We start from the raw sequence: 55,600 nt of genomic DNA, 5'->3' as shown, positions 1-55,600 counted from the left end.
CATTCAGATCCTGTGTTCCGTCGACTTCTCTTAATACGCCTTCTTTTTTGTAGAAGTCGATCAAAGGCTTGGTTTGTTCATGATATACACTCAGACGTTTCGTAACAGTCTCGGGTTTGTCATCGTCACGCAGCACCAGTTTAGCACCACATACATCACAGATATCTTCCACTTTCGGAGGATTGTGTTTGATGTGGTAAGTGCATCCGCATCCAGGGCAGGCACGGCGTCCACCCATTCGGTTTACGATGTTCTCATCCGGAACTTCAACGTTGATTGCATAATCAATAGTTTCACCCATTTTCTCCAGCGCAGCTTTTAAAGCCTCCGCCTGCGGAATGGTTCTTGGAAAACCATCCAATACATAGCCGTTTTTACAGTCTGCCTGATTGATTCGATCAACGACCAGATCACAGGTCAGCTCATCAGGAACCAGATGTCCCTGATCCATATAACTTTTTGCTTTATTTCCAAGTTCTGTACCGTTTTTGATATTCGCCCGGAAAATATCTCCTGTGGAGATGTGCGGAATCTCATATTTTTCCGCAATTTTTTTTGCCTGTGTGCCTTTACCGGCACCAGGTGCACCCAACATAATTACTTTCATCTTTGTACCCTCTCCTTCTTTTTTTCGTAATTAAATAATTACTTTAATAGCACTTTAAGGCTGTGGCGTAAAACGCCACAACCTTTTAGTTATCTAAAAAACCTTTGTAGTTTCTTACCAGCATCATGGATTCAATCTGCTTCAGTGTCTCAAGGATAACTCCTACAATAATAATGATAGAAGTTCCGCCGAATGACACATTCGCACCGAATACACCATTAAAGAAGAACGGGATAACCGCTACAATGGTAAGCCCAGCTGCACCAATAAAGATGATATAATTCAACATCTTTGTCAGATAATCTACGGTTGGTTTTCCTGGACGGATACCCGGGATAAAACCACCCTGCTTTTTCATGTTATCAGCTACTTCCAATGGATTGAAAGTAATTGATGTATAGAAGTAAGCGAAAAAGATTACCATAACGATATAAGCCACCAGGCCAATCGAATACCATGGATGTTCCAGGTCAAACCAGTTATTACTGTTCATACCTGCCAGAATCTTGCCACCAATACCTGTTCCACCGGTTTTGCCCAGGAAAGAAGCAATCACACTTGGGAAAGACATAATAGAGGATGCAAAGATTACCGGGATTACGCCGGCCGTATTTACTTTTAAAGGAATATGGCTGGACTGTCCGCCCATCATTTTTCTGCCCTGCATCTTTTTGGAATACTGAACAGGAATTCTTCTCTCAGCTCCGTTCAGGATAATTACCAGAATTACAACCCCAACAATAATCGCCGCTATAATAACGCCGGAGAGGAGTGCTTTTGCAATAATTTTTCCTTTCATGAAGCTTTCGTACAGTGTCGTCATATCACTCGGGATACGAGATACGATATTGATCAAAAGTACGATGGAAATACCATTTCCAACACCTTTTTCATTGATCTGTTCACCAACCCACATTAAGAACGCCGAACCTGCTGTTAATGCAACAACTACTACAACCATTTTAACAAAACTATTGTCCGGAATCAATCCTTTATTACCGAATCCGATTGCCATGGCAATAGATTCAAACAGGGATAATCCGATGGTTACATAACGGGTAATTGCACCAAGTTTCTTTCTGCCATCTTCTCCGTCTCTCTGCATTTCTTCCAGTTTTGGAATCGCGATTGTAAGAAGCTGGATAATAATGGATGATGTGATGTAAGGTGTAATGCTAAGTGCAAAGATAGACATCTGTGAAAATGAACCGCCTGTAAATGCGTCGAGGAAGTTAAATGCATCGCCCGTCTGACTTTCAAACCAGGTTTTGAAATAACTTCCATCGACTCCCGGAACAGGGAGCTGGGAGCCAATTCGGATGACTACCAGCATCATTAACACATAAAAGATTCTATGTCTGACATCTTTCACTTTAAATGCATTCTGAAGAGTCTTTAACATATAAGCTCACCTCTTATGCTACTGTTCCACCTGCTGCTTCAATTTTTGCTTTTGCGCCTTCGCTTACTGCAGTAACTTTTACAGTCAGTTTCTTTGTCAGTTCTCCGTTACCAAGAATCTTAACACCATCCTTCGGATTGGAAACCAGACCACTCTCAACCAGAGCTGCGATAGTAACTTCTGCTCCATCTTCAAATCTGTTCAGAGCTTCTACATTGATACCAACGATTTCTTTGGTATTTCTGTTCTTGAAACCTCTCTTAGGAAGTCTTCTGTATAAAGGCATCTGACCACCTTCGAAACCTGGTCTTGGAGCTCCGGAACGAGCTTTCTGTCCTTTATGTCCTTTACCAGCTGTTTTACCATTTCCTGAACCGTGTCCACGGCCTCTACGGAAGTCATCACTCTGTCTGGAACCTTCTGCAGGTCTTAAATTAGATAAATCCATTGTGGCACCTCCTTCTATTCTAATTACGCTTCTTCAACTTTTACTAAATGCTGAACCTGTTTGATCATACCTCTTGTTGCTGCATTATCCGGCAGTTCAACAGTTTTGTGCATTTTGGACAGTCCCAGAGCTTCAATTGTTTTTTTGTGTTTTGGAACTGCACCGATTGTAGATTTTACTAAAGTAATTTTTAACATTTTCCAGTCCTCCTTAAGCAAAGATCTCTTCTACGGATTTACCGCGAAGTCTAGCTACTTCTTCCGGAGTCTTTAACTGACTTAAACCTGCGATGGTAGCAAGTACAACGTTCTGTTTATTTCTGGAACCCATACATTTTGTACGGATGTTTTTGATACCTGCTAACTCGATAACCGCACGAGCCGGACCACCAGCGATTACACCAGTACCTTCCGGGGCTCTCTTCATCAGAAGTTCAGCGCTGCCGAATTTACCAACATAATCATGTGTGATACTGTTGTTTTCATCTCTTGCTACGGTTACTAATTTTTTGATAGCATCTTCTTTTCCTTTGCGGATAGCTTCCGGAATTTCAGCTGCTTTTCCAAGTCCTGCACCAACATGTCCGTTGCCGTCTCCAACAACTACTAAAGCTGTAAAACGCATGGTACGTCCACCTTTAACAACTTTTGTTACACGTTTGATTGAGACTACTTTTTCTTCTAATTCTAACTGACTAGCATCAATGATTGTATGTCTCATGTATTTCGCTCCTCTCTTTCCTAGAATTTCAGGCCAGCTTCTCTAGCTGCATCTGCTAATGCTTTTACTTTACCATGGTATACGAAACCGCCTCTGTCAAATACAACTTCTTCGATTCCTGCCTCAACTGCTTTCTTACCGATAACAGTTCCCAGGTAAGCTGCTGCTGCTACTGTGTTGGTCTGTTCCAGTTCTGCTTTTACGTCTTTCTGAAGAGTAGAAGCGGATACTAATGTTTTTCCAACGGTATCATCAATGATCTGTGCATACATATGGTTATTACTTCTGAATACAGCCAGACGAGGTCTCTGAGCTGTACCAACGATATGATGACGCATTCTTCTATGCTTTTTAGTACGAACACTCGCTCTTGATACTTTATTAATCATTTTTGCACTCTCCTTATTTATTTCTTACCAGTTTTACCAACTTTACGTCTGATAACTTCATCAGCATATTTGATACCTTTACCTTTGTAAGGTTCCGGTCTTCTCTTTTCTCTGATTTCAGCTGCGTACTGGCCAACTTTTTCTTTGCTGATACCTTTTACAGTAATCTTGTTGCCATCTACAGTTGTTTCCAATCCTTCCGGATCTTCCATTTCAACTGGGTGAGAATATCCTAAGGAAAGAACTAATTTCTTACCCTGTTTCTGAGCTCTGTAACCTACACCGTTTACTTCCAGAACTTTTTCATATCCTTCGCTGACACCAACAACCATGTTGTGGATCAGAGTTCTGGTCAGACCGTGCAGAGCTTTCATTTTCTTTAAGTCGTTTGGTCTTGTTACTACCACATGTCCATCTTCTACTTTGATGTCCATTTCTACAGGCAGATTTCTTTCCAGAGTTCCTTTAGAACCTTTTACAACAACGCAATTGTTCTCTTTAACTTCAACTGTTACACCAGCCGGAACAACTACAGGCAGTCTTCCAATACGTGACATACCATTTTCCTCCTATTAACTTAGATTTTCGGAGAGGACGCTCAGTCCCCTCTGTTTTCAGTTTCTATATCCTTTGCTTGCGCGAAGTGATCGATCTTACCAAACGAATGCCAGAACTTCACCGCCAACCTGCAGCTTTCTGGCTTCTTTATCAGTAATAACACCCTGGTTTGTAGACAGAATTGCGATTCCCAGTCCGCCCAGTACTCTTGGCAGTTCGTCTTTACCAGCGTAAATACGAAGACCTGGTTTGGAAATTCTCTTCAGACCAGTGATGATCTTTTCGTTTTTGTCAGCACCGTATTTCAGAGTAATACGGATGTTTTTGAAGTTTCCATCTTCTACGATTTCATATTTTGCCACGTAACCTTCTTTAACCAGAATGTCTGCGATAGCAACTTTGATTTTGGATGCCGGAACGTCTACAGTAGCATGTTTTGCTGTGTTAGCGTTACGGATTCTTGTAAGCATATCTGCAATCGGATCGCTCATTGTCATGATAGTTTCCTCCTAATTATTTAGACTTTTCATGTTCTTGTTTGTATGTGTAATACCCTCTCACTTTAGCGCAGCCTTTCGGCCTTGCCAAGTGATGTGGGCTTTCATCGGATCTTTCGATCCGCTTTCAACTCTTACCAGCTTGCTTTCTTAACACCCGGGATCTGTCCTTTGTATGCTAATTCACGGAAGCAAATTCTGCAGATTCCGTATTTTCTTAAGTAAGCATGTGGACGACCACAGATTCTGCAACGATTGTATTCTCTTGTGGAGAATTTCTGTTTACGCTGCTGTTTGATTTTCATTGCTGTCTTAGCCATGAATTTTCCCTCCTATTCTTACTTTGAAAACGGCATGTTGAATAATGTCAATAATTCACGAGCTTCTTCATCAGTCTTAGCTGTTGTAACAAAGATGATGTCCATACCTCTTACTTTATCAACTTTATCATACTCGATTTCCGGGAAAATCAGCTGTTCTTTAATACCCAGTGCATAGTTTCCTCTTCCGTCAAATGCGTTTGGATTAACTCCACGGAAGTCACGTACACGAGGCAGAGCCAGGTTGATCAGACGATCAGCGAACTCATACATTTTTTCCCCTCTCAGGGTAACTTTACAACCGATTGGCATACCTTCACGGATTTTGAAGTTAGCTACGGAATTTTTTGCTCTTGTCAGAACTGCTTTCTGTCCGGAAATTGTTTCCAGATCTTTTACAGCTGCTTCCAGAATTTTAGCATTTTCTTTGGCTTCGCCAACACCCATGTTGATTACGATCTTATCGAGTTTTGGCACTTCCATGATATTTTTATAACCAAATTTCTTGGTCATAGCATCTACGATCTCATTTTTGTAAGTATCTTTCAGTCTGCTCACTTTCAATTGCCTCCTCTCTCAATTAGTCGATTACTTCGTTGCTGCCTTTTGCAACACGAACTTTTTTTCCATCTTCAACTTTGAAGCCTACACGAACAGCTTTTCCGTTGTGGATCAGCATTACGTTAGATGCATCGATCGGAGCTTCTTTGTTGATGATTCCGCCCTGCTGGTTAGCCATAGAAGGTTTTGCATGTTTTGTGATCATGTTGATACCTTCAACGATGACTTTACCGTCTTTTACAGACAGAACTTTTCCTTCTTTATCTTTATCTTTACCGGCGATTACCTTAACGGTGTCACCTTTTTTAATTTTTAAACTTGCCATCAGGTTACCTCCTTATAATACTTCTGGAGCCAGGGATACAATTTTCATAAACTGTTTCTCACGAAGCTCTCTTGCTACTGGTCCAAAGATACGAGTTCCCCTTGGTGTTTTGTCATCTTTGATGATGACAGCTGCATTCTCATCAAATTTGATATAAGAACCATCTTTACGACGAACACCTTTTACAGTACGTACAACAACGGCCTTAACTACATCGCCTTTTTTAACAACGCCGCCTGGTGTTGCATCTTTGACGGAAGCAACGATAACATCACCGATATTGGCATATCTTCTAGTAGAACCGCCCATAACACGGATACACAGAATCTCTTTTGCACCTGTGTTATCAGCAACTCTAAGTCTACTTTCCTGCTGAATCATGCTGGTATTCCTCCTATACGAATTAACTGATAACGATTATTTTACTTTCTCAACGATTTCAACCAGTCTCCATCTTTTGTCTTTGGACAGCGGTCTGGTTTCCATAACTTTAACGGTATCACCGATGCTGCACTGATTCTGCTCATCATGTGCTTTCAGTTTATATGTTCTCTTTACGATTTTTTTGTAAAGAGGATGTTTAACATGGTCTTCGATAGCAACTACGATTGTTTTATCCATCTTGTTGCTGACTACTTTACCAATACGTGTTTTTCTAAGATTTCTTTCCACGATTTAGTGCCTCCTTCTTAGATTACTGTACGTTCGCCTTTTCAGCGATTACGGTCTGAATTCTGGCAATATTTCTACGAACCTCTTTGATTCTGCTTGTATTGTCCAGCTGATTGGTTGCATTCTGGAATCTCAGGTTAAAGAGTTCCTTCTTAGCAGCTACTAATTCTTCCTGTAATTCTGTAGCTGATTTCGCTTTTAAATCTTCTACATAATTTTTAATTTTCACTGTTATCACCGCCTTCTAAGTCTGCACGAGAAACGATTTTACATTTACATGGTAACTTATGCATTGCAAGACGTAATGCTTCACGAGCTGTTTCTTCAGGTACACCTGCGATCTCGAACATTACACGACCTGGCTTAACAACTGCTACCCAGTATTCCAGAGCACCTTTACCGGAACCCATACGTGTTTCTGCTGGTTTTGCTGTTACTGGTTTGTCCGGGAAAATTTTGATCCAAACTTTACCACCACGTTTGATATAACGAGTCATGGCAACACGGGCTGCCTCGATCTGGTTGGATTTGATCCAGCAAGGATCCATTGCTACAAGACCGAACTCACCGTAGTTAATTTTATTTCCTCTTAATGCTTTTCCTCTCATGGATCCGCGGAATTGTTTACGACGTTTAACTCTCTTAGGCATTAACATAATTATTTATCGCTCCCTTCCTTAGTTCCTTTGGTTGGAAGAACTTCGCCATTATAAACCCAAGCTTTTACACCAACTTTTCCGTAAGTTGTATCAGCTTCTGCGAAGCCATAGTCAATATCTGCTCTCAGTGTCTGAAGCGGAATAGTTCCTTCGCTGTAGAACTCTGTACGAGCCATATCTGCTCCACCAAGACGTCCGGATACGGATGTTTTGATTCCTTTTGCTCCGGCTTTCATTGTTCTCTGCATTGTAGATTTCATAGCACGACGGAAGGAAATACGGTTTTCCAGCTGCAGTGCGATGTTTTCTGCTACCAGCTGAGCATCTTTGTCTGGTCTCTTAACTTCTTTAATATCAACAATCAGTTTCTTTGTTGTATATTTCTGCAGTTCTTTTTTTACTTTCTCGATTTCAGAACCACCTTTACCGATTACAACACCCGGTTTAGCTGTATAAATAATAACTTTTACACGCTCGGAAGCTCTTTCGATTTCGATCTTAGCAACACCTGCGCTGTACAGTTTCTTTTTCAGAAATGTTCTGATGTTATAGTCTTCCACCAGGTTATCAGCAAAGTCTTTTTCTGCATACCATTTGGAATCCCAGTCTTTGATAACACCGACTCTAAGGCCGTGTGGGTTAACTTTCTGTCCCATGATTACCCTCCTTATTATCTTTCATCTAACACGATAGAGATATGACTTGTTCTTTTCTCAATTCTGTATGCTCTACCCTGTGCTCTCGGTCTGATTCTCTTCATTGTAGGTGCTTTGTTTGCGTAGCACTCTGCAACGTACAGATTTTCAAGGCTCATGCCGTTGTTGTTCTCAGCATTTGCGATTGCAGACTCCAGTAATTTTTTGATTACGCTTGAAGCGTAACGTGGGTTGTATGTCAGAATTCCCAGTGCTGTCTGCACATCTTTTCCACGAATTACATCCAGTACATAACAAGCTTTCTGTACGGACATTCTTGCATAGGATAACTTAGCAGATGGTCTGGTATCTTTATTAGCATTTCTTGCTCTTTTAATCTGGCTTCTATGTCCTTTTGCCATGACTAAAATCCTCCTTTCAAGATTGGGCTATACCGCTTTATTTACGAACACCTGATTTTTTCTCGTCTTTTCCATGTCCTCTATAAGTTCTTGTAGCAACGAACTCACCCAGTTTATGTCCAACCATATCTTCTGTAACATATACCGGCACATGTTTTCTTCCATCATGGACAGCGATTGTGTGTCCTACGAAAGATGGGAAGATTGTGGAACGACGTGACCAGGTTTTAATAACTGATTTATCTCCTGCTGCATTCATAGCATCAACTTTTTTAAGTAAGCTCTGATCTGCAAAAGGTCCTTTTTTCAATGAACGAGCCATTTACGTAACCTCCTTATTTCACTAATGTTTTACCGTCTCTTCTTCTTACGATATACTTATTGGACTGTTTGTTTTTCTTTCTGGTCTTCAGGCCCAGAGCAGGTTTACCCCATGGAGTACATGGACCAGGACGGCCGATACCGGTCTTTCCTTCACCACCACCATGCGGATGGTCATTCGGGTTCATAACGGAACCACGTACAGTCGGGCGGATACCCATGTGACGTTTTCTTCCGGCTTTACCGATATTTACCAGGTTGTGCTCTCCGTTTCCTACAACACCGATAGATGCACGGCAGTTGATCGGAACCATTCTCATTTCGCCTGAAGGCAGTCTTAAGGTTGCGTATTTTCCTTCTTTTGCCATCAGCTGAGCTCCATTACCAGCAGAACGAACCAGCTGTCCGCCCTTTCCAGGATGAAGTTCTACATTGTGTACCATAGTACCAACCGGAATTTCTGACAGTGGCATGCAGTTACCAGGTCTAACTTCTGCGTTAGCTCCGTTCATAACTTTAGCGCCGACTTTCAGTCCTTCTGGTGCCAGGATGTATGCTTTCTCACCGTCTGCGTAGCAGATCAGTGCGATATTTGCTGTTCTGTTCGGATCGTATTCGATAGCAACTACAGTTGCAGGGATATCATCTTTTCTTCTCTTGAAGTCGATGATTCTGTATTTTCTTCTGCTTCCGCCTCCGCGATGTCTAACTGTAATTTTACCCTGATTGTTACGTCCGGAATTCTTTTTCAGAGATACTACCAGAGATTTCTCTGGTGTGGATTTTGTGATTTCAGCAAAATCCAGGCTGGTCATATTTCTTCTGGACGGTGTATATGGGCTGTATTTTCTGATTCCCATTGTAATTATCTCCTTTCATTCAGCGATAGTAAGAGCGATCGGATGTTCGCTCAAGTCTTATTGACTTTGTCCGCTTTGCAATCTTACAGGCCTTCGAAGATTTCGATGTCTTTGCTGTTCTCTGTCAGAGTAACGATTGCTTTTTTTGTCTTAGCTGTTCTTCCAACTGTGTAACCACGACGTTTTTTCTTACCGTCAAGGTTCATTGTGTTTACAGTTTTTACTTCTGTTCCTTCGAACATTTTTTCAACAGCTTCTTTGATCATAGATTTGTTTGCTTCCGGATGAACCAGGAAAGTATATTTTTTCTCGCTCATAGCGTTCATACTTTTTTCAGTTACAACCGGTTTAAGGATTACATCATAATATTGAATGTTAGCCATTATGCATATACCTCCTCAACTTTTGCAACAGCTGCTTTGTCCAGAACAACCGTGTTGTATTTCAGGATATCGAATACATTCAGTGTTCCAACAGATGCTGTGATCACATTCGGAATGTTTCTTGCAGATACGATTACGTTTTCGTTATCGGTAACAACCATTGCTTTTTCAACTTTCAGGTTGTTCAGTACATTCTGCATATCTTTTGTTTTAATAGCGTCTAATTTCAGTTCGTCCAGGACTACCAGTTTGTTTTCCTGTACTCTTGTTGTCAGAGCAGATTTCAGAGCAATTCTTCTTTCTTTCTTGTTCATTTTGAAAGAGTAATCTCTTGGTACCGGTGCGAATACAACTCCGCCGCCTGTCCACTGTGGAGCTCTTGTTGAACCCTGTCTTGCATGACCAGTTCCTTTCTGTCTCCAAGGTTTTCTTCCGCCTCCGCTTACTTCAGAGCGGGTTTTTGCTTTCTGAGTTCCCTGACGTTTATTTGCCAGCTGGCGCACAACTGCCATATGAACAAGATGTTCATTTACTTCTACACCGAACACAGCGTCGTTCAGTTCCAGTGTGCCAACTTCATTGCCTTCCATATTATAAACAGATACGTTTGACATCTGTGTGTTCCTCCTTTTCAAGAATCATGCCTCGCGGCATCGGATCCACCGATCATCCGTTAAATTATTTTGCGCTTTTAACGGTTGCTTTGATTGTTACTAAAGATTTTTTAGGACCAGGTACAGCACCTTTTACCAGAAGCAGATTGTTTTCAGCATCTACTCTGACAATTTCCAGATTCTGTACTGTAACTTTTTTGTTACCCATGTGTCCAGCCATCTTTTTACCTTTGAATACACGGCTCGGATCGGAACAAGCACCGTTGGAACCTGCATGACGATGGTATTTGGAACCATGAGCCATAGGTCCTCTGGACTGACCGTGTCTCTTGATTGCGCCCTGGAATCCTTTACCTTTGGAGATTGCAGTAGCATCTACTTTTTCTCCTGCTGCAAAGATGTCAGCTTTGATTTCCTGAGCCACTTCATAGCTTTCAGCATCTTCTAAACGGAATTCGCGAACGAATCTCTTGTAAGAAACGCCTGCTTTGTCAAACTGTCCTTTCATTGGTTTGTTCACCAGTTTTTCTCTCTTGTCAACAAAACCAACCTGTACTGCACTGTAACCATCATTCTCAACAGTTTTAACCTGAGTTACTACGCAAGGTCCTGCCTGCAATACAGTCACCGGAGTTAAAACTCCATCTTCGTTGAAAATCTGAGTCATTCCAACTTTTGTAGCTAAGATTGCTTTCTTCATTCTTTTTACCTCCTGTTTAAACTACAGCGGAACACCAACCCGGGTGTTCATCCTAGAAACAGCCGATATAAGTGGAACACTATGACCCATAAGGGATGTTGATTCCTAAGAATGTGTTGCTTCTATATCTAACTTTTCCGGATAATTCTTTTCGATGAAATTATTTGTTTTTCATCTTGATATCGATGCTAACACCAGCCGGCATCTCCAGTCTTGCCAGAGCATCCACAGTTTTCTGTGTCGGTCCGATGATATCGATCAGTCTTTTATGAGTTCTCTGCTCAAACTGTTCTCTGGAATCTTTGTATTTGTGTACCGCACGTAAGATTGTTACTACCTCTTTCTTAGTGGGAAGTGGTACCGGTCCACTCACTACTGATCCGTTCTTTTTTACAGTTTCGATGATTTTGCTTGCAGATGCATCAACCAGCTGATGATCATAAGCTTTCAGAATAATTCTCATTACTTGACTTGCCATAAAAAAAGTCGCCTCCTTTTCGCACTTTACGAGTACGACAAGCGGTGACTGTACACTTTCCCGTGTGTGTCCTCCGGACTTTCACGCGGTTTTCCACACTTCTGGTGGACGTATTTAACATGTATACAGTGACTTGTCGCCAGTTTCTTAACTTGACATTCGCTCCACGGAAAACCTGCAATTAATGCAGCAACCTCGCGCTTCATCGCTATCAATGTCACAACACGGGTTATTATAAACGAAACCCCTCGCAAATGCAAGGGGTTTTTCAAATTTTTTTCAAAAATTTTTATTTTCTTATTTTTACAGGACGTCTGAATAATCTACCAGGGTAACTCCGCTGACTTCATCTTCGATTACTTCCGGCTCATCCCCATCCGCTTTGGCCTTCTGAAGAAGTTCTTCTTTTGTGTACACCGGCATCGCAAGTTTCTTATCTCCTGTCTCCTGTTTTTCTTCTGATACCGTCTCAAGAACTACCGGCTGTGTCTGCTCTGTCGAATCCAATGGATCTGTCTCTTCCGGTTCCTCTGTCTCTTTCGTCTGATTCTCACCCATCATGCTGGCGATATCAGCAGCGAACAGACTTGCTGTTTCTTCCAAAAGTGTTTTATCCGGATCTTCCGTTTCGTCTGTCGATTCCTGTTTTTCCTGAGTTTCTTCCGTTGGTAATACGATTTCCTGTGTGTTTCCTGCGGTCTGTTCTTCCTGCATCAGTTCCTGTGGAAGAACGATTTCCTGTGTGCTGCCGGCTGCCTGTGTCTCTTCCATCGGCTCTGCCGGTATCGCTTCCGGTTCCTGCTCTGACTCATCCATCATATGAGCCTTTTGGTTCTTCTTGGCAAGTTTGGCTTCCTGTCGTTCACGTTTCGCTCTTGCTTTCGCTTCGGCTACTGCAGCTTTTTCTTCCTGTTTCTGCTTTTTCTTATCTGCTTTTCTTGCTTTTTTCTTTTGCCGTCTGGACATTACTGCAGGTTCTTCTTCCTGTCCTTCCTCAGACTCATCTTCCTGCGCATCCTCATTCTCCTCGTCCTCTTCTTCGTCATCATCTTTTTTCCAGACCTCCGCAAGAATAAACAGGATAATAACAAATACAACAGCAAGTCCCACAATGATCAGCCCTTCTGTACTTCGAAGTGCCATGGATACATAACCAATCACCGGTACAACAAGCATAACTTTCTGAACCGTGCTTCCCAGCTCCTGCTGTGTAGTCCCACCATCTGTGCTCAACTGATCGTCCAGTACCACACCGCTGCCATCGATACTGTCTACCACATATACATATTGTCTGCCTTCCTGACTGATCAGAACTTTATCTCCCTGTTTCAGTTCACTGCGATCCTTCTCCACTGCATAGGCTACGGATCCCTGTGGCAGATTTGTCTGCATATCGACATCATCCACCATCACCGTAGTAATCCCTGCAAATGGTGGAATCAAAAGACCCGCCGCAACCACAATGGCGCAAAACAGGATCACATTAACAATCGTTTTTAAAACCTTCGACATGATCTACTCTCCTCATCTGTTTTCCTATCTGTAAACTCCGCTTTCCACATTTCCAGATACTCTCTTACTGATAATACTGCCTTTTAGGGCAGTATTCATATCATGCCCCTTATTATATCCCCTTTTAACAGCTTCTGCAACCTGTTTTAAAAATTGTAAGTTTTTTCTTATTTTTTGTTGCCTGTATTTTTCTTCTTTATTATAATGAAAGTATACGGAGGTATTTACTATGAAACCCACCATCAAAATGATCGAAGATCTTTCTTTGAACGCGTGGCCCTCTCATCAGATTCAGCTCTATGACGGATGGCTTCTGCGTTTTTCTTATTTTTATACTCACAGAACCAACTGTGTGGAACAGATTGGACCATCCTCGATCCCTATCGAAGAAAAAATTAATTTCTGCGAAGACGCTTACCATCGCTGGGGAACGCCTTCCATCTTCAAGATCACGCCTCTTCTTCCGGATGATTTTGAAAAGCGGCTGATCGACCGCAGATATGCAGTGCAACACGTCACGGAAGTAATGACCCTGGATCTGGCTCCCTGGCAGATCACCATGCCACCTGTCAGTGTGCGGCTGGAACGTACCATCAATGACCGGTGGATTCAGTCGTTGTTTGCCTTAAAAAGTACAACCAGTGCCATACATCGTCAGATTGTACCTTCTATGTACCATGCAATTCCAAAAGACACTCTTGCCGCTTCCATTACCAATAGCGACGGACAGATTGTCGCTATCGGACTCGGCATTTTGGATCGTTCCTACATGGGAATCTATGCGATCCATGTGCATCCTCATTACCGCGGACGCCAATATGCCCGTTCCATTTGTACTTCTTTGTTAAATCGCGGAAAAGAGCTGGGAATGACCGGGGCTTATCTGCAGGTCGTAGAGGGGAATACTCCTGCCAAGCGGCTGTATCTTTCTCTTGGATTCGAAGACTTTTACAGTTACCATTTCCGGGTAAAAGAATTATTTTAAAATTACAAAAGACAGGGACATTCTCTTCGGACGTCCCTGTCTTTTGTAATTGTTCGCGTAACTATTCAGTAGCCACTGTACCGCGAGGTGTTTTGGCATGAATATGCCAAAATCCCGAGACATACAAGCCAAAATGCCATCACCGAAGGTGATTTTAAATGCATTTTTGCTCGTAACTGTGAAGGTACTGAACAGTTACTTGTTCGCTATATAATTGGCAAATTACCTATCTATTACTTACTTGTCAGATATTTTTCAATTCCTTCGATAGCCGCTTCTTCATCTGTACCTTCTGCACAAATTGTAACGCTTTCACCTACATTCAGCCCAAGTGTCATCATACCCATGATACTTTTTGCATTGACATGTTTATCTCCGCTTTCCACCTGGATTCTGCTTTCATACTGGCTGGCAACCTGTACAAGCATCGCTACCGGTCTTGCTTCTAATCCATTGGAAATCTGAATTGTAATTGGTTTCTTAATCATTATAATCCTCCTTATTTCCCCGCAGTTCATCGGCAATTCTTCCAAGTTTACGAAGTCTGTGATTCACTCCTGATTTCCCCACCGGAGGATTCATCATCTCCCCCAGTTCTTTCAGAGTTGCTTCCGGATAACGTAACCGACAAACTGCGGTCTCCTCCAACTCCTCCGTGAGTTGTGAGAAGCCCACATGTGTTTCAATATACCTGATATCTTCTATCTGTTTTACTGCTGCCGAAACCGTTTTCCCGATGTTGGCAGTCTCGCAGTTCACTTTACGGTTAATATTGTTGCTGATTTCCTTCCTGATTCGAATATTCTCCAGATTCATCAGAGCGATTCCTGCTTCTACCACTCCCAGAAAATCTACGATCTGGGATCCCTCTTTCAGATAAACCACCTGGTTTTTCTTTCTTGTAACAATTCTCGCATCCAGCTCAAATTCTTTCATGATAGACTGTATCTGTTCCGCCCGTTCCATAGTTGAGCAGACAATTTCCAGATGATATCCTTTCTCCGGATCGCTGATAGAACCTGCAGCTAAAAACGTTCCCCTCAAAAATGCTCTTTTACAACATTCTTTTTGTATCACCAGACGGCTCATAACAGACAGATCATCTGCAATCTCCTGTTCCGGCGACATAAATTTGGTAGCCTGAAGAATTCGAACCGTATCCTCATGGGAAGGTACTTCTACCTTATATACATTGGACTTTTTCAGGTAAGCATTCTTCCGAACGTGAATTACAGCTTCTATATTAAATGTTTTTTCTACTAATGTAAAGTACTTTCTTGCCACAGACACATTTTCTGTATGTACGGTCACGCAAAAGTGATCGTTAGCCGAGATACTGACCTGCCCACAGACACTTAAGATCGCAGCGATCTCTGCAATCTGGCAATGACGTGCCGTGGATATCTGCCGGGATAATTCCTCTTTCACTTTACCGGAAAAGGACATGGACTCTTACCTCACTTCATTCATTTTCTTTCGGATAGCATCCTTACCAATGTCTCTGTGTTCAATCCGTACTCCATATTCTTCTGACTGTTCCAGACGCTGATACAATGCATTTGCCAGTGTCACCGAACGATGTTTTCCACCGGTACATCCGATGCTGACAACCAGTTGATTCTTTCCCTCCAGAATATAGTTCGGAATCAGGAATGAAACCATGTCTGCCAGTTTATCCAGAAAAATTCTGGATGCTTCACAGTTCATCACATAATCACTGACCGGTTTGTCATTTCCACTTAACGGACGGAGTTCATCAATGTAATATGGATTGGGCAAAAATCTCACATCGAATACCAGATCTGAATCCGATGGAATTCCGTATTTAAATCCAAAAGACAGAACGGTGATCATCAGATTTTTAAAACCCAGATTTTTCACGAAGATCTTATCCAGTTCTGCCTTCAGTTCTCTTGTCAGAAGCTGGCTGCTGTCGAGAATATAATCCGCATGCTCTTTCAGATATTTTAATCTTCTGCGTTCTTCCCGTATGCCGTTCTCCACTCTGCCGCTTCCGGCCAGCGGATGTGTTCTTCTGGTTTCCTTATAGCGTTTTACCAGTACCTCATCTTCGGCATCCAGAAACAGTATCTCATATTCAAGTCCGGTCAGCCGGATCTCTTCCAGCGCTTTTTCCACTCCTTCCATCCCGCCGCCGCTTCGCACATCTACTCCAAGAGCCACCTTCTGGATACTTCCCGAGTTTCCTTCCACAATAAACTGTGCGAATTTTTCCAGAAGTGGAATCGGAAGGTTATCCACACAAAAATAACCTGCATCTTCCAGTATTTTCAGTGCAGTACTTTTTCCCGCACCGGACATTCCCGTAACAATTACAAATCTCATGTTGCTCCTCTTTCGCTTTTAAAATTCCCCAAGAAATTTCACTTCTGTATCCAGCTGCACCTGAAATTTTTCATATACGATCCGCTGTACATCGTGAATCAGATTCACCACATCTGTCGCTGTCGCATTTTCTTTATTGATCACAAAGCCACAGTGTTTTTCCGATACCTGTGCACCACCAACCTGATAACCGCGAAGACCGGCATCCTGAATCAGTTTTCCGGCAAAATATCCTTCCGGTCTTTTGAAGGTACTTCCTGCACTTGGATACTCTAATGGCTGTTTTGTCACACGCTGCTCTTTCAGTTCATCCATACGGCTTTTTATCGCTTCCGGATCTCCTTTTTTCAGATTCAGAACCGCTTCCAGAACAATATAACCCTTTTCTTTTACCACACTGGTCCGATATCCCAGCTGCAGTTCTTCTTTATACAGTTTCTTCTGTTCTCCCTTTGGTGTGAGCACAGTGACGGATTCCAGAATATCTTTCATCTCCCCGCCGTAAGCGCCTGCATTCATAACTACAGCGCCTCCCAGAGTTCCCGGAATTCCCGCTGCAAATTCCATGCCGGTAAGTCCTGCATCCAGTGCCTTTCTGGCTATAGCGGATAACAGCGCTCCTGCCTGTACCTGCAGCTGTTCTCCATTCACCGCAACCTGATTCATATTTTTATAGATCTGCAACACAGCTCCGTCATATCCCTGATCACTTACCAGCAGATTGCTGCCATTTCCAAGAATAAAGCAGGGCGTCTTTTCTTCCTGACAGATATGTACGATTTCTTCAATCTGTTCTTTTGTGGATGGCATCAGAAAACATGCTGCCGGTCCTCCTACACGGAAAGTAATATGTTTCTTCATTGGTTCATTCCGCAGAAACTGATCATTTCCCACTGTCTGTTCCAGTCTTTTGATTACTTCTTCTCTCAAATTAATCACCTTTTCATTTTCTGTTGCGGGATCTTTGTATCGATCCCGCTGGCACTTACACATAAACTATATTATTATACTATATCTTTTCCGTATGTGGCAAGAGCTGAAGGTCTCTTTCTTCTTTATTTTTTCATCTGCGGATGAAAAAACAGGCTCGCAAGATATCCGAAAATCAGCGCAGCACTGATACCTCCGGCACTGGCTTTTAACCCTCCGGTAAATACTCCCAGAACACCCACCTGTTCCATCTCTTCTTTCACACCCTGAAATAACAAATGTCCGAATCCGATCAGCGGAACACTGGCACCTGCACCGGCATAATCCACCAACGGTTCGTACAAATGCAGAGCACTCAGCACACTTCCCGTACATACCAGAAGAACCATGACTCTTCCCGGCATCAGCCTGGTCTTATCCAGAAGGATCTGCACCAGTGCACAGATCAGTCCGCCTACCCAGAAAGCATGGATATAATTCATCAGCATGTCTGTTCCACCTCCCCTTCTTCCCATTCCAGTACTACTCCCTGGGCGATTCCCGGCACACTGTTTCCTTCATAAAAGCTCACTTTTGACATCAGCGCCCCTGTTGGCACAAAAAGTACCCGTTTCCAGTCACCGCAGGCAATCTTTGGCAGGATATAACCGGCAAGTACAGAAGCACTGCAGCCACAGCCGCTTCCTCCCGCATGGGTATCCTGTGTTTTCTGATCGTACATCAAAATTCCACAATCTTTGTGATTTTTCCCTGCCTGATACCCTTCTTTTTCCAAAAGGTCCAGTAATATCTGCTGTCCGATATAACCAAGATCTCCGGTAATAATCTGATCATACTCTCCGGGTTTTCTTCCAAAGTCTTTCAGGTTCTGTACTATGGTGCTGCAAGCTGCTGGTGCCATACATGCTCCCATATTCTGGGAATCTTTTAATCCATAGTCTACCACTTTCCCGATGGTAAGCCCCGTGATCTTCACCCTCCCCTTTTTCCTGTTTAACACACAGGCACCACTTCCCGTAACAGTCCAGGAAGCGGACAATGGCCTCTGGTTTCCGTAACCCAGCGGAAAACGAAATTCTTTCTCTGCCGTTGCAAAATGACTCGATGTCACTGCCAGAACCCGTTCTCCGTGGCCTGCCGAAACTGTGATCGCCCCAAGGCTCAGTGCTTCACCCATCGTGGAACACGCCCCGAATACTCCATACATTGGACGCTCCAGTTCGCCGCTCCCGAAGGAAGAAGCGATGGACTGTGCCAGCAGATCCCCCGCGAAGATGATTCGTATATCTTCCGGGCAGCATCCTGCTTTTTTGATTGCCAGCCTCGCCGCCTTCTGTTGCAGCATACTCTCTGCTTCTTCCCAGTTATCCTGCCCCAGCTGATCATCCGTCTCAATCTCATCAAAAAAAGGAGCCAGTGGACCTTCCCCCTCTTTTTTTCCAACAACCGATGCCCAGCTTTCCACATAGACCGGCTTTTCCAACCGAATACTCTGTTTCCCGATCTCCATCTGCTACCACCTTTCTGCCACGTACTGTATCAGACCCAACGCCCATGAGGTCAGCACCCCATAAAGTATCACCGGTCCCGCTATGGTAAATATCTTGCTTCCGATTCCAAATACTTGTCCTTCTTTCCGGTATTCCACTGCCGGTGCCGCCACAGAATTGGCAAATCCTGTGATCGGCACAAGGGTGCCTGCTCCTCCCCATTTTGCCAGCCGTGGATAAAGGTTCATACCCGTAGTCAGGGCACTCAGAAAGATCAAGGCAATGGAACACCAGGTTCCAGCTGTTTTCTCATCCATACCTGCTGCCAGTGCCCATTCAGTGACTGCCTGTCCTGACACACAGATCAGACCGCCCACCAGAAAGGCTTTTACCATATTGGCAGGCAAACTGTGCGTTGGAGTCACCTTTTTGACATATTCTTCATATAACTGCTGTTTTTCTCTGTCTTTCTGCATCGTTTCATCCTCACATCCAGGTAATTTTACCTGTCTTTTTTCTGTTTTTCATTTCTTACACACTCAGTATCTTCCGGGCTTCCTGGTTTTATCCCCGGATTTATCATTTTTTCGGTTATTGATCTCCCGTCAGAAAAAGAAAAACCAAAGAGAACCCACCACTTTTCCAAGTGCCATGCTGAGGATTACCAGTCCAATTCCTTTCACAAGACCGATCCTTCGAATCAAAATCGCATAAATATTCACCACCTCACCCAGTGCCACCACCCAGCTTCCAAGAAAAATTCCGGAAAAGCTTCCGTAAACTGCAAGTCCCGGATTACCCAGTGGCAATGCTCGCTGATACAGAAAAACCACATTGCCAAGCACCGCCCCCAGCATGGAGCATTCCTCATACAGACGCACCTGTGCGGCACTTCCGGTAATCCCGGCAAACCTTGGAACAATTCCAAGGCTTATAATAAATGCCACCACGCCACTTGCAATCGTTGTTCCCATGCAAAGTCCCAGCATGCCAAGAAAGATTTCTCTCATCCGGAATTGTTCTCCTTTCTGCTCTCCATCTCCAGAATCGTCTGATCTACCTGTTCCTCGTACGCACGCATCTCCACTTCCATCGGTGTCGGATCCTCGGTGATCTTCCATTTTCCAAAATGATTAAAGAAAAATACAACACCAATACCGATCCCCACAGAATACGTCACTTCCAGAATCGCCAGTCCTCTTGGATCTGAAGTAAACTGGCTGCTGATTCTCTCAAACAATTTTGGAATATCTACATCTGTATTGAAAGTCATAATAGAAAACATCGTGCCAAAAAATGTGACCAGACACACAAACGCAGTTTTCAACCAGCTCATCCTCTCACTTTTTCCAGCCGGATCCTCGTACGTCAGGATAAACTGCGGTTCACCGACATGAACCACTTCCACCTGTTTTTCTTTTTTCTGGATCAGTTCTATCAGTTTCATGACCGAAACCGTATATCTGCCATATTTCCCCGACTCCAGAGTCAGTACCCGAAGCACCTTGCACCTTTGCAATACTTCCGGATTATTGCTTGTAAGATCTGAGATATCACCAAGCCTGACATGTGGATCTGTAATCTTCCGGTTTTTGTCTGTCTGTATATACAGTACATCACCCATAGCACGTTGCCTCCTGTCTTTGTACCAGGGTTCCTCCTTTTTGCTTCTCCGGCATATTCTGCTGCATCAGAAGCACCACCAGTACTCCGGCTGCTGTGAGAATCGCAAACAGCCAGATCCACCATTTTTTTCCTGCCATCCTACCACTTCCTTTCTTTTGTAAGTAGTATGTGTCAAAATGAATCCTCTATACTTCCTCCTGTATTTTTCTCAGAATTCTCTTTTCCATCCGCGAGACCTGTACCTGTGAAATTCCCATCTCTTTTGCAATCACACTCTGTGTTTTTTCCTGAAAATACCGCTGATAGATCAATTCCCGTTCTTCACCTTCCAGTTTTCCAAGGATTTCTTCCAAAAACAACCTGTTCAGCACCTGTTCACTCTGGTTCACTTTTTCTTCCAGTTTGTCTATCAGAAGGATGGTATTGCCTTCTCCCTGGTAAATTGTCTGCTGCAGGGATTCCACCTGCGCATAAGACTCCATCGCCTCCATCAGTTCCTCCGGTGGGATTCCCAGTATCCCGGCAATCTCCCGGACAGTCGGCTCTCTTCCCGTCTGCTTTTCCTGCTGCTCCCGGATCCGGTAGGCTTTCCCCGCTGTTTCCTTCAGGGAACGGCTTACTTTCAGTATCCCGTCATCTCGCAGATACCGTTTGATCTCTCCGGCAATCATCGGAACTGCATAGGTGGAAAAGCAAACCTCATAGCTGCAGTCGAATTTATCCACCGCTTTGATCAGCCCGATGGTTCCGATCTGAAACAGATCTTCCGATTCCACACCTCTGTTTTGAAATCGGCGAACAATACTCCAGACAAGCCCGACATTCTCTTCCACCAGTATGTCCCTCGCCTCCTTATCCCCTTCGTGTGCTCTCTGTATCAATCTGAGGGTACGCTCCATAGGGCCTCCTTTTATGCAAATGGCTGCTGTGTCTGTCCGATTGTCTTTTTCATCCGGACAATTGTTCCCACACCTGCTTCCGATTCCACTTCCACCTGATCCATAAATGCTTCCATGAAAGCAAAACCCATCCCGGAGCGATCCAGATCCGGTCTTGTTGTATACATGGGTTCCATCGCCTTTTTCACATCTGCAATTCCCTTTCCGTCATCTTCCACCTCTACATACAAGGTCCGGTCACTGACTCGACAGCGGATCCGGATCTTTTTCACCTGGTTGTCATATCCGTGAATAATTGCATTTGTAATTGCTTCAGATACAGCGGTCTTGATATCAGCTACCTCTTCCAGTGTGGGATTTAACTGTGTCGTAAACGCCGCTACTGCCACTCTTGCAAATGATTCATTACTGGATCTGCTGTCAAACGTAATCATCATTTCATTCTTCTGTTCCATCGTTTCTCCCCCTTATTTGCTTTCCTTCCAGTTTCGTTCTTTTTCTACTTCAATCACCTTTGTCACTCCTGCAAGATGCAAAATTCTCCAGATTCGATCGCTGACGTGGGTCACTGCCACACTGCCTCCAAGCAGCCGCAGCTTTTGATACCGTCCCATGATCACTCCGATCCCTGAGCTGTCCATGAATCCGGTGTCTCGAAAATCAAATTCAATCCGCTGAATATTCTTCTCGCCGATCATGCGATCTGCTATTCCCGGAATCTGCCCCGTGGTATGGTGATCCAGTTCTTTCGGCATCCGTATGACCAGAGTCCGCCCCTTCACCTGAAATTGTTCCATAAATATCCTCCCCTTTTCTGATTATTTATAACGGTTCCTTATCTTTACAAAAAAACGGGGGAAATACAAATTCTTTTGTATTTCCCCCGTTTTGAGGTTTCTCTTATTGTCCGTTTTCTCCGGAAGTTCCTTCGGCTTCTCCTCCATTGCCGTTCTGATCGGCCCCGGTCTCGCCTGTATTCTGTGTATCTGCCGTATCACCTGCACTGCTTTGTTCTGCAGTATCCTGTGAAACAGTCTCCTGATTCCCTGTCTGATCCTGTGTCTGTGCAGTTCCTGTTCCGGAACTGTTTTTCTGACCAACGCTGTCAAATCCCTTTCCACCGTTATCAATATATTTCTGTGCGGTGGAAGCACGTTTTGTTCCCGGAAACTGGTCTACGATCTTCTGGAAAATCTCCACTGCTTTATCATACTGTTCGTCAAGCCGATAAGAATGCGCCAACAGATTTAATACTTCATAATCGCTGTCATCCATCTCCAGTGCCTGATTCAAATCTGTAATTGCCGTCTCATAATCCTTGGCATAAAATGCCTGTTCACCCTGACTTTTCAGATTATTCTTCATCGTTGACTGGATACTCTTGTAAATTGAATCATAAATTTCTTTTGCATCTACAGACAGCAGATCTGCCTGCACATTCTGCAGAACATTCGCTGCCGAAGTATAATTTCCACTCTGAAAAGCGGCATATGCTTTAATCAGATTCTCATAACTGCTTGTCTGATTCTGGGCATCCTCAATCTGCTGCTGGGCAGATGCCACCGTCTCTTCAGACTGGTCAATCTGTTCCTGGAGCTTATTCATCTCAGCAGACTGTGTCGCCATAGTGTTGCTGTAGCTTACGACTTTTTCGTTTGCCGCTTTATTGATCCGCTGTGTGTTTGCAGGTACCATCAAAAACCATACCAGACAGGCCCCCACCAGAAAACCAAATCCAAGATTCAGCAGTGTCGCTGCCATGGAGCTTTCACGGAAGGTCGGTGGCTGGATCACCACATCATTTTCTGTCCGATAGGCAATCGACTGATTACCCGAAACCTTTTCTTCCTTCTCACGCAGACCAAATGCCCACCTTCTTGGTTCCAGGCTGGTAATTGTTCCGGTCTGTTCGTCTACTTCCCGCAAAAAGCGCAGCGTTGTGGAGTTTGTCTTATCAATCTTCGCCGCTTTTTTCAGAATTCGTCTTGCTTTTTCATATTCTTCTTTTTTCAGGTAGATCAGGGCCAGCAGATGATATCCCTTGATCAGCTTCGGATTCTGATTCAGAATCTTTTTCAGCTGGATCACCGCCACATCCTCACTGCCTTTGCGACAGCATTGCAGACTGTCATTATACTTTTTGATAGTCTGATTGATCACATCCAGTTTGTTGGCATTCTGCTGCAGCCGTTCGATATACTCGGAAGCGATGTTATTCTCCGGCATGATATTTTTACTGATGATCCATTCACTCAACGCTGCCACTGCCTCACCGGTCTCAAAATATACCAGTCCCAGCAGGTTTCTCGCCTGAACATTCAGCTTGTTAAACTTCAGACTGCGTTTTAACAGATCAATGGCTCCGGACAGATCCCGGATCTGTGCCTTGTCCAGTCCCAGATTGTAATAGGTATTGGACAACTGCCAGATTTTCTTCTGTACTTCCACATGAAAGCCGCAGCTCGTACAGTAATCCGACTTTCCGATCGGAGCTCCGCAATTCATACAATTCATGTTTTACCCCTTATTCTTTCCGGTCTTTTTTCTCTGTTTTCAGCATCTCCTGCAGGATATCCACGATATCGGTCAGATCCCGTGTATATACCGCACTCTCGATCTCGTCCACATCAAGACAGGGTTTGAATTTTTTCAATTCCTCTTCGTAATTAATCATTCTTTTCTCTCCTATGCTTCTGGATTCTTCTGAAGGTACTCCTTGATCTCACCTACCAGATAAAGAGATCCAACGCAGAATAACATTCCATCGCCCTTTAAAGACAACGCTTTTTCAAATGCCTCTCCTACATTTGCCTCGGCGATCACCTGTTCACATCCGTCTTCCTTGAAAAACTCTGCCAGTTCCGTAGCCGGTACAACTCTGCTGCCGCCAACTTCTGTGGCAACTACTGCTCTCGGACGGATCTTTTCGCTGACTGTACGGATCATTTTTTCATAATCCTTATCAGCCACTGCCGAAAATAACAGCGTAATCGGATGTTCTTTTCCAAAATGACACGCCGTCTCCACAAACCGCGCCACACCATCTGCATTGTGTGCCCCGTCTACGATCACATCCGGTAAAACAGTCTCCATACGACCTTCCCAGTGCGTATTTTTCAATCCCTCGATCAGCTTTTCCAACGGAATCTTATGCACATCCCGCAGCTGTTCCATCGTGAAAAACGCCAGCGATGCATTCATCATCTGGTACGGTGCAATATATGGAATCGACAGTTGAACAGTATTATAATACTTACAATGAAAGGAAAAATCAATGCCCTCTCTTGTATTTTTCTGCATTTCATACATGTCCTCGGTCAGTGCAAATGCCGGGGAACCCAGTTCGTTGGCACGTTTTTCAATCACTTCGGAAGCCTCCGGCTGATGTCCGTCATAGATCACCGGAACCTGTGGTTTGATGATTCCTGCCTTTTCACCGGCAATTTTTCCGATGGTGTCTCCCAGATATTCCACATGATCCAGACTGATAGAAGTAATGATGCATGCCAGCGGATGATCTACAGTGTTGGTCGCATCTAGTCTTCCACCAAGGCCGGTCTCCAGAACCACATAATCCACATCTGCTTCTTTAAAAACAACCATTCCCATCAGAAACAGTGTCTCAAAATAGCTCGGGTGATCCAGTCCGTCTTCCTGTGCCTTTTTAATAATCTTCTGTACTTCTTCAAAAACTTTTACAAACCGTTCATCGGAAATCATCTCTCCGTTGATTTTAAAACGTTCATTGATCTTTACCAGATGTGGCGAAGTAAATAAACCAACTTTGTAACCTCCTGCCCGGAGCATGGAATCCAGATATGCACAGACGCTTCCTTTTCCATTGGTTCCCGCCACATGGATCACCTGCATCTGATTCTGGGGATCGCCCAGACACTTCAGCAGTGCCTTCGTGTGATCCAGCGGATTTTTCGATGTAAACTTCGGTATCTCTTCAATATAATCTACGATTTCTCTATAATTCAAAATTACCACCACTTTATCTAATGTATTTGTCCGGTTTCCCGGTACTTTCCATTATATAATAGTGGTGGTAATAATCAAGTAAATTATGTCGCAACTTTTGACTTTTTCCAGTTTCCGTAATACCGGAAGCCGGTCTTTTCTCAGGATTCCGGTGTGGACGCAGGTGCCGGTGTCAGAGACAGTTCCGGTGTTGTTTCCTCTGTTGGCGTTTCTTCCGCTGCCTGCCCGTCATCCTCTGTTTTCTCTGCATGCTGTTCCTTCAGCCGCTCAAGCATCGCTTTTGCTGATTTTTTTGCCTGATAGTTTTCCTGTGACATCAGTTCTCCATTATCCTCATTGTATGTAAGATAATCGGTTCGTGACAGCACTTTCTTTGTGGAACTGTTACTCTGTGTCGCAACTGACACCTGATCGCCATCTGCCAGTTCCACATTCTGCACCAGCAGCTGTGTCGGACTGATGTACTGTGTTTCCTGCAGTTCTTTGTTAATCTCCAGTCTGCTCGCTGCCGTAAAATTGGTTCCATAGACATAATAGCTTCCATTTCCGATGGACTCCAGCCGTTCCAGTGTTGCAGGATAGATCCCAAGCTGCATCTTTGTTGCCTCAAACGGATTCTCACCACCGTAAACATACTGTTTTCCATACAGGATATCATACTGCAATGCCTGCAGATCCAGCTGATAATTCCTGCTTCCTTTTCTGGTCTGATGATAGTTAAAGACCGTTCCCTCATGAATCCCCAGACGATTAAACACTTCCGCTGCCATCTGGTAAGCGGCAATGTTTTTGTCTTTTTTCTTCATGTCGAAGTTGCTCCACATCACATATTTTGTCTGGAACAGATAACGGTTTTTCATGTCCTCCACTTTCAGATCCATGGTCGGCAGATGATCTCCATACATAACGAGAACCACCCGCTCATCCAATTCAGAGAGACGATCCGTCAGTTCTTTGACAAACTGATCCATCTCGTGAAGCTGATTTACATAATATTCCCATGCATTATTTTTCTCTTCAGATTCCGCTCCCGTTACTTTGATCTCCGGATCAGAAAGTACTGGTTCGGTTGGATAATCTCCATGTCCCTGTACCGAGATCGTATATACATAATCCGGACCTTCTGTGGATTCCATGGCCTTAAAAATTTCATCAGTCAGAATATGATCTTTCACCCATCCCATCGGTGTGGTATCACTGATGTCCGGCATATATTCCTCAGAAGTAAAGGTGTCAAATCCAAGTCTGGAAAATACGGTTCGTCTTCCGTAGAAATTCGCTTCATTGTTATGGATCGCATGAGTACTGTAACCGAGCTTCTTAAGATCATAGGCTGCGCTCTCGCAGGTCGTCTCTTTCAGAATCGTCTTATACGGATACTCTCCCGCCCCAAAATAATGAAGACTCATACCGGTGATAGATTCAAACTCCGTATTCGCGGTTCCCGCACCTACTGCCGGCACTTTGTAGTAGCCGGAAGAATATTCCTCACTTAACTTTCGGAAGTTCGGAATCGGATCCTCGGAAAAAGAAAGAAAATTCACTTCGGTCGGATCGATAAATGTTTCCAGCTGTAAAAACAGGATGTTGACATCCGTATTCTTTTTCTTGGTTTCCTTGATCTCACCTTCACTTTTCACGATATCTTCCATCAATGCTTTAGAATATCCGTTCGGCTCATTGATTCCGGTATCGAAAATTGTAACTGCCAGACAGTATGGATAACCGTAATCCTGATATGCATACGCAATATTTCCAAAATACGTGGATAACAGACGATTATCAATCGCCAGCTTACTTGTCAACGCAAAAGCTGCCACACCAGCAACAATCAGCGGAATATTCAGCCAGTAGCGCATCTTTCCCTGAAATTTCCAGCCTTTTCGGAACATCCAGATGAAAAATAACAGCAGGACACCAAGCCCGACCAGTACGGCAACCACCAGTCCCGGGGACAGATACTTGTTCAGAATACGCATTGCGTCATTAATCAGTTTCAGATCCGGTCCGGTAAATGGAGTTACACGGTTTAACAGTAAGAATCCGTTCACGCATCCCAGAATAAACCAGAAACATCCCACGATAGTTCTGGCAAGGATTCTGTGTTTAAACAGATATACCACAAGGCTTGTGGTAAAAATTAAAAATGCATTGTATAAAAAGATCAGAGGGCTTCCTGTCATATACTGCCAGGCTTCCCGCAGCGAATGACGGGAAAGCGCCTCGATTACCAGATACAGTACACAGCACCCCAGAAACTGCAGGGGTACAGACAACAAGTTACAGATCCGAATCACCTGATTGCGGGTAGGTTTTTTCAGATTGATTTTTTTCATGTTTTTTTCTGCTCCTATCTGCTGCGTAAATACAGAAGCGTACCTGAAATCTCATCGTATTCAGATACGCCCCCAAAATCGGTTCGAAACACGCACTACATGTTCCGAACCGATATCGCGGCATTCACCGGTGTCTCATGTAATTGCATGGACTTTGACTCGTTGCTCGCATAACTTACCGCAGCTGTGCCAGTCTTTCTTTTACCTGTTCCATCATCTGTGTGTATTTTTCCAGCTTTCCTTTTTCCTCATCAATCTTGGCCTGTGGGGCTTTGCTGATGAAATGTTCGTTACTCAGCATACCGTTGACACGGGCCAATTCTTTTTCCAGACGTCCTTCCTCTTTTTCCAGACGCTGGATCTCTTTTTCAATATCCACCAGTTCTGCAAACGGAATATAGATTACCGCCTGCGGAATTACTGCAGATACTGCATCTTCTGCGATACCGCTCTTATCAGACTGTACCAGAACTTCACTTGCGGATGCCAGTGTTGCAAAGAAGATTTTACCCTTTTCAAAGGTTTCTCTTACAGATGCATCTTCTGCCACTACATATACGGTAGCTTTTTTGCTCGGCGGTACATTCATCTCGGTACGTACGCCGCGGATGCTTCTGACTGCCTCTTTAATCATCTCAACATCTTTTTCATCCTGTTTGAAATCCCACTCTTTTTTCCATTCCGGCCAGGAAGCGATCATAATGGATTCTTCTTCCGGATTCAAAGTACAGTAAATTTCTTCTGTGATAAACGGCATGTACGGATGCAGCAGTTTCAGTGCACCGCCAAGAACCGTTTTCAGTGTCCACAGTGCTGCTGCCTTTGTGGTATCCCCATCGTTATAAAGACGCGGTTTTACCATCTCGATGTACCAGTCACAGAATTCTTCCCAGATAAAGTCATATACTTTCTGTACAGCAATACCCAGTTCAAATTTTTCCATGTTATCGGTAACGTCTTTTGCCACATCATTGAACTTGCACAGAATCCACTTATCTGCAGCCGTCAGGTTTGCAAGATCCATAGAAGACGGAACTTCCGCTTTTTCCAGGTTCATCATGATAAAACGGGAAGCGTTCCAGACTTTGTTTGCAAAGTTTCTGCTGGACTCTACACGCTCCCAGTAAAAACGCATATCATTACCAGGTGCATTACCGGTCATTAATGTAAGACGCAGGGCATCCGCTCCGTACTTGTCGATGACTTCCAGCGGATCGATACCGTTACCCAGAGATTTACTCATCTTTCTTCCCTGTGAATCTCTTACCAGACCGTGGATCAGTACGTGATGGAAAGGTGCTTTTCCGGTCTGTTCCAGAGCGGAGAATACCATACGGATAACCCAGAAGAAAATGATATCGTATCCGGTTACCAGTACATCTGTCGGATAGAAATATTCCATCTCTTCGGTGTTGTCCGGCCAGCCCAGTGTGGAAAATGGCCACAATGCGGAGGAAAACCAGGTATCCAGAGTATCTTCATCCTGATGGAAATGATTTTTTCCACATTTCGGGCAGATCTTCGGCATCTCTTTTGCCACTACGGTCTCACCGCAGTCATCACAGTAATAAGCCGGGATTCTGTGTCCCCACCATAACTGACGGGAGATACACCAGTCACGGATGTTTTCCAGCCAGTGCAGATAAGTCTTATCAAAACGTTCCGGAACAAACTGAAGATCGCCGTCTTTCAAAGTGTCAATAGCTGCTTTTGCCATCTCGTCCATCTTTACAAACCACTGTGGTTTGATCATCGGCTCTACGGTTGTACCACAACGGTCATGGGTTCCTACACTGTGACTGTGGGGTACTACTTTTACCAACAGTCCCAGATCTTCCAGATCTTTCACCATAGCTTTTCTTGCTTCATAGCGATCCATGCCTGCATATTTTCCACCCAGATCGTTGATGGTTGCATCATCGTTCAGAATGTTGATTTCTTCCAGATTATGACGTTTTCCTACTTCAAAGTCATTCGGGTCATGTGCCGGTGTGATCTTTACACATCCGGTTCCGAACTCTTTGTCTACATACGCATCGGCGATCACCGGAATCTCACGGTCGGTCAGCGGCAGTTTCAGCATCTTTCCTACCAGATCTTTATATCTGTCATCTTCCGGGTTTACCGCTACTGCGGTATCTCCCAGAAGTGTCTCCGGACGGGTCGTTGCGATCTCTACGAATTTTCCTTCTTCTCCAACTACCGGGTAGTTAATGTGCCAGAAGAATCCGTCCTGATCCTCATGTTCTACCTCCGCGTCAGAGATAGAGGTCTGGCATACCGGACACCAGTTGATGATACGGGATCCTTTGTAGATATATCCTTTGTTGTACAGACGGATAAATACTTCCTGCACCGCTTTGGAACATCCTTCGTCCATCGTGAAACGCTCTCTTTCCCAGTCCGCAGATGCGCCCAGTTTTTTCAGCTGGTTAATAATCTTTCCGCCGTACTCTTCTTTCCATGCCCAGGCATGTTTTAAGAATTCTTCTCTTCCGATCTCGTTTTTGTCGATGCCCTGTTCTTTTAATTTGTTGATAACCTTAACCTCTGTAGCGATTGCCGCATGGTCGGTTCCCGGCTGCCACAGTGCTTCGTATCCCTGCATCCTCTTGAAACGGATCAGGATATCCTGCATAGTCTCATCCAGTGCATGGCCCATATGCAGCTGTCCTGTTACGTTTGGCGGCGGCATAACAATGGTAAATGGTTTCTTCGCTTTGTTTACTTTTGCATGAAAATAGCCGCTGTCCAGCCATTTCTGGTATAAACGGTCTTCGAGTCCTTTCGGATCGTAAGTCTTTGCCAGTTCTTTACTCATGGTTGTCTCCTTTGTCTTTTTGAAGATTAGAAACGCCCTCCACTCAGATGTTCTCATCTGTGTGAAGGGCGAATGTCTCGCGTTACCACCTTGCTTATATGAAACAACAAGCGTTCCATACATCTCATTATCCGATAACGGGGATCAGCCGTGAAAGCTTACTGATTTTCTGTCTGAAAACGGTAACTGTTCAGCATCTTCACAGTTACAATCAAAAACGTTCAGTCTTCCGGTTCCAAAGCTACCTTCGATATTGTCTGCCGGGGATCTCTCACAGCCACGAAGTTCCCTCTCTTTACGGGGTACAATATCTACTCCTCTTTGTCACTACCTTTTTCTCTGTACCTCTTCCTGTTTTTGAAACAGTTTCGGCTGACATTACTATAGTAGGCTTTTTTTCTTTTGTCAAGGTTTTTGTTGATACCAGGATCAAAAGTTCGGAAATCTGACGCAAGCTTGCTTGCACGAAGATTTATGAACTTGGGATCCGCCAAAACATGAGTAAGTAGCCATTTTCCGAAGAAAAATGAGCGGATTACGAATGTTTTTGAGGATTGCGGGAGTACAAAGTACGGAGCAATCCGGTATCAAAGGGGCAAAATGCTTTTTGCCCCAACATCTTTTACCGAATATCGTAAACGCTTCGCAGTTTCAGACCGTCCGCAAGCTGCTCTTTTACCTGGTTCTCCCAGTCTGCAGGGGCTTCCACTTTTCTTGATGCTTTGCCAAGAATCTTTACCCTCTTTTCTCCCGCACTCATATCAAAATAGTTGTCCGACAGGATCAGATCTTCGGACAGATTCAGGATCTCCACGCCTTTCGCGTAGGCTTTCGCGCTGACTACGATCTCGTCTCCCTCGATCCGATATGACAGCTGCGGATCCAGATAATGGAAGTACTTCGGATAAGAGAAGATCACGCTGCCCTCAGAGATGCAGGTATCACCCTCCCATGCCTCATAGCTTACATACTGGCCGAATACATCCACATCCGGGTATTCTTCTTTATCCAGCCATACACTGGAAAGTGCCGGCACCGTTACTTCTCGCTCCTCTGCTTTCACAACAGATGCATCGGCGTTTCGAAGTGCCCATTTTACCAGAACTTTCTTATCTTCCAGGGTCTCGTTGGTCACATTCAGGCGGATAGATTTTTCATATACAAAATGTTCACGGTTCATATTCGCTTCCGCAGTCATCCAGTTCTGTTCTTCACAGGATACCATCACCGGTGCAAAGAACCGTTTTGCATAATAATGCAGGGCTTTCCATCTTCCCTCATAATCTACCGATGCCCAGGAAGCTACCGGCCAGCAGTCATTTAACTGCCAGTAGATCGCACCCATACATCTGCCCCTGTTTCTTCGGAAATGTTCCACCCCGTACTTGATAGCTTCTGCCTGCAACATCTGGGAAGCATATAATAACGTGGTAAATTCGGTTGGATAGCGGAATGTCTGCTGTAGATAATTCAGGATTTTTCCGTTTGCGCCTGCATTTCTCTGATGTTTTTCCATAACATAAGAGAAAATGTTCCAGTCTGCCGGATCATCGGTAAAAGTTTTGATTGTCTCAAAAGACGGGAAGGACTGGAATCCAAATTCACTTGCATAGCGGAAATAGTAATTCCGGTAATCCGAGAACGGCTTGTTTCCATGCCATACATCCCAGTAATGCACATCTCCACGGTTCGGATCTGACGGATCATCGAAGCATCCGCCGGAAGACGGACTTGCAGGCCAGTAGAAGGTTTCCGGATCGTATTTTTTTAGAATCTCCGGAATCACGCGCTCGTACATGAAGAGATAATCGCGCACCTCGCTCGGTTTGGTTACCCACTCGCCCTGTTTTACAAACATTTCCATCTCATTGTTACCACACCACAGTCCCAGGGATGCGTGATGACGTAATCTTTTTACATTATCAATAAATTCTTCCCGGATATTCGCCTCAAAGTCCGGTGTCAAATCATAGACTGCACATGCAAACATAAAGTCCTGCCATACCATCAGTCCCAGTTCATCACACAGATCATAGAACCAGTCTTCCGGATAGTAACCGCCGCCCCATACGCGGACTGCGTTAAAGTTGGCTGCCTTACACTGTTCCAACAGTTTTCTTGTAGTTTCCGGTGTCACACGCCCCAGGAGATGATCTTCCGGGATATAGTCTGCACCCATGGCAAAGATATCCTTTCCGTTCACCTGATGAGCAAAACTCTCGCCCCACTCATCCGGATGAATATCCATCGTCATCGTGCGAAGACCAATCTTTCTTGTCCATCTGTCCACCGGCTGTCCGTCTTTTGCCAGCGTTACGTTCACTTCATATAATGGCTGTTCGCCCACACCGTTTGGCCACCAGAGCTTCGGCTGTTCGATCACCAGATCCTCCGGGGTATCTTTTGCAATGATCTTTGTACCATCCGGTGCTGTCACAGTTACTTCATAGGTATAGCCATCTGCCTCTTTTCCCACCGGGATCTCTTTTCTGAGATCCTCTTTCGGGTTTCTGCTCACATCAAAATGCAGGGTTACTTTTCCCTCTTCGTGTTCCTGACGGATATACACGCTGTCTATTCTGCCTTCGGTCATCGTCAGCAGATATACCGGACGAAAGATTCCCGCATCCGGCAGATGAGCACCCCAGTCCCATCCGAACATGCAGTGTGCTTTGCGGATATGCACAAAGCCATCCATCGCATCTTCACTTCCGTGTGTCGGCTGTTTTTCGTAAGCTTCTTTAATATACTCCAGCGGAGAATGGAAATACACACGCAGGATATTTTCTCCTGCTTTCACCTTTCCTGTTACATCAAACTCCCAGGTTCTGTGCATGTTATATGTATTACCGATTTTTTCTTCATTCAGATAGATATCACAGATCGTATCCAAACCTTCAAAGCGAAGCCACTGTCTCTCGCCTTCCTGTGCTTCGGTTCCCTCAAACACGGTCTCATACTCATAATCTTTTTCCATCAGATCCAGTGCTCTGTATTCATTGTCCTTCCAGAACGGATCTTCCATCTGTCCGTTTCTTAACAGATCTGTATACACAGTTCCCGGAACCTGCGCCGGATACCACTGTGCATCGCCTGCAGTATGCATCTTCCATACCGTTGCAAACTGCTGTTTTTTCGTTGTAAAACCCTCCATTTTATTGCCTCCATTTTTGTTTTCCGTAGCTGTTTTTACAGTTACTTTACTATCTCAGTGTACCATGAAGTTCCGGTGCTTTCAATTGCAAAAGTTATTTTTCTATGCAGCCATATGTTGCAGATTTTTCACATGAAAAGCACAAAAAAAGAAGCCTTTTCAGGCTTCCATTTTCAAGGCTAACCGGATGAAACCATCCTGCTTCTGCACAAGATCCAAGAGGAATCTATATCACTTGGTTGCGGAGGTAAATGATACAGTAGATCTACAGAAACAGGATTCTGTTCATCCTGTCGTTTAATCGTGCATAAATTCAAATAGTCAAGGTCTCGAAACACTACGCTCCTGTTTCGATCATTCCATAAGTTCGTGTTTTTGTAAATATATAAAAAAGATGTCTTTTCCCCGACAGAAAGCTGACATCTCATTTTTACTACAAACAGGATGTAAAACTTTACTCGGAAGTTTTAACCTTACGACATACAAGCAGGTTTCCTGACTTACAGATCAACAGTCGGCCCTCCTTCTCATACCTTGCGGTACAATGGATCCTACCGGGCTTTCCTCCCTGATTACAGTGACCGGATCGCTCAGGACTCACACCTGATTCCCTCTCTCACCGACGAACTATGTTCGCAGGTGCACTTGATATGTTACTATGGAATTTATACAAGAAGTATATTAGCACTATGTTAACTTTCTGTCAATACTTTGTTTAAATGGCTTATCAAAAAAAGAAGCACTCCTACTTTTTTTGCAGGAATGCTTCCCTTATCACACAAACTGATTTCGATCCACCTCATACACATACTCAATGGACTTCATCTTCTCCACCAGTTCTTCTTTTCCAATACCCTTATCCTCACAAAGAGCATCCAGACTGGAATAATAATCTCTCAGCTGCGTATTTACATAACTGAGCAACATCACCGGATCGTTCGGTATCATCTCAAAACTCCTTTATACAGACTGTACAGAAGCTGTCAACTCACCATCCGTCACATCCAGAACGATTGTATCATCCTGACCGACTTTTCCACCAAGAATCATCTTTGCAGCCAGTGTTTCCACATATTTCTGCAGATAACGTTTCAATGGACGTGCGCCATATACCGGATCATACCCACCTTCGATGATGTGGTTCTTTGCCGCAGCTGTCAGACGGATATGAATCTCCTGATCTGCCAGACGGTTGTTCAGCTCTGCCATTAACAGGTCTACGATACCACCAATATTGTCTTTGGTCAATGGTTTGAACATAATGATCTCATCCAGACGGTTCAGAAACTCCGGTCGGAAATGCCCACGCAGGTCGTTCTGTACCATCTCTGCTGCTTCCGGTTTGATACTTCCATCTTCCCCAATGCCATCCAGCAGATAGGAAGAACCGATGTTGGAAGTCATGATCAGAATCGTATTCTTGAAGTCAACGGTACGTCCCTGAGAATCCGTGATCCGGCCATCATCCAGTACCTGTAACAGTACGTTAAATACATCCGGATGTGCTTTCTCAATCTCATCAAACAGTACTACCGAGTACGGTTTTCTTCTGACAGCTTCCGTCAGCTGACCTCCTTCTTCATAACCTACATATCCCGGAGGTGCTCCGATCAGACGGGATACAGAATATTTCTCCATATACTCGCTCATGTCGATTCGCACCATATTATTCTCATCATCAAACAACGTCTGTGCCAGAGTTTTTGCAAGTTCTGTCTTACCGACACCGGTAGGTCCAAGAAACAGGAATGATCCGATCGGTTTTGTAGGATCTTTGATACCGGCTTTAGAACGGATGATCGCATCGGTCACTTTCGTTACCGCTTCATCCTGTCCGATCACACGTTTATGAAGGACATCTTCAAGACCTAGAATCTTCGTTTTTTCTCCCTCGGTCAGTTTCGCCACCGGGATACCGGTCCAACGGGAAATAATTCTCGCAATTTCTTCATCGGTAACACTCTCATGTACCAGAGAAAGATCCTCGTTTTTCACTTTCTCTTCTTCAATCTCCAACTGTTTTTGGAGTTTCGGCAGTTCGCCGTACTGCAGTTCCGCTGCTTTATTCAGATCATACTGCTGCTGTGCCACCTGGATCTGACGATTCAGATCTTCAATCTGTTCACGCAATGTGGAAAGTTTCTCTACAGAATGTTTCTCATTCTCCCACTGTGCTTTCTGTACGGAAAATGCATCTTTATATTCTGCCAGTTCTTTTTGCAGATCTGCCAGACGTTCCTGACTTAGCTTGTCGGTCTCTTTTTTCAGTGCTGCTTCCTCAATCTCCATCTGCATGATCTTACGTTGCTGCTCATCCAGTTCTGCCGGAAGAGAATCCAGTTCGGTCTTGATCAGTGCACAGGCTTCATCTACCAGATCGATAGCCTTATCCGGCAGGAATCGGTCGGAGATATAACGGTTGGAAAGTGTAGCTGCTGCAACGAGGGCACCATCGGTAATCTTTACTCCATGGTATACCTCATACCGCTCTTTCAGTCCACGAAGGATGGATATGGTATCTTCTACAGAAGGTTCATCTACCATTACCGGTTGGAAACGACGTTCCAATGCGGCATCTTTTTCAATGTACTGGCGATACTCATCCAGTGTGGTAGCACCGATACAGTGCAGTTCTCCACGGGCAAGCATCGGTTTTAACATGTTGCCGGCATCCATCGCACCGTCGGTTTTTCCTGCTCCGACGATCAGATGCAGTTCATCGATAAACAGAATGATTTTACCTTCGCTCTTTCTGACTTCTTCCAGAACGGCTTTCAGACGTTCCTCGAATTCACCACGGTATTTTGCACCGGCTACCAGTGCACCCATATCCAGAGCAAAAATCGTTTTATCTTTCAGACCTTCCGGTACATCGCCACGGACGATTCGCTGTGCCAGTCCTTCTACGGCTGCCGTTTTACCTACACCTGGCTCACCGATCAGTACCGGATTGTTTTTTGTCTTTCTGGAAAGAATACGAATCACATTTCGAATCTCGCTGTCACGGCCGATGACCGGATCCAGCTTCTGATTTCTCGCACGCTCTACCAAATCCTGACCGTATTTTTCCAGTGTATCGTAAGTTGCTTCCGGATTATCCGAAGTAACTCTCTGGTTTCCTCTTACAGTGCTCAGCGCCTGTAAAAAGCGTTCTCTTGTGATTCCATATTCCTGGAACAGTTTTTTGATACTCGGGCTCGGATAACGGAGCATTGCCAGAAACAGATGTTCTACGGAAACGTATTCATCTCCCATGGCTTTGGCTTCGTCTTCGCCGCTTACCAGTACCTTGTTCAGATACTGTCCGATATATTGCTGTCCGCCGGATACTTTGACTCTGGCGTTCAGTGCATTTTCCACGTTGTCCAGAAAATGTTCTTTGTTAATTTCCATCTTTTCAATCATCTTTAAGATCAGACTATCTTCCTGATGAAGCAGATTGTACAGTAAATGTTCCTGCTCGATCTCCTGGTTACCGAAGTCATATGCGGTCTTTTCCAGATTTTGAACAGCCTGCAATGATTTTTGCGTAAATTTGCTGATATTCATAAGCGTCCCTCCTTTTGGAACACATTGTTTTCTTTGTTCTAGTTGCAATATAACACATATTTTAGCACTCGTCAAGAGGGAGTGCTAATAATTTTTATTTTTTTTCCAGACAGAAGCGAAAGAGGCGGTAGCGATTTGCGTAGTCAATCAGCGAATTGCGAATATTGAGAGGATTGCGGGAACAGCTAAGCTGCGGAGCAATCCGTAGTATCAAATGAGTGGCAGAAGACCTTTTGACACTCATATCTTTATATACAAAAAAGGGATACCGTATGTTCAGGTACGGTATCCCCAGCTTTGACGGATCTGTGGTAATATTTCGGTCATGGACCAGTGTTTTTGGGTGTTGGCGGGGCTGTTTGGGTCGTTAACGGTAATTGCACCGTTTTCATCGATACCGGTCAGAACGATAAAGTGACCCGTGTAGGTAAAATCACCCGGATACATGGAACAGATCAGGGGGATGCCGGACCGCAGGGCGGCAAGGATGTTTTCTTGTGTGACCGGGATGTTTTCTGCTGTGAGGCCCAGGTTGTTGGCACCTTCGGTCATCAGCGACCAGGAGGTTCCTTCACCCGGTACGTAATAACCCTCCTTTTCTGAAAACTGAGCTACGGTCAGGGGATTCCATGTTTCGGAGCCGGTCAGACCACAGGTGATCATGGACAGGCAGGTTGGACCGCAGCCGGTGACAGCAAGGAAATCGCTGCCGTAGGTTTCATACCCCCAGCGTTCATCCCACTGCAAAAAATACGGTATCTCACTGTTTTCTCTGGCAGTTTCCACTTCGGATGAAATATCTATAGTCTGATAGTGTCTTCGCTTCGGATAATTTTTTACAAAATCTGTAGCCTCCGGATATTTTTCTTCCATGTTAAGAAGGCTCTCCGGAATCTGCTCGTGCTGCCGGATCCAGGTTTTCCCTGCCAGCACAACGATGCAGAATGTGACCAGCAAACCGACGGTCCAGACTATTTTTTTCCGTGTCATATGAAATTTATGACCGCTTTGATTATGTATTTTTTGCTGTTTCCGATGGTTTGCCTGTGATGCCGCTGTCGCTGCAACGGATATTTCCTGTTTTACCCTGTAATTGTTTACTTCCCGCAACTCACGTTTTCTTCTGGCTTTCCGCGCTCTTTCTCTTCTTATTCTGTGTCTCTTTGTCAAAAAGCCGATCAGTTTCATCACAAAATACATCAATAATGCAATGCCAAAAATAATCAATGCCCCTTCTTCCGTCAGTCCTACTGTACTGTCCAGCCAGATGAGCACTCCGACCACTGCCATCAGATACAGTAACAATTTCAATATTTTCTTTCCCATTCCCCTCTAAACCTCTTTCTGCCCGGATGGCGTTCTTTTCTCTCTTATTATAAAGAACACCACACGGGCAGACAATTACGTTTCTTTTAAGATTTTCTTATTTCTTCGTCCTCTTCTTTCCGATCCACAGAACCAGACAGGAAGAAAAGATTCCGACAAACATGCCTCCCAGCACATCGGTTGGATAATGCACACCCACATACAGGCGTGAAAATGCGATCAGTGATGCCAGGATCACTGCAGGTACACCGTATTTTTTCGGTAGAATCCGGTACAACACCAGCGCACAGGCAAACGATGCACAGGTATGTCCCGACGGGAATGAATAATCCGTCGGTTTGCCGATCAGCGGCACCAGTCCCTCTACCACTTCATAGGGGCGGGGACGTGCTACCAGATTTTTCAGACACACATTGGTGATCAGTGCACCGGCTCCCATCGACAACAGACCATACCAGCCGGCTCTTCCGATTACTGCCCGGAAACAGTTTTCATTTTTTATTGAACATTTTTCTCCGGAGATTTTGGCAAGTACAACCATCAGGATACATAATACGATCCAGAACCATCCACCGTTTCCCAGGGATGTGATTCCTTTCCAGAACCAGTTCATGCCCTCCCAGCGGAAGTGATCCTGTATCCACAAAAGAATGTTTCCATCCATATTTTTTTCACTTTCTGTTTATAATAATGATATGATGTTGGGGGCAAAAGGTATTTTGACCCCTTTGATACCGGATTGTTCCGTACTTCATACTATCACAATCCTCAATGATATTTTTGTCGTTTCAGACTTTGTCCGTATTTGCTCCATACACATCCGCAATTTCTGCAATCGAGATATAAGCGGAGCGATCATTTTCATGAACCAGTTCTTTCATCTTCCCAACCTGAAAACGGTTTACCACGATGTACTCCACTGTCTTCGGGGAATCCGAATAATATCCCTTCGCCTCGGTGATCGTCATCCCACACTCAAAGGCTTCGGAGAGTGCCGCGCAGACCTCATCCGGATGCACCGTGACGATTGTAGCCGCTTTGGATCGATCCAGACCTTCCACAATAAAGTCCACTGTCTTCAGCGCTGCCCCGTAGGTTACGATCGAGTACAGTGGAAGGATCCAGCGGTGAATCACAAATCCACAGATAATATACAGTACCAGATTATATGCCATCACAAACGTACCCACCGTGATTCCCAGCCGTTTTGCAAAGATGACGGCGAGAACTTCGATGCCGTCCATCGCTCCTCCAAACCGAATCGCCATACCACTTCCGATACCGGAGATCAGCCCGCCAAAAATAGCGCAGAGAAGCAGATCCGATCCGGCAAGTGGCGATACGATACTTACATCCACCGGCAGTACATCTGTGATCAGCATGCCCCGAAAGAATAGACCACCACCGTGTAAATCGCATAGATGGTAAATACCACACCCTGTTTTCTGAGTCCGTATAAAAACAGAGGAATATTCAATACCATCAAAAAGAAGGACAGTGACAGCCATTCCGGTGTCAGCTGTGACAGCAGGATCGATGTTCCGGAGATTCCGCTGTCATACAGATCCACCGGGGCAATAAACATCGTGACTCCGAAGGCATTCACTATACCTGCAATGGTGAGGAAGAGAAAGTTCTTACATTTCAGCTTTCCAAGTTGTTGTTTCAAAGTCATGCATAAACTCCTTTCATTTTCCGTATGTGCTGTTTCTTCTCATTTTCCTTCGCTTCTCATTTTCCTTCGCTTTTCCTTTTTCTTCCCGTTGCCATACCTGATACCGCAGCCAATCTGTTTTCTGCCATTCAGGCAAATCTGTCATCCATTTTTTAACACAAACTGTTCAACAGCATAAGCAACACCGTCTTCCTCATTCGACTTTGTGATAAACGCTGCCTTTTTCTTCGTCTCTTCATCTGCATTCTCCATCACGACCGGAAGTCCGGCCATCTCAAGCATGTTCCAGTCGTTTGGCGCATCGCCGCATGCCATGATTTCTTCCCTTTTGATACCGAGGATCTTTCCCAGTGCCACCAGCGCGTTCCCTTTTCCAGCCCTGCCGGAAATAATTTCAATATTAAACGGTGTCGCATGGCAGATACTCAGATTCGGAAACATCTGTTGCAGTTCCTTCTCTCTGCAGTTCCGTTCTCTTGTATCGGCAAAGATCAGATGCAACTTTTCCATCCCGATCTTTTCCTCCCGGATCTTCTCTGTCAGATACTTCCGGCGTGTCCGGGTACTTCGGATGTACCGCTCCATCGCAGGACTCATCGATTCATGTTTCACAAAATGATACGTTTCTTCCTCAACATAAATATTACCGGCAAAATATGTTTCCCAGTTGCATGATTCTCCTGCCCACTGTTTCATCACTTCGATCACCTGCAATGCGGCCTCCCAGGGAATCAGTTCTTCATATACCGTCTCCCCGGAAGGAATACGGATAATGCGGGCTCCGTTGGAAGTCAGTGCGTATTCCACACCGGGAATCTCCAAAAATGCACCCGGAAGTCCGATTTCCGGTCTTCCGGTGGCCGGAAGCACGATGCAGCCCTGACGGATCGCCTCTTTCAGCACACTTCTGGTATGCGTGGTAATCTCTTTATTGTTATTAAATACCGTTCCGTCCAGATCCAGTCCGACCATGCGAATCTTCGGTTTCATATGTTCTGCCTCCTTTTCTCGGTTGCAACCGTTCTGTACCCCGACTGCCTGTTGCATAGTTACTTCCCATTCTCTCCACGCACCAGCCATCCGCATGCACCCAGTCCGGAATACTCCATTAGTATCTCCCAGCCACACACTGCCATCTGCCGGATCTGTGCTGAATCCCAAAGTTCATCCGTAGCGATCCCGTCTTCTCCCTGGAAGGCCAGATGGGCGTCCTGCGGATTATCGTTTTCGCTTTCCTGTAAAAGTTCCTGTAAAAAGTACATCGGTGTAGCGTATCGTTTGCTCAATTCCTCATTTCGATAGGTCAGGAAATCCTTCTCGAGCAGGTATTCCCGCTGTCCCTTTTTATCAGTAAAAGAAACCGCTGCCGGCTGAAAATAGGGCTGCGCGATCCGGAAAATCTCCTGCCGTTTCTTACAGTATGCACCGGTTCGTTCATCTCTCGGTGCCCAGCAGCAGAGCACACCAAGAATCAGATGTGCCGTCTGCTTCTGTTCTTCGGACAGTTCCACCGGCCTTCTTTGCATCCTCTTCCCTGTTTTTCCCGAAACCACTTTCGACTTTTCTTCCTGTAACCCGGCTTCTGTCTGCTCCGCTTCACCGGCTGCACCTTCCGAAGTTTTCGCATCTGCCATAGTTTCCAGATCTTTCCCTGTGGATTCTTCTGTCTCCGCTTTCGTAACAATTTCCACATCTTCAATGCTTATTGCATCTGTCTTAGCCTCTTCCTCACGTTCTTTCCTCAGCAACAGCCATCCCATACCGGAAAATGCTGCCTCTGCCAGTGCAATTTCCCGGTCCAGATTTCTCTCGATCTCACGGATTTTCTTCAGACATCTGCTGTAATCTTCCTGTTTTTTCATGGACAACTGCGGCAGAATCAGCTTTTCCACCTCGGCGGCACGAATCGGACGTTTTCGGTTATCGCCCTCTTTTCTGGCTCCGTAGAGAACTTCACTCATACAGGACTGACTCAGATAAGCATATAAGGCTTCCGGCAGAATCTGCCCCTGATCCGGCACAATGCGCAGCACACTACGATCCAGATACAGTGGATCTTCCACCCGATCTACCAGAATCAGCTTTCCATTTCGAAGAAGGATATCTCCCGGGCAGACACGGTATTTCTCTTCGATCGCCCAGTCTGCACCAGCATTTACCTCCGCTTTTTCTCCTGCATGGAGTCCTGTCAGATAAGTCTTCCGAAAATTCTCCAGACGCACACAGGGGAATTCTCCGTTTGGCTCTTCATTTTTCGGAATACCGGTTCCTACCGGTTCTTTCAGATAGTTGCGAAGTCTCGCCTTTTCTCCGTATCGCAGCTGAGAGGAAAAGATTCTCTGAAATAATACCTGTTCATACTGTTCCATCCGGCTTCGCATCTCTTCTTTTTTCAGCTTGATCTCTTCAAAACGCCGCAGCTTATCCACAATCTTCTGCTGTTTTTCCAGACTGTCCGGCACATAGATTCTGTACTGTCCCAGGGTTTTTCTGCTGATCAGCGCCATCGTGGTCTGATTGGACAGTTTGCGGATCTCTTCCGCATGATACCGGAGTGCATAATATCCGTACAGTGGCAGCACTCGGGTCTCATCAAAGATCAGGGACACGATCTGCTGATTCGTGGCAAGTTCCCGGCCGGCGATTCCTACTTTTCCGACTGTACCGACGATGGAAAATAACACACTGTTTTCCGGTACCAGATTAACCTTTTCTTTTCCTTGTTCGGACAGGTATTCCGCTGTCTCCCGGATATAACCCTGATCCAGATTTTCAATCTTGACCCATGGTGTTCCGGTCTCTGCATAGTATTCCTTCTGCTCCCGCTCCGGCGTTCTTCCGGAGATCAGCCGGGCGAGAGATTCCAGTTTGTACATATTTTTCTTCTTACTCATAGTCCCCCGCCATCTCCATCAGTTCCTGTACTTTCTTCATCGTATCGGTTTCCAGATCTGCCAGTTCTTTCAAAAGCTGTGCCGGAGATTCGGTCACAACCGTCTCCTGCTCTTTCCATGGTTTGTATCTTCCCGCAGACAGATTATTGTCATTTTTGGCGATCGTATCCAGACTTGCAAACCAGCAGGATTTTTCTTCCCAATGTGCCGGAACCGGATTTTCCCACTGGTTGTGCGCAGCAGCTTCCTTCAACTGATGTTTCCACTGATCTGCCAGTTCTTTCCGGTTCTCCCATGATGTCAGCATTGCCGGAATGTCATCCACCCCCGTACTTTCCTGGCGACGATCCAGGCTGTATCCGAGATTCTGGATCTCATAGAACCATACCGGCTGCTCTTTGTCAATCTCTTCTTCTCTTGTAAAGATCAGCACCGAAGCCTTACTTCCTGTATAGGGTAAAAATGCTCCCGCCGGAAGGGAAATGACTCCCTGGATCTGGTAGTCATTTAACAGATACTGGCGGACTTTCTGCTCTGCATCGTACATAAACAGGGTTCCCTCGTTGACTACCGCGATCACCATGCCCTGCTTTTTCACATGATTCATCAGCATCTGCATGTACTGCAGCTGTGCTTTTCTGGTACTGATCCAGTACCGGTCCTGATCTTCGATCGGCAGTTCCCCTACCGGTGGATTGGTCACGATCAGATCGTATTCCTCGTAGGTCGGCACTTCCCCTTCCGGTGTGCGCTCCCCGGTTTTATCGATGCGGTCGACTTCCAGCGGATCTTCCCGACGGATTCCCTCCATACCGCCACCATGATAAAACTGCAGCATCCGGGCAATCTGCCACTGACTTTTCTCTTCTTCACATCCGTATAACTGCCACTGTGGATACTGTCTGTGGGCTACTGCAAGAAAACCGCCGGTTCTTGTCGCCGGATTCCAGACTTTTTCGATATTACGACCATCTGCCAGCCGGATCAGTGCTTCCGTAAGGTTCTCCGGCATCAGAAACAATCCTGTAGTTCCCCAGGCATACATCTGACGGAGCATCTCTTCAAGCAGCGCGCCGAACAGATGTGGCATCCCTTCTTCCCAGTCACAGTGGTCAGCTGTCCAGTCAATGAGTTTACATAATTCTTTCATCCACAGACTGTTTTCTTCCAGTCTTGCAGTTTCCATAAAATGTCCCTGCTCCACCATGGAAGAACAGTACTGTACCTGGTACTGCAGCTGCCAGCTGCGCTGACCATCCTCCACTTCTTCCTCTCCCGGTATCCATTCCATTGGGAATCCGGCAAACGGAAAGCTCTCCTGCAGGCTGACCCTCTTCTGTGATTCGATAAACAGGCGGACATACATCAGATATCCCACCTGCTCCACCAGACGCAGCGGCTTTTTTTCCTGCTCCGCTTTCAGTGTTTTTAAAAGTTCCTGTATTTTTTCTCTTACTTCTGTTTTGGTTGTGTTTTTTTCCATACTATACTCCTGTTTTCCACATACCGGTTGGAAATCGTGATTTTTTCCACCGTCCACTCCTGGTTTTCCACTCCGTCTTCTATCGTAAGCACTGCCAATGTCAAAGGTGCGCCGAACCGCGGTCTGCCGCAGCTTCCCGGATTCAGCCAGAGTCTTCCGTCGATTTCTTCCACGGTAAACTTATGACTGTGCCCGAAGACAACCACCTGTACACCGTCCAGGTCCCAGGAAACATCTTTTCTGTCATGCACCATGAAAAAGGAAACACCAGCCTGACAAAACCGTTGTGTTTTCGCGATGCGCTCCGCCCATCCCCGGTCGTTATTTCCACGTACCAGATAAAAAGGGGCATTTGGTTTCAGATGCATCCAGAGCTGATCCAGTGTCTGACTGTTATCCACATCTCCGGCATGCAGGACCACATCGCAGGAAGCGGTCAGCTCCAGAACCGGTGGATGTAATTTTCCATGAGTGTCTGATATGATCCCGATTTTCATCGTTTCATCCTCCTACTCCACACCCACCTTTTTACAGATATCGTTCAGGCAGCAGCGATCACAGTACGGTTTGGTTCTTGCCGTGCAGATTTCTCTTCCATGCATCACCAGACGGTGACAGAAATCGCTTCCCTCTTCCGGTGGAACCAGCTCCCACAGTGCCATCTCCACTTTTTTCGGATCTTTGATCCCGTCTACCAGTCCCATCCTGTTGGTCAGCCGGATGCAGTGGGTATCGGTCACGATCGCCGGTTTTCCAAAGACATCTCCCATGATGAGATTGGCACTTTTCCTTCCCACACCCGGCAGTTTTAATAATGTTTTGAAATCGTCCGGTACTTTTCCCCCGTATTCATCCCGCAGCATCTTCATGCAGGCACTGATATCCCGTGCCTTGCTCTTTCCCAGACCGCAGGGACGCACGATTGTCTCGATATCTTCCACATCTGCCGCTGCCAGTGCTTCCACACTGGGGTATTTTTCAAACAGTCCCTCCACGACCACATTCACCCTGGCATCGGTACACTGCGCTGCCAGCCGCACGCTCACCAGCAGTTTCCACGCCTGGTCATAATCCAGGGTGCACGCCGCATCGGGATATTCTTTCTTCAACCGCTCTATAATCTCCAGGGTTCTCTGTTTTTTTGTCATTTTCTCCCTCCTGAAAATTTATCTTTTTGTAACTGCTTCATAGCTTCACTCTTTTCCACTCACCATACAGTTACACCTGTTTTAATCATTTTTCTGCGGATTTCTTTTTTTCCGCTGAATAGTTCTATTTTAACATACTTTGCCCCCTCTGAAATCCCCAGATTCTATTTTTTCTCATCAACTTTCTTTTTAACTGTCAAAATGCGTTTTCCTCTACCATTCTTCTCATTGCTTTTGTTCATCTTATCTCTTTACATTTTGGATTCTCAGGCAGTATAATAAACTGCGCTTGTAATAAAAATCGGATTACCAAACAGTTACAGAAAACATTTATACGGAGAATCAACATGAGTACAAATAAGAAAGCATTATTTTTTGATATCGACGGAACCATCTTAAGTGAAGTCACCGGTGAGATCCCCGAATCTGCCTCTGCTGCCCTGCAAAAAGCCCATGATCTCGGACATCTTTTATTTATCAACACCGGACGGACCATCTGCTGTCTGCCGCCGATGATCTGTCGGCTGCCGTTCAGTGGTTATCTGTGTGGCTGCGGAAGCTATATTGTATACAACGATGAGGTGCTCACCTCCACGCAGATCCCGAAGGATCGTCAGGCAGAGATCATCCGGCAGGTAAAAGCGGCAAATGCAGGACTGCTTCTCGAGGGAAAAGAGGACTGCTACCGTTCTTCCCATATTACCCGGTTTGCAAAGCTGGAGGGAACCTGCCGTTATCTCGCCACACTGGGACTGACCAGAGAACACTATATCGAAAGCGGACTTTGCGACTTTGACAAATTCGTCATCTACACCGATGAGCAGACCGATACCGACACCCTGTTCCCTGCACTGGCAAAAGATATGGATCTGATCGACCGGCTGGGCGGTATCTATGAAGTTGTGCCGAAAGGATATTCCAAAGGAACTGCCATTGATTTTATCCTGAAACACTTCGGACTGGGACTGGATGATGCTTATGTCTTCGGTGACAGCAGTAATGACCTTGCCATGTTTACTTATGGTAAACACACCGTGGCTCTTGGACATCACGACCCTGTGCTCGATCCGTATACGGAGTATGTCACAGATACTGTGGAAAATGACGGACTGATGAAAGCAATGGCTCATTACGGACTGATCTGATTCACCACCCTTCTGGCTCGTTGCCCTCCCCGTTCACTATTGCGGCAGTCGTCAAGGTCTTGTGCAAGCCCGGACTTTGCCTCATTACCCGCGTATATACCAAAATCCGCCCGACAGATTTTCTCTGTCAGACGGATTTTTGCTTTTATTTATGCATTTTTAATGCTCTTAATCTTATATTTTCTCTGGTATTCCTCGGTGAACGGGTTCTGTTCCTCGCGGTCTTCCACTTCCAGATACGGTCTGTGGTGTCCCACATAACGGTATGCCGGACGGATGATCTTACCGGCATTGACCAGTTCCTCCAGACGGTGTGCGGACCATCCTGCCATACGAGAGATCGCAAAGATCGGGGTGAACAGCTCTCTCGGGATGCCAAGCATCGTGTAAACGAATCCACTGTAAAAATCGACATTTGCACATACCGGTTTGAATAGTTTTCTCTTGTGCATGATCAGTTCACCTGCAATCTCTTCCACTTTCTCATACAGGGCAAATTCTCTGTTCTTTCCTTTTTCTTCTGCCAGGAATTTTGCATAACGTTTCAGGATCACTTCACGCGGGTCGCTCAGTGTATATACCGCATGTCCCATACCATAGATCAGGCCTGCATGGTCAAAGACCTTCTTATCCAGAATATCATTCAGATAATCTCTCAGAGATTCTTCATTTTCCCAGTCGGGGCAGTTTTCCATGATATTTTCAAACATGTCCTGAACTTTCAGATTGGCACCACCGTGTTTTGGTCCTTTCAGGGAACCGATAGATGCCGCTACAGCAGAATAGGTATCCGTTCCGGAAGATGTTACCACATGATTGGTAAATGTGGAGTTGTTACCACCACCATGCTCTGCGTGAAGAACCAGTGCAATGTCCAGAACTTTTGCTTCCAGTTCGGTAAACTGACCGTCTTCACGAAGCATATACAGGATATTCTCGGAAAAGCTGTACTCTTTCTTCGGGTTTTTGATCAACAGGTTTTCATCCTGACGGAAATGCCGGTAGGAATGATAAGAATATACAGCGATCAGCGGCATTTTTGCGATCAGCTGCATGGACTGGCGCAGGGCATTTTCCACGCTGGTCTTATCCGGATTATCATCGTAGGTGTACAGAGTCAGCACACATCGCTGCATGGCATTCATGATATTTTCGTTGGATGCTTTCATGACAACATCACGGATAAAACGGTTGTTCAGATTCATCATATCCGACAGCAGATCATTAAACATCGCTGACTGTCTTGCGTTCGGGATACGTCCGAACAGCAGTGTATAGATGACTTCCTCGAAGCCTTTTTTTCTTTTCTCCAGGCTCGCCACCATATCCGCTACGTTATATCCCTGGAAAAATAACTGTCCGTCTGCCGGGATCTTTCTTCCGTCTTCATACGTATAACCGACAACGTCCGAGATCTCTGTCAGACCGGTCAGTACACCTTTTCCGCTGGAGTCACGCAAACCTCTTTTTACATCATATTCCTGATACAGGTTCTGATCGATCCGGCCGGATGCCAGACAGTACTGTAACAGTTCGCTAAACTCCCGTTTATGTTCTTCTTCTATATTCAGAAATTCTTCTGCTCCCATGGGTCTTCCTCCTGTTTTTCTCTATTATTTCTGCTCTTACAGATTCTCAGCGATTGCTTTGATAAATCCTTCACTGTTTAATACTGTTGGATCTTCCATGGTTGTGATCAGAGCCAGGTCTTTTGTCATCTTTCCTTCTTCGATGGTGCGGATGGTCGCTTCTTCCAGACGATCTGCAAAATCCATCAGTTCTTTGTTGTCATCCAGTTCTCCACGTTTTCTCAGAGCACCGCTCCATGCAAAGATCGTTGCCACAGAGTTGGTGGATGTTTCTTCCCCTTTCAGGTGTTTGTAGTAGTGACGCTGTACGGTTCCGTGTGCAGCTTCGTATTCGTAATAACCGTCCGGAGATACCAGTACTGAGGTCATCATTGCCAGAGAACCGAAAGCAGAGGATACCATATCACTCATCACATCGCCGTCATAGTTTTTACATGCCCAGATGTAACCGCCCTCTGATTTCATCACACGGGCTACGGCATCATCGATCAGTGTATAGAAATAAGTGATTCCTGCCTCTTCGAATTTTTCTTTGTAATCCGCATCAAAGATTTCCTGGAAAATGTCTTTGAAGGTATGGTCGTATTTTTTGGAAATAGTATCTTTGGTTGCAAACCACAGATCCTGTTTCGTATCCAGTGCGTAGTTAAAGCAGCTTCTTGCAAAGCTTTCAATGGAGTTGTCCAGGTTGTGCATACCCTGTGCAACACCAGGTCCTTTGAAATCAAAGACCAGTTCTTTTGTCTGAGTTCCGTCTTCTGCGGTGTAAACCAGTTCTACTTTTCCAGGTCCCGGAACTTTCATCTCGGTGTTTTTATACACATCGCCGTATGCATGTCTTGCGATGGTGATTGGTTTTTTCCAGTTTTTTACGCACGGCTCGATACCTTTCACAACGATCGGAGCACGAAAAACGGTTCCGTCAAGGATCGCACGGATGGTTCCGTTCGGACTTTTCCACATTTCTTTCAGATCATACTCAGCCATACGTGCGGCGTTTGGAGTAATGGTTGCACATTTGACTGCAACACCGTATTTCTTGGTTGCCATGGCTGCATCGATGGTTACCTGATCATCGGTTTCGTTTCTGTGTTCCAGACCCAGATCGTAGTATTCGGTTTTCAGGTCGATGTAAGGAAGCAGAAGATCATCTTTGATCATCTTCCAAAGAATTCTTGTCATCTCGTCTCCGTCCATCTCTACCAGTGGTGTTGTCATCTGAATTTTACTCATTGCTTATCTCCTCCTGTTTATTCTCTTATTTTATTCTGCTTTTTTTCTTTCGAACCGTTTGAGGTTTCTGGTTTTTCTCTTTTACAGATTTTATTGGTATCTTTCAGTGCAGATCCAGGTTTTCGATTACATGCTGAATATGTTCGTTTGCCAGCTGCTCCGCCAGATCTCCATCTCTTTGTCTGATTGCTTCCAGGATCCTTTTATGTTCTTTCACGGATTCCTGCGCACGGTGTTCTGTTTTTACGGAATGGGAGCGCGCCATTTTCACATAATGAAGGAAATCGGTCAGCACGTGTTCGAGCATCCGGCTTCCCGATGCCCGGTACATGATCTCATGAAATCTTCCATCCAGCCGGACCATCTGCTTGCTCTCCGGCTTCTTTACATGAAATTCAGATAGAAGGATTACTTCTTCTAATTCTGCCAGTTCTTCTTCTTTGATTTGTTCTGCCGCTTTTCTCGCCGCCAGACCTTCCAGTCTTGCCCGCATATGATAGATGTCTTCCACATCTTTCCGGGAGATGCCGATTACTTTGGCACCACGGTTGGGTGCGATCTCCACCAGACCTTCCAGATCCAGCTGCCGCAGGGCTTCCCGCACCGGTGTCCGGCTGACTCCCAGTTGTTTCCCCAGGGTTGCTTCTTTCAGTTCTTCACCGGGAGTGTAGTTTCCGGATAAGATGTCGTCCCGGATCCGGTTGAAGATCTGGCTCCCCAGGGATTGTTCCTGATATTCCATAGTTGCCTCCAGATTGATTCTGTGCTTTTGTTCTTTATTTTTGTATTGCATGCTTGTATTTTTGTATCTTTGTATGATTGTATACAATTATACAGGATATGTCAACAGGGAATTGAAAGAAATAATTGTTGGAGGGATTTTTCAGGGCGAATTTTTCAAGGCGGACGCATCAGGCAGGGATTTGCTCTGCTGGCAGCGTGGGCAGGGGAACTTTGAGCTAGCCGCTAACTCCGGCTATGATTCACGAGGGTCAGCTGACCCTCGCGAAAGCCTGCGTAAGCGTCGGATCTCAAAGCTTCCCCTAAGCGCCCACAAAGTGCTGCCTGCAAAGCAAATCCCTGCCTGATGCTGTTCGTTGGCTGAAATTATGAAAGCTGAAACTCCATAAAATATATAGCAGAATTTAGATCATGTATTATAGTTGCGAATATGATTTGAATATTATTATAATTGAATGAATGAAAAATTTAATATGATATTCTTATTTTATTGGTAGAGCTTGTCTAAAAAAGGCTTTTCGTAAGCTGCGAGTCACAGTTTGTGGGAGATTTTATCCGAATGAGGGCGTCGTAGCGGGCTACGGCAACCGAACGAGAGTAAAATATACCGCAAAGTGGGGCTTGCAGATTGCGGAAATGATTTTTCAGACACGCTCTGGCAGCGTCTCTGTTCTATCTTATATAGATAATTGGTAACTATTCAGTAGCCTCTGTCCCGCGAGGTGTTTTGACATGAATATGTAAAAATTCCGAGACATACAAGCCAAAATGCCATCACCGAAGGTGATTTTTTATGCATTTTGGCTCGTAACGGTGAAGGTACTGAACAGTTACGATAATTGTACAAATAAAAAGAAATAGCATCACACATGCCAAAGTGATTGCTATTTCTTTTTAATATAATATCGCAGAGGGCAAGTCGGCTTTTCACCGGATTCCCTTCCTATGTAGATGATTTTCCAGACTGTCTTTCAGGGAGCGCATTTTTTTACTTGCTATGCTTCAACCTCAATCAGATCTTTCGTAAAGTGGTTCAGGACTTCGCAACCGTCTTCGGTGATCAGGACCAGGTCTTCGATTCTTACGCCAATGCCACCCGGGACATAGATGCCCGGTTCTACGGAGAAGCACATGCCTGGTTTCAGGACTTCTTCGTTGGTGAAGGAGACATCGCCAAACTCGTGGACTTCCAATCCGATGTTGTGTCCGGTACGATGGGTGAAGTATTGGCCATAGCCCTGTTCTTCGATGTAGTCTCTGGCTGCACGGTCTACGTCGCAGAATCTTGCACCCGGTTTTGCAGCTTCGATTCCGCGGCGGTTGGCTTCTTTGACGATCGCATAGATTTTCTTTGCCTCTTCGCTGGCTTTTCCGATAAATACAGTTCTTGTCATATCAGCACAGTATCCGTTGACCAGGCATCCCACATCCAGGACTACCGCATCGCCATAACTTCCTTTGGAATCGTCTGTTTCATGATGCGGATCTGCTGCATGGGCGCCGTACGCGATGATCGGTTCGAAGGAATGTCCCTGGGCACCGTTTTTCAGATAGATTTTCAGGAGTTCTTCTCCCAGCTCCGCTTCTGTCATTCCTTTGCTTACAAGCGGGATCAGTTCTTCAATACTGGTATCGTTACAGCGGGATGCCACACGCATCTTTTGCTGCTCTTCTTCTGTTTTGATCTGGCGGATATGATCTATAATCGTGGATGCATTACTATACGCATCTCCCACCTGAAGTTCCATCAGGCGAAGCAGAAACCGCGCCGGCCAGGTTTTGTCGATACCGATGGTTCCGCCTTTTCTCATATGAGAAGCCAAAACTTCCACACAGTCATCGGTATCATCAAAGTATACGACTTTGATTCCCAGTTTTTCTTCATCCTGCGGAAACAGCTTTCCGATCACCAGTACCGGCTCTTTTTCCACATCCAGTCGCAGAACCATCATACGTTCTCCACATGCATAATACTGTCCGGTCAGATAATACACAGCCATCGGATCTGTCACAAGAAACTGTTCCAGATTCATCTTGCGCATGTCTTCGATTACTTTTTCTATTCTCGTCATGTCCATTTTCATTCGTCCTTTCTTTTTGCACCCGGTTTTTCTTTTAAGTTTTCCCGGTGCACCCGTGTTTCTCACGGTCTCTGCCCTGCATTATACACCTGTTTATTTCCATATACCATACTATTTTGTCAGTTCCGTTATTCTCCGTAAACTTTGCAACTTCTAATATTTCATCCAGGCTTTCTCCCTCGCTTCATATTCCAGCCTTTTCTTCTCATCCGCACTCATATGTTTTAACATCTCATACGCTTCGTCTATATAAAAGTCTTCTTTCGCCATCTTCTCAAACTCCTTTCTGCTTTTCGCTCCAAGGAAACGCATCCAGCAGATAATTCCGGATTCATTCTGTTCTTTTTCCGGCAACTTTTTCAGTTTATCATAACTTTTCCCTGTCTTACCTTTGCATTCTGCATCAGTTCTTTAAAGCAGAAGTCTACCGTCGGAAGCATAACGAAATCTTCTCTGTTTTGCGTTCCCTGTGTCATTGTATTTTTCTGTCTGTAAAATGCCTGCGGCTACTATATCTTTTTTGTTATTATAGTAATTTTTTCTTTTTATACAAGATTATATTTTTACGACAAGCAAAAAGAGAAAAGCCACTGAATAACTTTTCTCCTTTTACAATCATCCTGTTTTTTATGACAGCGGAATATACGCATGATACAGTTGGTCATTTCCTTTTGCTACCGGTCCGGCTTCTTCGTACCAGTTGTATTCTACTTCTTCCTCTTCGTCTCCCCACACTTCCGGGCAGTCGGTTTCTTCCCAGTCTAACGGGATTTTGTGATGATCCTGCTGGGATGCTTTTAACATAATCTGGTGCAGTTCTTCGTTTTCTTCTGCTGTCAGCACCCCTGGTTTTGCTGAGACAAACAGAGAGGTTCCGGACTCTGCAACAACATCCGCCCACTGACGGTTCAGGCTCCACGGGATGGAACCCGTAATACCTACGCAGTCCGCATCCACATCAAAAAATGTTCCATGCTGTGGCAGACAGAATGCCAGAGTGTTGACTCCCATTTTCTTTGTTCTCTCCCAGGTGATACCGCTGGTATCGTCTCCGGTTCGTTGCAGTTGCATCAGACCTGCCCCCAGATGGCCGATGGTATTACAGCCCATGATCAGAGTATGGTGCTTTTTCGCAGCCTCATAAATTGCCTGGTACAGTCCGGTTACAATCTCCGCACTGGTCTTTGAAGTATCGTAAAATTGCCATCCATCCTCTGTCGGGAACGGGTTCATCTCCACGCCCCACCTTCCGAAGATATCAAAAGTGGTAAAATCATGCTTGATCAGTGTATAACCCCAGTTACAGATCCTTTCCACATCTTCCTGAATATAGGAAAGGACTCCCGGATGGGAAGGATCCAGACAATCGTTATGGGATAATCTCCACTCCTGAGGAATCGTCTCTTCTTCATTCAATAAGAATCGAACCCAGATGCCAGGGCGTACGCCTTTTTCTTCCAGTTTTTTTGCCAGTGCACCCATATCAGGGAATTTTATATTTCCTTTTTTCCATGGTCCACCATTATACTCATCCAGTCGATGATGCTCCTGCCAGCAGTCATCGATCACCATGTACGGTGGATTGTCCACGCCTTTGGTCAGTTCCACGATATAGTCGGTATCCTGCAGGATCTCTTCTTCTGAACTGTCTCCATAAGCATAATACCAGTTATTACTTCCATAAACCGGATAGTCCGGGAAGATCGGATCGGTACACATGACTTTGCAAAACTCTCTGGCACTTTCGAAAGTCCCCATTCCTTCAGTTTGCATCGCTACGATCTGAGCAGCCCGAAGTTTTCTACCGGAAAGCTGCACACCGGTACCGCCACAGCGCACATCCATCACCAGTGTAATTCCACGGGTATCTGCCTGCCAGAAACACATGGCGGAAGGTCTTACCTTTACCCCATATCCTGTCACAGTTTCTCCGACCGCTGCCAGAAAATACCACGGCATAAAACGACTGCCGCTGACACCTTTCCAGTCCACATCCCCGTATGTTCTCTCCCAGGAACCGCCAAGGATCCGCGATTTCTTATTGACCGGGGTGTTCCAGCGGAGTTTGATCGTTTTTACTTTTGTCTGATCTGCGGTCAGCCAGACTTCTTCTGTCTCCGGCGTGGTTTCATATCCTACCATAACATCGCCTTTTTCTGTTCTCTTTGCATCCTTCTCTCCGATCCAGACACTATCATCTGTCTCTACCGTAATAAAAGAAGGAATTCCTAATCTATATTGTCTTTGCATGATTCTGCTTCTCCTTTTTGTCTTCTGTAAGTTTCCGTTATGGCCTGTCTGTTTTCCTGTGTTATTACGTAATTGCTCCACACCATCACAGATACACTCTTACATTTTTTTCGAAGTATACTTCCCTTTTTCGCTTACAAGCTGAAGTTCTTCTCCCATCTCCCGGTAGGCTTTGGGGCTCGTTCCAAAATGCTGCTTGAAAATCTTGGAAAATGCCAGCTGGTCCTGATACCCCACTGCGGCAGCGACAGCATTGATCTGCATATCGGTATTCCGCAGCATCTCTCTTGCTTTTTCCATCCGGAGGTTTACCAGATATTCCTGTGGTGAACACCCGATTGCCTTTTTAAAACTGCTGGTAAGGTAGCTTCGGTTGACTCCGATATAATCTGCCAGTTCATTAATTTTGATTTTTTCCCGGTAGTGGTAGGCAATATATTCCATCGCATGCTTTACATAAACACTTCCCGGATAGGAATGCTGATTGGCTATGGCCGGAACAATCTTTTTATAGTCTTCCATCAGTGTTGCAAAAAACAGCATCAGATAACCATTTCTTTTCAGTTCATCCGTATAAGAAAGCTGATGTGCCTCCAGTATTCCGTCAATATAACTAAGTCATAACCACCACTTCAAGTGGTGGTTTGTTTTTGACCCTATAAGGGTCCTATGCCTGCACGCCTAAAAGGCGGATGCCTCAAGCAATCATACCGGCTTGCCTCTGAAAGAGGCTTACCGTCGTGTATCTTCTCTTTTAGATTCTTCTTTTTGCTGCTGTATATATTCTTTTACAGCTTCTTCTGTAATATTGCCTACTGTCGCTACATAATAT

Annotated in this window: 64 protein-coding genes, 1 riboswitch and 1 other annotated feature (1 of these 66 cut by a window edge); of the genes, 3 read left to right on the top strand and 61 right to left on the bottom strand. The window is 45.0% G+C overall.

Annotated features, from left to right (window positions below):
- From FYJ57_RS06205 to FYJ57_RS06090, 24 genes are all read right to left on the bottom strand, one after another.
- A protein-coding gene (locus FYJ57_RS06205) for an adenylate kinase (RefSeq protein ID WP_117523995.1) crosses the window boundary here: on the bottom strand, positions 1 to 607 show its 5' portion. The gene continues 38 nt to the left of window position 1, outside the view; the window shows 607 of its 645 coding nt (coding positions 1-607); it begins with the start codon at positions 605 to 607; its stop codon lies off the left edge, out of view.
- 85 nt (positions 608 to 692) lie between these two features.
- A complete protein-coding gene (gene secY / locus FYJ57_RS06200) occupies positions 693 to 2,009 on the bottom strand; it encodes a preprotein translocase subunit SecY (protein ID WP_106491833.1) in 1,317 nt (438 codons plus the stop codon).
- Between the two features lie 13 nt (positions 2,010 to 2,022).
- A complete protein-coding gene (gene rplO / locus FYJ57_RS06195; RefSeq protein WP_022172084.1) occupies positions 2,023 to 2,457 on the bottom strand; it encodes a 50S ribosomal protein L15 in 435 nt (144 codons plus the stop codon).
- Between the two features lie 23 nt (positions 2,458 to 2,480).
- Positions 2,481 to 2,654 (bottom strand): 50S ribosomal protein L30, encoded by a 174-nt coding sequence (rpmD, locus tag FYJ57_RS06190; protein ID WP_022172083.1) that lies wholly within the window; start codon positions 2,652 to 2,654, stop codon positions 2,481 to 2,483.
- Between the two features lie 13 nt (positions 2,655 to 2,667).
- Positions 2,668 to 3,177 carry a 30S ribosomal protein S5 gene (gene rpsE / locus FYJ57_RS06185; protein WP_022172082.1) on the bottom strand — a complete coding sequence of 170 codons (510 nt, stop codon included), beginning with the start codon at positions 3,175 to 3,177 and terminating at the stop codon, positions 2,668 to 2,670.
- Positions 3,178 to 3,197: 20 nt separating this feature from the next.
- A complete protein-coding gene (rplR, locus tag FYJ57_RS06180; RefSeq protein ID WP_022172081.1) occupies positions 3,198 to 3,566 on the bottom strand; it encodes a 50S ribosomal protein L18 in 369 nt (122 codons plus the stop codon).
- 17 nt (positions 3,567 to 3,583) lie between these two features.
- Positions 3,584 to 4,123 (bottom strand): 50S ribosomal protein L6, encoded by a 540-nt coding sequence (gene rplF / locus FYJ57_RS06175; protein WP_154432050.1) that lies wholly within the window; start codon positions 4,121 to 4,123, stop codon positions 3,584 to 3,586.
- A gap of 96 nt (positions 4,124 to 4,219) precedes the next feature.
- Positions 4,220 to 4,621 carry a 30S ribosomal protein S8 gene (gene rpsH, locus FYJ57_RS06170; protein WP_022172079.1) on the bottom strand — a complete coding sequence of 134 codons (402 nt, stop codon included), beginning with the start codon at positions 4,619 to 4,621 and terminating at the stop codon, positions 4,220 to 4,222.
- Positions 4,622 to 4,755: 134 nt separating this feature from the next.
- A complete protein-coding gene (locus tag FYJ57_RS06165) occupies positions 4,756 to 4,941 on the bottom strand; it encodes a type Z 30S ribosomal protein S14 (RefSeq protein WP_022008349.1) in 186 nt (61 codons plus the stop codon).
- 18 nt (positions 4,942 to 4,959) lie between these two features.
- On the bottom strand, positions 4,960 to 5,499 hold the full coding sequence (rplE, locus tag FYJ57_RS06160; RefSeq protein ID WP_022172078.1) for a 50S ribosomal protein L5: 540 nt from the start codon (positions 5,497 to 5,499) through the stop codon (positions 4,960 to 4,962).
- A gap of 22 nt (positions 5,500 to 5,521) precedes the next feature.
- Positions 5,522 to 5,827, bottom strand: a complete 306-nt coding sequence (rplX, locus tag FYJ57_RS06155; RefSeq protein WP_022172077.1) for a 50S ribosomal protein L24 — start codon at positions 5,825 to 5,827, stop codon at positions 5,522 to 5,524.
- Between the two features lie 12 nt (positions 5,828 to 5,839).
- Positions 5,840 to 6,208, bottom strand: a complete 369-nt coding sequence (rplN, locus tag FYJ57_RS06150; RefSeq protein WP_022008346.1) for a 50S ribosomal protein L14 — start codon at positions 6,206 to 6,208, stop codon at positions 5,840 to 5,842.
- A 36-nt stretch (positions 6,209 to 6,244) separates the two neighbouring features.
- Positions 6,245 to 6,499 carry a 30S ribosomal protein S17 gene (rpsQ, locus tag FYJ57_RS06145; protein ID WP_022172076.1) on the bottom strand — a complete coding sequence of 85 codons (255 nt, stop codon included), beginning with the start codon at positions 6,497 to 6,499 and terminating at the stop codon, positions 6,245 to 6,247.
- Positions 6,500 to 6,521: 22 nt separating this feature from the next.
- Positions 6,522 to 6,728 carry a 50S ribosomal protein L29 gene (rpmC, locus tag FYJ57_RS06140; protein WP_022172075.1) on the bottom strand — a complete coding sequence of 69 codons (207 nt, stop codon included), beginning with the start codon at positions 6,726 to 6,728 and terminating at the stop codon, positions 6,522 to 6,524.
- Positions 6,718 to 7,155: a 50S ribosomal protein L16 gene (rplP, locus tag FYJ57_RS06135; RefSeq protein ID WP_022172074.1), complete on the bottom strand. Its 438-nt coding sequence runs from the start codon at positions 7,153 to 7,155 to the stop codon at positions 6,718 to 6,720. Before rplP ends, rpmC begins: the two co-directional genes overlap by 11 nt.
- 2 nt (positions 7,156 to 7,157) lie before the next feature.
- Positions 7,158 to 7,814, bottom strand: a complete 657-nt coding sequence (rpsC, locus tag FYJ57_RS06130) for a 30S ribosomal protein S3 (RefSeq protein ID WP_022172073.1) — start codon at positions 7,812 to 7,814, stop codon at positions 7,158 to 7,160.
- 14 nt (positions 7,815 to 7,828) lie between these two features.
- A complete protein-coding gene (rplV, locus tag FYJ57_RS06125; protein ID WP_022172072.1) occupies positions 7,829 to 8,215 on the bottom strand; it encodes a 50S ribosomal protein L22 in 387 nt (128 codons plus the stop codon).
- Positions 8,216 to 8,252: 37 nt separating this feature from the next.
- The gene (gene rpsS, locus FYJ57_RS06120; RefSeq protein WP_022010392.1) at positions 8,253 to 8,537 is read right to left on the bottom strand and encodes a 30S ribosomal protein S19; all 285 of its coding nucleotides are present in this window, start codon (positions 8,535 to 8,537) and stop codon (positions 8,253 to 8,255) included.
- Positions 8,538 to 8,550: 13 nt separating this feature from the next.
- Positions 8,551 to 9,396 carry a 50S ribosomal protein L2 gene (gene rplB / locus FYJ57_RS06115; RefSeq protein ID WP_154432047.1) on the bottom strand — a complete coding sequence of 282 codons (846 nt, stop codon included), beginning with the start codon at positions 9,394 to 9,396 and terminating at the stop codon, positions 8,551 to 8,553.
- A gap of 83 nt (positions 9,397 to 9,479) precedes the next feature.
- Positions 9,480 to 9,779: a 50S ribosomal protein L23 gene (gene rplW / locus FYJ57_RS06110; RefSeq protein WP_022172070.1), complete on the bottom strand. Its 300-nt coding sequence runs from the start codon at positions 9,777 to 9,779 to the stop codon at positions 9,480 to 9,482.
- The gene (gene rplD / locus FYJ57_RS06105) at positions 9,779 to 10,393 is read right to left on the bottom strand and encodes a 50S ribosomal protein L4 (protein ID WP_022172069.1); all 615 of its coding nucleotides are present in this window, start codon (positions 10,391 to 10,393) and stop codon (positions 9,779 to 9,781) included. The genes rplW and rplD overlap by 1 nt, the downstream gene beginning before the upstream one ends.
- Before the next feature lie 64 nt (positions 10,394 to 10,457).
- On the bottom strand, positions 10,458 to 11,093 hold the full coding sequence (gene rplC, locus FYJ57_RS06100) for a 50S ribosomal protein L3 (RefSeq protein WP_022172068.1): 636 nt from the start codon (positions 11,091 to 11,093) through the stop codon (positions 10,458 to 10,460).
- 160 nt (positions 11,094 to 11,253) lie between these two features.
- Positions 11,254 to 11,571 carry a 30S ribosomal protein S10 gene (rpsJ, locus tag FYJ57_RS06095; protein ID WP_022172067.1) on the bottom strand — a complete coding sequence of 106 codons (318 nt, stop codon included), beginning with the start codon at positions 11,569 to 11,571 and terminating at the stop codon, positions 11,254 to 11,256.
- Positions 11,572 to 11,874: 303 nt separating this feature from the next.
- Positions 11,875 to 13,083 (bottom strand): hypothetical protein, encoded by a 1,209-nt coding sequence (locus FYJ57_RS06090; protein ID WP_154432045.1) that lies wholly within the window; start codon positions 13,081 to 13,083, stop codon positions 11,875 to 11,877.
- A 229-nt stretch (positions 13,084 to 13,312) separates the two neighbouring features.
- Here FYJ57_RS06090 and FYJ57_RS06085 point away from each other — a divergent pair, with 229 nt between their 5' ends.
- A complete protein-coding gene (locus FYJ57_RS06085; protein WP_154432043.1) occupies positions 13,313 to 14,068 on the top strand; it encodes a GNAT family N-acetyltransferase in 756 nt (251 codons plus the stop codon).
- Positions 14,069 to 14,301: 233 nt separating this feature from the next.
- Here the strand turns inward: FYJ57_RS06085 and FYJ57_RS06080 are convergent, their stop codons facing one another.
- The 30 genes from FYJ57_RS06080 to FYJ57_RS05945 all read right to left on the bottom strand — a co-directional run bounded on the left by FYJ57_RS06080 (position 14,302) and on the right by FYJ57_RS05945 (position 45,729).
- The gene (locus FYJ57_RS06080) at positions 14,302 to 14,556 is read right to left on the bottom strand and encodes an HPr family phosphocarrier protein (RefSeq protein ID WP_022172064.1); all 255 of its coding nucleotides are present in this window, start codon (positions 14,554 to 14,556) and stop codon (positions 14,302 to 14,304) included.
- Complete coding sequence (gene whiA, locus FYJ57_RS06075) at positions 14,549 to 15,514, bottom strand: DNA-binding protein WhiA (protein WP_154432042.1); 966 nt, start codon at positions 15,512 to 15,514, stop codon at positions 14,549 to 14,551. The genes FYJ57_RS06080 and whiA overlap by 8 nt, the downstream gene beginning before the upstream one ends.
- A 6-nt stretch (positions 15,515 to 15,520) precedes the next feature.
- Positions 15,521 to 16,414: an RNase adapter RapZ gene (gene rapZ, locus FYJ57_RS06070; RefSeq protein ID WP_106491828.1), complete on the bottom strand. Its 894-nt coding sequence runs from the start codon at positions 16,412 to 16,414 to the stop codon at positions 15,521 to 15,523.
- 18 nt (positions 16,415 to 16,432) lie between these two features.
- The gene (murB, locus tag FYJ57_RS06065; RefSeq protein WP_235904453.1) at positions 16,433 to 17,344 is read right to left on the bottom strand and encodes a UDP-N-acetylmuramate dehydrogenase; all 912 of its coding nucleotides are present in this window, start codon (positions 17,342 to 17,344) and stop codon (positions 16,433 to 16,435) included.
- A gap of 125 nt (positions 17,345 to 17,469) precedes the next feature.
- Positions 17,470 to 17,826 (bottom strand): stage V sporulation protein AE, encoded by a 357-nt coding sequence (gene spoVAE, locus FYJ57_RS06060; protein WP_106491961.1) that lies wholly within the window; start codon positions 17,824 to 17,826, stop codon positions 17,470 to 17,472.
- Positions 17,826 to 18,854, bottom strand: coding sequence for a stage V sporulation protein AD (locus FYJ57_RS06055; RefSeq protein WP_154432039.1), 1,029 nt, complete (start codon positions 18,852 to 18,854; stop codon positions 17,826 to 17,828). The genes spoVAE and FYJ57_RS06055 overlap by 1 nt, the downstream gene beginning before the upstream one ends.
- A gap of 3 nt (positions 18,855 to 18,857) precedes the next feature.
- Entirely contained in the window at positions 18,858 to 19,310 is a 453-nt protein-coding gene (locus tag FYJ57_RS06050; protein WP_154432037.1) for a SpoVA/SpoVAEb family sporulation membrane protein, read from the bottom strand.
- 129 nt (positions 19,311 to 19,439) lie between these two features.
- The gene (locus FYJ57_RS06045) at positions 19,440 to 19,844 is read right to left on the bottom strand and encodes a stage V sporulation protein AB (protein ID WP_022172057.1); all 405 of its coding nucleotides are present in this window, start codon (positions 19,842 to 19,844) and stop codon (positions 19,440 to 19,442) included.
- On the bottom strand, positions 19,841 to 20,458 hold the full coding sequence (locus tag FYJ57_RS06040) for a stage V sporulation protein AA (protein ID WP_154432035.1): 618 nt from the start codon (positions 20,456 to 20,458) through the stop codon (positions 19,841 to 19,843). Before FYJ57_RS06040 ends, FYJ57_RS06045 begins: the two co-directional genes overlap by 4 nt.
- Positions 20,451 to 20,597: a hypothetical protein gene (locus FYJ57_RS06035; protein WP_154432033.1), complete on the bottom strand. Its 147-nt coding sequence runs from the start codon at positions 20,595 to 20,597 to the stop codon at positions 20,451 to 20,453. Before FYJ57_RS06035 ends, FYJ57_RS06040 begins: the two co-directional genes overlap by 8 nt.
- Before the next feature lie 48 nt (positions 20,598 to 20,645).
- Positions 20,646 to 21,359, bottom strand: coding sequence for a SigF/SigG family RNA polymerase sporulation sigma factor (locus FYJ57_RS06030; protein WP_106491823.1), 714 nt, complete (start codon positions 21,357 to 21,359; stop codon positions 20,646 to 20,648).
- Between the two features lie 11 nt (positions 21,360 to 21,370).
- The gene (gene spoIIAB / locus FYJ57_RS06025; protein WP_022172053.1) at positions 21,371 to 21,814 is read right to left on the bottom strand and encodes an anti-sigma F factor; all 444 of its coding nucleotides are present in this window, start codon (positions 21,812 to 21,814) and stop codon (positions 21,371 to 21,373) included.
- A 12-nt stretch (positions 21,815 to 21,826) separates the two neighbouring features.
- Complete coding sequence (locus FYJ57_RS06020) at positions 21,827 to 22,156, bottom strand: STAS domain-containing protein (protein WP_022172052.1); 330 nt, start codon at positions 22,154 to 22,156, stop codon at positions 21,827 to 21,829.
- A 103-nt stretch (positions 22,157 to 22,259) separates the two neighbouring features.
- The gene (locus tag FYJ57_RS06015) at positions 22,260 to 23,873 is read right to left on the bottom strand and encodes a tetratricopeptide repeat protein (protein ID WP_154432032.1); all 1,614 of its coding nucleotides are present in this window, start codon (positions 23,871 to 23,873) and stop codon (positions 22,260 to 22,262) included.
- 10 nt (positions 23,874 to 23,883) lie between these two features.
- The gene (locus FYJ57_RS15115) at positions 23,884 to 24,033 is read right to left on the bottom strand and encodes a hypothetical protein (protein WP_022172050.1); all 150 of its coding nucleotides are present in this window, start codon (positions 24,031 to 24,033) and stop codon (positions 23,884 to 23,886) included.
- Positions 24,034 to 24,044: 11 nt separating this feature from the next.
- Positions 24,045 to 25,352 carry a bifunctional folylpolyglutamate synthase/dihydrofolate synthase gene (locus FYJ57_RS06010; RefSeq protein ID WP_328597440.1) on the bottom strand — a complete coding sequence of 436 codons (1,308 nt, stop codon included), beginning with the start codon at positions 25,350 to 25,352 and terminating at the stop codon, positions 24,045 to 24,047.
- A gap of 131 nt (positions 25,353 to 25,483) precedes the next feature.
- Positions 25,484 to 27,679 carry an LTA synthase family protein gene (locus tag FYJ57_RS06005; RefSeq protein ID WP_154432030.1) on the bottom strand — a complete coding sequence of 732 codons (2,196 nt, stop codon included), beginning with the start codon at positions 27,677 to 27,679 and terminating at the stop codon, positions 25,484 to 25,486.
- A 175-nt stretch (positions 27,680 to 27,854) separates the two neighbouring features.
- Positions 27,855 to 30,500 (bottom strand): valine--tRNA ligase, encoded by a 2,646-nt coding sequence (locus tag FYJ57_RS06000; RefSeq protein WP_154432029.1) that lies wholly within the window; start codon positions 30,498 to 30,500, stop codon positions 27,855 to 27,857.
- A 61-nt stretch (positions 30,501 to 30,561) separates the two neighbouring features.
- Positions 30,562 to 30,837, bottom strand: a binding site (T-box leader).
- A 285-nt stretch (positions 30,838 to 31,122) separates the two neighbouring features.
- The gene (locus tag FYJ57_RS05995; protein WP_154432028.1) at positions 31,123 to 33,654 is read right to left on the bottom strand and encodes a beta-mannosidase; all 2,532 of its coding nucleotides are present in this window, start codon (positions 33,652 to 33,654) and stop codon (positions 31,123 to 31,125) included.
- Positions 33,655 to 34,123: 469 nt separating this feature from the next.
- Positions 34,124 to 34,318, bottom strand: a riboswitch (cobalamin riboswitch).
- A gap of 110 nt (positions 34,319 to 34,428) precedes the next feature.
- The gene (locus tag FYJ57_RS05990) at positions 34,429 to 34,602 is read right to left on the bottom strand and encodes a DUF4250 domain-containing protein (protein ID WP_022172045.1); all 174 of its coding nucleotides are present in this window, start codon (positions 34,600 to 34,602) and stop codon (positions 34,429 to 34,431) included.
- Between the two features lie 12 nt (positions 34,603 to 34,614).
- Complete coding sequence (gene clpB, locus FYJ57_RS05985) at positions 34,615 to 37,203, bottom strand: ATP-dependent chaperone ClpB (protein WP_154432027.1); 2,589 nt, start codon at positions 37,201 to 37,203, stop codon at positions 34,615 to 34,617.
- A 276-nt stretch (positions 37,204 to 37,479) separates the two neighbouring features.
- A complete protein-coding gene (locus FYJ57_RS05980; RefSeq protein WP_235904452.1) occupies positions 37,480 to 38,529 on the bottom strand; it encodes a C39 family peptidase in 1,050 nt (349 codons plus the stop codon).
- 97 nt (positions 38,530 to 38,626) lie between these two features.
- Positions 38,627 to 39,193 (bottom strand): phosphatase PAP2 family protein, encoded by a 567-nt coding sequence (locus FYJ57_RS05975; protein ID WP_154432026.1) that lies wholly within the window; start codon positions 39,191 to 39,193, stop codon positions 38,627 to 38,629.
- A gap of 124 nt (positions 39,194 to 39,317) precedes the next feature.
- The gene (locus tag FYJ57_RS15630; RefSeq protein WP_268878804.1) at positions 39,318 to 39,911 is read right to left on the bottom strand and encodes a YitT family protein; all 594 of its coding nucleotides are present in this window, start codon (positions 39,909 to 39,911) and stop codon (positions 39,318 to 39,320) included.
- Positions 39,905 to 40,204 carry a YitT family protein gene (locus FYJ57_RS15625; protein WP_268878803.1) on the bottom strand — a complete coding sequence of 100 codons (300 nt, stop codon included), beginning with the start codon at positions 40,202 to 40,204 and terminating at the stop codon, positions 39,905 to 39,907. Before FYJ57_RS15625 ends, FYJ57_RS15630 begins: the two co-directional genes overlap by 7 nt.
- Positions 40,205 to 40,345: 141 nt before the next feature.
- Positions 40,346 to 41,194 carry a Cof-type HAD-IIB family hydrolase gene (locus FYJ57_RS05965; protein WP_205839926.1) on the bottom strand — a complete coding sequence of 283 codons (849 nt, stop codon included), beginning with the start codon at positions 41,192 to 41,194 and terminating at the stop codon, positions 40,346 to 40,348.
- 59 nt (positions 41,195 to 41,253) lie between these two features.
- A complete protein-coding gene (locus FYJ57_RS05960; protein ID WP_154432024.1) occupies positions 41,254 to 43,098 on the bottom strand; it encodes a restriction endonuclease subunit S in 1,845 nt (614 codons plus the stop codon).
- On the bottom strand, positions 43,091 to 44,581 hold the full coding sequence (locus tag FYJ57_RS05955; protein WP_154432022.1) for an N-6 DNA methylase: 1,491 nt from the start codon (positions 44,579 to 44,581) through the stop codon (positions 43,091 to 43,093). The genes FYJ57_RS05960 and FYJ57_RS05955 overlap by 8 nt, the downstream gene beginning before the upstream one ends.
- Positions 44,551 to 45,078, bottom strand: coding sequence for a metallophosphoesterase family protein (locus FYJ57_RS05950; RefSeq protein ID WP_106491810.1), 528 nt, complete (start codon positions 45,076 to 45,078; stop codon positions 44,551 to 44,553). The genes FYJ57_RS05955 and FYJ57_RS05950 overlap by 31 nt, the downstream gene beginning before the upstream one ends.
- A 12-nt stretch (positions 45,079 to 45,090) precedes the next feature.
- Entirely contained in the window at positions 45,091 to 45,729 is a 639-nt protein-coding gene (locus FYJ57_RS05945; protein ID WP_106491809.1) for an endonuclease III domain-containing protein, read from the bottom strand.
- A gap of 347 nt (positions 45,730 to 46,076) precedes the next feature.
- On the opposite strand from FYJ57_RS05945, the gene FYJ57_RS05940 reads away from it, so the two are divergent.
- Complete coding sequence (locus FYJ57_RS05940) at positions 46,077 to 46,874, top strand: HAD-IIB family hydrolase (protein WP_154432020.1); 798 nt, start codon at positions 46,077 to 46,079, stop codon at positions 46,872 to 46,874.
- A 149-nt stretch (positions 46,875 to 47,023) separates the two neighbouring features.
- On the opposite strand, the gene FYJ57_RS05935 is transcribed toward FYJ57_RS05940, so the two are convergent.
- The 3 genes from FYJ57_RS05935 to FYJ57_RS05925 form a co-directional block, all read right to left on the bottom strand.
- On the bottom strand, positions 47,024 to 48,463 hold the full coding sequence (locus FYJ57_RS05935; RefSeq protein WP_154432018.1) for a citrate/2-methylcitrate synthase: 1,440 nt from the start codon (positions 48,461 to 48,463) through the stop codon (positions 47,024 to 47,026).
- A gap of 36 nt (positions 48,464 to 48,499) precedes the next feature.
- Positions 48,500 to 49,696 carry an NADP-dependent isocitrate dehydrogenase gene (locus FYJ57_RS05930; protein ID WP_154432017.1) on the bottom strand — a complete coding sequence of 399 codons (1,197 nt, stop codon included), beginning with the start codon at positions 49,694 to 49,696 and terminating at the stop codon, positions 48,500 to 48,502.
- Between the two features lie 103 nt (positions 49,697 to 49,799).
- Positions 49,800 to 50,438 carry a GntR family transcriptional regulator gene (locus FYJ57_RS05925; protein ID WP_118617970.1) on the bottom strand — a complete coding sequence of 213 codons (639 nt, stop codon included), beginning with the start codon at positions 50,436 to 50,438 and terminating at the stop codon, positions 49,800 to 49,802.
- Positions 50,439 to 50,926: 488 nt separating this feature from the next.
- Here FYJ57_RS05925 and FYJ57_RS16520 point away from each other — a divergent pair, with 488 nt between their 5' ends.
- A complete protein-coding gene (locus FYJ57_RS16520; RefSeq protein WP_408636461.1) occupies positions 50,927 to 51,133 on the top strand; it encodes a DUF6783 domain-containing protein in 207 nt (68 codons plus the stop codon).
- 299 nt (positions 51,134 to 51,432) lie between these two features.
- Here the strand turns inward: FYJ57_RS16520 and FYJ57_RS05920 are convergent, their stop codons facing one another.
- The 4 genes from FYJ57_RS05920 to FYJ57_RS05905 form a co-directional block, all read right to left on the bottom strand.
- Positions 51,433 to 52,515 (bottom strand): M24 family metallopeptidase, encoded by a 1,083-nt coding sequence (locus FYJ57_RS05920; protein WP_118575415.1) that lies wholly within the window; start codon positions 52,513 to 52,515, stop codon positions 51,433 to 51,435.
- A gap of 156 nt (positions 52,516 to 52,671) precedes the next feature.
- Positions 52,672 to 52,830, bottom strand: a complete 159-nt coding sequence (locus tag FYJ57_RS05915; RefSeq protein ID WP_235904459.1) for a hypothetical protein — start codon at positions 52,828 to 52,830, stop codon at positions 52,672 to 52,674.
- Between the two features lie 315 nt (positions 52,831 to 53,145).
- On the bottom strand, positions 53,146 to 54,768 hold the full coding sequence (locus tag FYJ57_RS05910; RefSeq protein ID WP_154432015.1) for a glycoside hydrolase family 36 protein: 1,623 nt from the start codon (positions 54,766 to 54,768) through the stop codon (positions 53,146 to 53,148).
- Between the two features lie 99 nt (positions 54,769 to 54,867).
- The gene (locus tag FYJ57_RS05905; RefSeq protein ID WP_205839925.1) at positions 54,868 to 55,311 is read right to left on the bottom strand and encodes a helix-turn-helix transcriptional regulator; all 444 of its coding nucleotides are present in this window, start codon (positions 55,309 to 55,311) and stop codon (positions 54,868 to 54,870) included.
- Positions 55,312 to 55,600 lie beyond the last annotated feature (289 nt).

It is taken from the genome of Oliverpabstia intestinalis (assembly GCF_009696065.1).
GTDB classification, from domain to species: domain Bacteria; phylum Bacillota; class Clostridia; order Lachnospirales; family Lachnospiraceae; genus Oliverpabstia; species Oliverpabstia intestinalis.
This window is presented reverse-complemented; position numbering and strand designations above follow the sequence as displayed.

Bases quoted from the DNA above. Each gene is read 5' to 3' on its own strand.
- FYJ57_RS05905 (WP_205839925.1), bottom strand. From the start codon at position 55,311: ATGCTGTTTTTTGCAACACTGATGGAAGACTATAAAAAGATTGTTCCG.
- FYJ57_RS05980 (WP_235904452.1), bottom strand. From the start codon at position 38,529: ATGGGAAAGAAAATATTGAAATTGTTACTGTATCTGATGGCAGTGGTC.
- rplD (WP_022172069.1), bottom strand. From the start codon at position 10,393: ATGTCAAACGTATCTGTTTATAATATGGAAGGCAATGAAGTTGGCACA.
- rplV (WP_022172072.1), bottom strand. From the start codon at position 8,215: ATGGCAAAAGGACATAGAAGCCAGATTAAAAGAGCAAGAAATGCTAAT.
- FYJ57_RS05960 (WP_154432024.1), bottom strand. From the start codon at position 43,098: ATGAGTAAGAAGAAAAATATGTACAAACTGGAATCTCTCGCCCGGCTG.
- FYJ57_RS06015 (WP_154432032.1), bottom strand. From the start codon at position 23,873: ATGAATTGTATGAATTGCGGAGCTCCGATCGGAAAGTCGGATTACTGT.
- rpsS (WP_022010392.1), bottom strand. From the start codon at position 8,537: ATGGCTCGTTCATTGAAAAAAGGACCTTTTGCAGATCAGAGCTTACTT.
- FYJ57_RS05920 (WP_118575415.1), bottom strand. From the start codon at position 52,515: ATGGACATGACGAGAATAGAAAAAGTAATCGAAGACATGCGCAAGATG.
- FYJ57_RS06030 (WP_106491823.1), bottom strand. From the start codon at position 21,359: ATGGAGCGTACCCTCAGATTGATACAGAGAGCACACGAAGGGGATAAG.
- secY (WP_106491833.1), bottom strand. From the start codon at position 2,009: ATGTTAAAGACTCTTCAGAATGCATTTAAAGTGAAAGATGTCAGACAT.
- FYJ57_RS05955 (WP_154432022.1), bottom strand. From the start codon at position 44,581: ATGGAAAAAAACACAACCAAAACAGAAGTAAGAGAAAAAATACAGGAA.
- FYJ57_RS06000 (WP_154432029.1), bottom strand. From the start codon at position 30,500: ATGAGTAAAGAACTGGCAAAGACTTACGATCCGAAAGGACTCGAAGAC.
- rpsE (WP_022172082.1), bottom strand. From the start codon at position 3,177: ATGAGACATACAATCATTGATGCTAGTCAGTTAGAATTAGAAGAAAAA.
- FYJ57_RS15115 (WP_022172050.1), bottom strand. From the start codon at position 24,033: ATGATTAATTACGAAGAGGAATTGAAAAAATTCAAACCCTGTCTTGAT.
- FYJ57_RS15625 (WP_268878803.1), bottom strand. From the start codon at position 40,204: ATGACTTTGAAACAACAACTTGGAAAGCTGAAATGTAAGAACTTTCTC.
- whiA (WP_154432042.1), bottom strand. From the start codon at position 15,514: ATGTCCTTTTCCGGTAAAGTGAAAGAGGAATTATCCCGGCAGATATCC.
- FYJ57_RS05925 (WP_118617970.1), bottom strand. From the start codon at position 50,438: ATGGAATATCAGGAACAATCCCTGGGGAGCCAGATCTTCAACCGGATC.
- FYJ57_RS06090 (WP_154432045.1), bottom strand. From the start codon at position 13,083: ATGTCGAAGGTTTTAAAAACGATTGTTAATGTGATCCTGTTTTGCGCC.
- clpB (WP_154432027.1), bottom strand. From the start codon at position 37,203: ATGAATATCAGCAAATTTACGCAAAAATCATTGCAGGCTGTTCAAAAT.
- FYJ57_RS05915 (WP_235904459.1), bottom strand. From the start codon at position 52,830: ATGCGTTTCCTTGGAGCGAAAAGCAGAAAGGAGTTTGAGAAGATGGCG.
- FYJ57_RS05945 (WP_106491809.1), bottom strand. From the start codon at position 45,729: ATGACAAAAAAACAGAGAACCCTGGAGATTATAGAGCGGTTGAAGAAA.
- FYJ57_RS05995 (WP_154432028.1), bottom strand. From the start codon at position 33,654: ATGGAGGGTTTTACAACGAAAAAACAGCAGTTTGCAACGGTATGGAAG.
- FYJ57_RS05975 (WP_154432026.1), bottom strand. From the start codon at position 39,193: ATGGATGGAAACATTCTTTTGTGGATACAGGATCACTTCCGCTGGGAG.
- FYJ57_RS06040 (WP_154432035.1), bottom strand. From the start codon at position 20,458: ATGGGTGATGTACTGTATATACAGACAGACAAAAACCGGAAGATTACA.
- FYJ57_RS05950 (WP_106491810.1), bottom strand. From the start codon at position 45,078: ATGAAAATCGGGATCATATCAGACACTCATGGAAAATTACATCCACCG.
- rplN (WP_022008346.1), bottom strand. From the start codon at position 6,208: ATGATTCAGCAGGAAAGTAGACTTAGAGTTGCTGATAACACAGGTGCA.
- rplW (WP_022172070.1), bottom strand. From the start codon at position 9,779: ATGGCTAACATTCAATATTATGATGTAATCCTTAAACCGGTTGTAACT.
- FYJ57_RS06055 (WP_154432039.1), bottom strand. From the start codon at position 18,854: ATGGAGATCGGGAAACAGAGTATTCGGTTGGAAAAGCCGGTCTATGTG.
- FYJ57_RS06045 (WP_022172057.1), bottom strand. From the start codon at position 19,844: ATGAGAGAAATCTTTCTTGGCATGCTGGGACTTTGCATGGGAACAACG.
- FYJ57_RS15630 (WP_268878804.1), bottom strand. From the start codon at position 39,911: ATGCTGATCACAGATGTACTGCCGGTGGATGTAAGTATCGTATCGCCA.
- FYJ57_RS06085 (WP_154432043.1), top strand. From the start codon at position 13,313: ATGAAACCCACCATCAAAATGATCGAAGATCTTTCTTTGAACGCGTGG.
- rplB (WP_154432047.1), bottom strand. From the start codon at position 9,396: ATGGGAATCAGAAAATACAGCCCATATACACCGTCCAGAAGAAATATG.
- FYJ57_RS06005 (WP_154432030.1), bottom strand. From the start codon at position 27,679: ATGAAAAAAATCAATCTGAAAAAACCTACCCGCAATCAGGTGATTCGG.
- spoIIAB (WP_022172053.1), bottom strand. From the start codon at position 21,814: ATGGAACAGAAGAATGAAATGATGATTACGTTTGACAGCAGATCCAGT.
- FYJ57_RS05935 (WP_154432018.1), bottom strand. From the start codon at position 48,463: ATGGGAGCAGAAGAATTTCTGAATATAGAAGAAGAACATAAACGGGAG.
- rapZ (WP_106491828.1), bottom strand. From the start codon at position 16,414: ATGAGATTTGTAATTGTTACGGGAATGTCCGGTGCGGGAAAAAGTACT.
- FYJ57_RS06165 (WP_022008349.1), bottom strand. From the start codon at position 4,941: ATGGCTAAGACAGCAATGAAAATCAAACAGCAGCGTAAACAGAAATTC.
- FYJ57_RS05990 (WP_022172045.1), bottom strand. From the start codon at position 34,602: ATGATACCGAACGATCCGGTGATGTTGCTCAGTTATGTAAATACGCAG.
- rplF (WP_154432050.1), bottom strand. From the start codon at position 4,123: ATGTCACGTATTGGAAGACTGCCTGTAGTTGTTCCGGCTGGTGTAACA.
- rpsC (WP_022172073.1), bottom strand. From the start codon at position 7,814: ATGGGACAGAAAGTTAACCCACACGGCCTTAGAGTCGGTGTTATCAAA.
- FYJ57_RS06020 (WP_022172052.1), bottom strand. From the start codon at position 22,156: ATGGAACAATTTCAGGTGAAGGGGCGGACTCTGGTCATACGGATGCCG.
- FYJ57_RS06035 (WP_154432033.1), bottom strand. From the start codon at position 20,597: ATGGCAGGAAAAAAATGGTGGATCTGGCTGTTTGCGATTCTCACAGCA.
- FYJ57_RS06050 (WP_154432037.1), bottom strand. From the start codon at position 19,310: ATGCAGAAAGACAGAGAAAAACAGCAGTTATATGAAGAATATGTCAAA.
- FYJ57_RS05965 (WP_205839926.1), bottom strand. From the start codon at position 41,194: ATGAAACCGAAGATTCGCATGGTCGGACTGGATCTGGACGGAACGGTA.
- rpsJ (WP_022172067.1), bottom strand. From the start codon at position 11,571: ATGGCAAGTCAAGTAATGAGAATTATTCTGAAAGCTTATGATCATCAG.
- rplO (WP_022172084.1), bottom strand. From the start codon at position 2,457: ATGGATTTATCTAATTTAAGACCTGCAGAAGGTTCCAGACAGAGTGAT.
- FYJ57_RS06080 (WP_022172064.1), bottom strand. From the start codon at position 14,556: ATGATTAAGAAACCAATTACAATTCAGATTTCCAATGGATTAGAAGCA.
- rplP (WP_022172074.1), bottom strand. From the start codon at position 7,155: ATGTTAATGCCTAAGAGAGTTAAACGTCGTAAACAATTCCGCGGATCC.
- rplR (WP_022172081.1), bottom strand. From the start codon at position 3,566: ATGATTAATAAAGTATCAAGAGCGAGTGTTCGTACTAAAAAGCATAGA.
- spoVAE (WP_106491961.1), bottom strand. From the start codon at position 17,826: ATGAATTATATCCATGCTTTCTGGGTAGGCGGACTGATCTGTGCACTG.
- FYJ57_RS05940 (WP_154432020.1), top strand. From the start codon at position 46,077: ATGAGTACAAATAAGAAAGCATTATTTTTTGATATCGACGGAACCATC.
- rpmD (WP_022172083.1), bottom strand. From the start codon at position 2,654: ATGTTAAAAATTACTTTAGTAAAATCTACAATCGGTGCAGTTCCAAAA.
- FYJ57_RS05910 (WP_154432015.1), bottom strand. From the start codon at position 54,768: ATGCAAAGACAATATAGATTAGGAATTCCTTCTTTTATTACGGTAGAG.
- rplX (WP_022172077.1), bottom strand. From the start codon at position 5,827: ATGGCAAGTTTAAAAATTAAAAAAGGTGACACCGTTAAGGTAATCGCC.
- FYJ57_RS05930 (WP_154432017.1), bottom strand. From the start codon at position 49,696: ATGAGTAAAATTCAGATGACAACACCACTGGTAGAGATGGACGGAGAC.
- rpsH (WP_022172079.1), bottom strand. From the start codon at position 4,621: ATGACAATGAGCGATCCGATTGCAGATATGCTTACAAGAATCCGTAAC.
- rplC (WP_022172068.1), bottom strand. From the start codon at position 11,093: ATGAAGAAAGCAATCTTAGCTACAAAAGTTGGAATGACTCAGATTTTC.